The organism is Paenibacillus sp. P2(2022), assembly GCF_029522175.1.
GTDB lineage: Bacteria > Bacillota > Bacilli > Paenibacillales > Paenibacillaceae > Paenibacillus > Paenibacillus polymyxa.
Genome location: NZ_JAKWFI010000007.1, coordinates 1 through 57671, shown reverse-complemented (window position 1 = coordinate 57671; position 57671 = coordinate 1). Strand labels below are relative to the sequence as shown.

50 protein-coding genes, 9 tRNA genes, 1 rRNA gene and 1 other RNA gene (1 of these 61 running past the window's edge) are annotated in these 57671 nt (G+C 45.9%); 3 read left to right on the top strand and 58 right to left on the bottom strand.

Annotated elements, in window-relative coordinates; translation table 11 throughout:
* The 4 genes from MMB75_RS20090 to MMB75_RS20075 all read right to left on the bottom strand — a co-directional run.
* Positions 1-482, bottom strand: the 5' portion of a protein-coding gene (locus MMB75_RS20090) for a PspA/IM30 family protein (protein ID WP_277510196.1). Its footprint begins 178 nt before the window's first position; 482 of the gene's 660 nt are visible here — the first part of the coding sequence; the start codon lies at positions 480-482; the stop codon falls past the left edge of the window.
* Between the two features lie 178 nt (positions 483-660).
* Entirely contained in the window at positions 661-1503 is an 843-nt protein-coding gene (locus MMB75_RS20085) for an aldo/keto reductase (RefSeq protein ID WP_277510193.1), read from the bottom strand.
* Positions 1504-1781: 278 nt separating this feature from the next.
* On the bottom strand, positions 1782-4166 hold the full coding sequence (locus tag MMB75_RS20080; RefSeq protein ID WP_277510191.1) for a phosphoketolase family protein: 2385 nt from the start codon (positions 4164-4166) through the stop codon (positions 1782-1784).
* Between the two features lie 292 nt (positions 4167-4458).
* Positions 4459-5181, bottom strand: a complete 723-nt coding sequence (locus MMB75_RS20075; RefSeq protein ID WP_016820141.1) for a GntR family transcriptional regulator — start codon at positions 5179-5181, stop codon at positions 4459-4461.
* A gap of 317 nt (positions 5182-5498) precedes the next feature.
* On the opposite strand from MMB75_RS20075, the gene MMB75_RS20070 reads away from it, so the two are divergent.
* On the top strand, positions 5499-6647 hold the full coding sequence (locus MMB75_RS20070; RefSeq protein WP_016820140.1) for a glycosyltransferase: 1149 nt from the start codon (positions 5499-5501) through the stop codon (positions 6645-6647).
* Positions 6648-6861: 214 nt separating this feature from the next.
* Here MMB75_RS20070 and MMB75_RS20065 read toward each other — a convergent pair whose 3' ends face one another.
* From MMB75_RS20065 to MMB75_RS19970, 20 genes are all read right to left on the bottom strand, one after another.
* A complete protein-coding gene (locus MMB75_RS20065) occupies positions 6862-7812 on the bottom strand; it encodes a ring-cleaving dioxygenase (protein ID WP_277510185.1) in 951 nt (316 codons plus the stop codon).
* A gap of 74 nt (positions 7813-7886) precedes the next feature.
* Entirely contained in the window at positions 7887-8285 is a 399-nt protein-coding gene (locus MMB75_RS20060; RefSeq protein WP_117290516.1) for a DoxX family protein, read from the bottom strand.
* Between the two features lie 69 nt (positions 8286-8354).
* Entirely contained in the window at positions 8355-8582 is a 228-nt protein-coding gene (locus MMB75_RS20055) for a DUF896 domain-containing protein (RefSeq protein WP_016820137.1), read from the bottom strand.
* 354 nt (positions 8583-8936) lie between these two features.
* The gene (locus MMB75_RS20050; RefSeq protein ID WP_016820136.1) at positions 8937-9353 is read right to left on the bottom strand and encodes a DUF4280 domain-containing protein; all 417 of its coding nucleotides are present in this window, start codon (positions 9351-9353) and stop codon (positions 8937-8939) included.
* Entirely contained in the window at positions 9354-9875 is a 522-nt protein-coding gene (locus MMB75_RS20045; protein ID WP_164965020.1) for a hypothetical protein, read from the bottom strand.
* Positions 9876-9889: 14 nt separating this feature from the next.
* Positions 9890-11140, bottom strand: coding sequence for a pentapeptide repeat-containing protein (locus tag MMB75_RS20040; RefSeq protein WP_277510176.1), 1251 nt, complete (start codon positions 11138-11140; stop codon positions 9890-9892).
* Positions 11141-11217: 77 nt separating this feature from the next.
* Entirely contained in the window at positions 11218-12633 is a 1416-nt protein-coding gene (locus tag MMB75_RS20035) for a contractile injection system protein, VgrG/Pvc8 family (RefSeq protein ID WP_277510173.1), read from the bottom strand.
* Positions 12630-13304, bottom strand: coding sequence for a hypothetical protein (locus MMB75_RS20030; protein WP_039276511.1), 675 nt, complete (start codon positions 13302-13304; stop codon positions 12630-12632). Before MMB75_RS20030 ends, MMB75_RS20035 begins: the two co-directional genes overlap by 4 nt.
* An 814-nt stretch (positions 13305-14118) precedes the next feature.
* The gene (locus tag MMB75_RS20025) at positions 14119-14586 is read right to left on the bottom strand and encodes a hypothetical protein (RefSeq protein ID WP_039276509.1); all 468 of its coding nucleotides are present in this window, start codon (positions 14584-14586) and stop codon (positions 14119-14121) included.
* A gap of 1 nt (position 14587) precedes the next feature.
* The gene (locus MMB75_RS20020) at positions 14588-17701 is read right to left on the bottom strand and encodes a CdiA C-terminal domain-containing protein (RefSeq protein WP_039276502.1); all 3114 of its coding nucleotides are present in this window, start codon (positions 17699-17701) and stop codon (positions 14588-14590) included.
* A gap of 557 nt (positions 17702-18258) precedes the next feature.
* Positions 18259-18623: a transfer-messenger RNA gene (gene ssrA, locus MMB75_RS20015) on the bottom strand.
* Positions 18624-18878: 255 nt separating this feature from the next.
* Positions 18879-19358, bottom strand: coding sequence for an SsrA-binding protein SmpB (gene smpB / locus MMB75_RS20010; protein WP_007428162.1), 480 nt, complete (start codon positions 19356-19358; stop codon positions 18879-18881).
* 263 nt (positions 19359-19621) lie between these two features.
* Positions 19622-22249, bottom strand: a complete 2628-nt coding sequence (rnr, locus tag MMB75_RS20005; protein ID WP_045244939.1) for a ribonuclease R — start codon at positions 22247-22249, stop codon at positions 19622-19624.
* Between the two features lie 188 nt (positions 22250-22437).
* The gene (gene secG / locus MMB75_RS20000) at positions 22438-22671 is read right to left on the bottom strand and encodes a preprotein translocase subunit SecG (RefSeq protein ID WP_013368823.1); all 234 of its coding nucleotides are present in this window, start codon (positions 22669-22671) and stop codon (positions 22438-22440) included.
* Between the two features lie 330 nt (positions 22672-23001).
* Entirely contained in the window at positions 23002-24288 is a 1287-nt protein-coding gene (eno, locus tag MMB75_RS19995; RefSeq protein ID WP_013368821.1) for a phosphopyruvate hydratase, read from the bottom strand.
* Positions 24289-24351: 63 nt separating this feature from the next.
* Positions 24352-25896: a 2,3-bisphosphoglycerate-independent phosphoglycerate mutase gene (gene gpmI / locus MMB75_RS19990; protein WP_277510150.1), complete on the bottom strand. Its 1545-nt coding sequence runs from the start codon at positions 25894-25896 to the stop codon at positions 24352-24354.
* A 1-nt stretch (position 25897) separates the two neighbouring features.
* Positions 25898-26650 (bottom strand): triose-phosphate isomerase, encoded by a 753-nt coding sequence (gene tpiA / locus MMB75_RS19985; RefSeq protein ID WP_013308264.1) that lies wholly within the window; start codon positions 26648-26650, stop codon positions 25898-25900.
* A gap of 59 nt (positions 26651-26709) precedes the next feature.
* Positions 26710-27891, bottom strand: coding sequence for a phosphoglycerate kinase (locus MMB75_RS19980; protein ID WP_016820125.1), 1182 nt, complete (start codon positions 27889-27891; stop codon positions 26710-26712).
* Positions 27892-28013: 122 nt separating this feature from the next.
* Positions 28014-29024: a type I glyceraldehyde-3-phosphate dehydrogenase gene (gap, locus tag MMB75_RS19975; RefSeq protein WP_017427870.1), complete on the bottom strand. Its 1011-nt coding sequence runs from the start codon at positions 29022-29024 to the stop codon at positions 28014-28016.
* A 92-nt stretch (positions 29025-29116) separates the two neighbouring features.
* Positions 29117-30154 carry a sugar-binding transcriptional regulator gene (locus MMB75_RS19970; protein WP_017427871.1) on the bottom strand — a complete coding sequence of 346 codons (1038 nt, stop codon included), beginning with the start codon at positions 30152-30154 and terminating at the stop codon, positions 29117-29119.
* Positions 30155-30414: 260 nt separating this feature from the next.
* Between MMB75_RS19970 and MMB75_RS19965 the strand changes: the two genes are divergently transcribed.
* Both MMB75_RS19965 and clpP read left to right on the top strand, forming a co-directional pair.
* A tRNA-Arg gene (locus MMB75_RS19965) sits at positions 30415-30486 on the top strand.
* Between the two features lie 209 nt (positions 30487-30695).
* Entirely contained in the window at positions 30696-31292 is a 597-nt protein-coding gene (gene clpP / locus MMB75_RS19960; protein ID WP_013368815.1) for an ATP-dependent Clp endopeptidase proteolytic subunit ClpP, read from the top strand.
* 114 nt (positions 31293-31406) lie between these two features.
* On the opposite strand, the gene MMB75_RS19955 is transcribed toward clpP, so the two are convergent.
* The 34 genes from MMB75_RS19955 to MMB75_RS19790 form a co-directional block, all read right to left on the bottom strand.
* A complete protein-coding gene (locus tag MMB75_RS19955; RefSeq protein ID WP_045244938.1) occupies positions 31407-32516 on the bottom strand; it encodes a PdaC/SigV domain-containing protein in 1110 nt (369 codons plus the stop codon).
* Between the two features lie 237 nt (positions 32517-32753).
* The gene (locus tag MMB75_RS19950) at positions 32754-33509 is read right to left on the bottom strand and encodes an SIMPL domain-containing protein (RefSeq protein ID WP_045244937.1); all 756 of its coding nucleotides are present in this window, start codon (positions 33507-33509) and stop codon (positions 32754-32756) included.
* Positions 33510-33779: 270 nt separating this feature from the next.
* A complete protein-coding gene (locus MMB75_RS19945) occupies positions 33780-34049 on the bottom strand; it encodes an HPr family phosphocarrier protein (protein WP_013368811.1) in 270 nt (89 codons plus the stop codon).
* A 135-nt stretch (positions 34050-34184) separates the two neighbouring features.
* A complete protein-coding gene (gene whiA / locus MMB75_RS19940) occupies positions 34185-35129 on the bottom strand; it encodes a DNA-binding protein WhiA (protein WP_013368810.1) in 945 nt (314 codons plus the stop codon).
* A 5-nt stretch (positions 35130-35134) separates the two neighbouring features.
* Entirely contained in the window at positions 35135-36121 is a 987-nt protein-coding gene (locus MMB75_RS19935) for a gluconeogenesis factor YvcK family protein (protein WP_045244936.1), read from the bottom strand.
* Positions 36122-36133: 12 nt separating this feature from the next.
* Positions 36134-37033: an RNase adapter RapZ gene (gene rapZ, locus MMB75_RS19930; RefSeq protein ID WP_013368808.1), complete on the bottom strand. Its 900-nt coding sequence runs from the start codon at positions 37031-37033 to the stop codon at positions 36134-36136.
* A gap of 62 nt (positions 37034-37095) precedes the next feature.
* Positions 37096-38046, bottom strand: a complete 951-nt coding sequence (locus MMB75_RS19925) for an ROK family glucokinase (protein WP_016820123.1) — start codon at positions 38044-38046, stop codon at positions 37096-37098.
* Between the two features lie 405 nt (positions 38047-38451).
* Positions 38452-39405 carry a thioredoxin-disulfide reductase gene (gene trxB, locus MMB75_RS19920; RefSeq protein WP_013368806.1) on the bottom strand — a complete coding sequence of 318 codons (954 nt, stop codon included), beginning with the start codon at positions 39403-39405 and terminating at the stop codon, positions 38452-38454.
* Between the two features lie 39 nt (positions 39406-39444).
* On the bottom strand, positions 39445-41214 hold the full coding sequence (locus MMB75_RS19915) for a tetratricopeptide repeat protein (RefSeq protein WP_016820122.1): 1770 nt from the start codon (positions 41212-41214) through the stop codon (positions 39445-39447).
* 233 nt (positions 41215-41447) lie between these two features.
* Positions 41448-42272 carry a histidinol-phosphatase HisJ gene (gene hisJ, locus MMB75_RS19910; RefSeq protein WP_016820121.1) on the bottom strand — a complete coding sequence of 275 codons (825 nt, stop codon included), beginning with the start codon at positions 42270-42272 and terminating at the stop codon, positions 41448-41450.
* Between the two features lie 36 nt (positions 42273-42308).
* Complete coding sequence (gene hisIE / locus MMB75_RS19905; protein WP_016820120.1) at positions 42309-43049, bottom strand: bifunctional phosphoribosyl-AMP cyclohydrolase/phosphoribosyl-ATP diphosphatase HisIE; 741 nt, start codon at positions 43047-43049, stop codon at positions 42309-42311.
* Complete coding sequence (hisF, locus tag MMB75_RS19900) at positions 43046-43804, bottom strand: imidazole glycerol phosphate synthase subunit HisF (protein ID WP_016820119.1); 759 nt, start codon at positions 43802-43804, stop codon at positions 43046-43048. The genes hisIE and hisF overlap by 4 nt, the downstream gene beginning before the upstream one ends.
* A gap of 11 nt (positions 43805-43815) precedes the next feature.
* Positions 43816-44547, bottom strand: a complete 732-nt coding sequence (gene hisA, locus MMB75_RS19895; RefSeq protein ID WP_016820118.1) for a 1-(5-phosphoribosyl)-5-[(5-phosphoribosylamino)methylideneamino]imidazole-4-carboxamide isomerase — start codon at positions 44545-44547, stop codon at positions 43816-43818.
* 96 nt (positions 44548-44643) lie between these two features.
* Positions 44644-45273, bottom strand: coding sequence for an imidazole glycerol phosphate synthase subunit HisH (gene hisH, locus MMB75_RS19890; RefSeq protein WP_016820117.1), 630 nt, complete (start codon positions 45271-45273; stop codon positions 44644-44646).
* Between the two features lie 3 nt (positions 45274-45276).
* Positions 45277-45885 carry an imidazoleglycerol-phosphate dehydratase HisB gene (gene hisB / locus MMB75_RS19885; protein WP_026065472.1) on the bottom strand — a complete coding sequence of 203 codons (609 nt, stop codon included), beginning with the start codon at positions 45883-45885 and terminating at the stop codon, positions 45277-45279.
* Positions 45869-47182 (bottom strand): histidinol dehydrogenase, encoded by a 1314-nt coding sequence (hisD, locus tag MMB75_RS19880; RefSeq protein ID WP_045244935.1) that lies wholly within the window; start codon positions 47180-47182, stop codon positions 45869-45871. Before hisD ends, hisB begins: the two co-directional genes overlap by 17 nt.
* Positions 47183-47244: 62 nt before the next feature.
* Positions 47245-47889 (bottom strand): ATP phosphoribosyltransferase, encoded by a 645-nt coding sequence (hisG, locus tag MMB75_RS19875; protein ID WP_016820114.1) that lies wholly within the window; start codon positions 47887-47889, stop codon positions 47245-47247.
* The gene (locus MMB75_RS19870; RefSeq protein WP_016820113.1) at positions 47886-49091 is read right to left on the bottom strand and encodes an ATP phosphoribosyltransferase regulatory subunit; all 1206 of its coding nucleotides are present in this window, start codon (positions 49089-49091) and stop codon (positions 47886-47888) included. Before MMB75_RS19870 ends, hisG begins: the two co-directional genes overlap by 4 nt.
* A 227-nt stretch (positions 49092-49318) precedes the next feature.
* Positions 49319-50470: an acyltransferase gene (locus MMB75_RS19865; protein WP_045244934.1), complete on the bottom strand. Its 1152-nt coding sequence runs from the start codon at positions 50468-50470 to the stop codon at positions 49319-49321.
* A gap of 146 nt (positions 50471-50616) precedes the next feature.
* Entirely contained in the window at positions 50617-51111 is a 495-nt protein-coding gene (locus MMB75_RS19860; RefSeq protein WP_025363689.1) for an acyltransferase, read from the bottom strand.
* Positions 51108-51761 (bottom strand): pyrophosphatase PpaX, encoded by a 654-nt coding sequence (gene ppaX / locus MMB75_RS19855; protein ID WP_019685785.1) that lies wholly within the window; start codon positions 51759-51761, stop codon positions 51108-51110. The genes MMB75_RS19860 and ppaX overlap by 4 nt, the downstream gene beginning before the upstream one ends.
* Positions 51758-52813 carry a prolipoprotein diacylglyceryl transferase gene (lgt, locus tag MMB75_RS19850; RefSeq protein WP_016820104.1) on the bottom strand — a complete coding sequence of 352 codons (1056 nt, stop codon included), beginning with the start codon at positions 52811-52813 and terminating at the stop codon, positions 51758-51760. The genes ppaX and lgt overlap by 4 nt, the downstream gene beginning before the upstream one ends.
* A 43-nt stretch (positions 52814-52856) precedes the next feature.
* The gene (hprK, locus tag MMB75_RS19845) at positions 52857-53795 is read right to left on the bottom strand and encodes an HPr(Ser) kinase/phosphatase (protein ID WP_016820103.1); all 939 of its coding nucleotides are present in this window, start codon (positions 53793-53795) and stop codon (positions 52857-52859) included.
* A gap of 341 nt (positions 53796-54136) precedes the next feature.
* Entirely contained in the window at positions 54137-55261 is a 1125-nt protein-coding gene (locus tag MMB75_RS19840) for an ABC transporter ATP-binding protein (RefSeq protein WP_019685783.1), read from the bottom strand.
* A gap of 103 nt (positions 55262-55364) precedes the next feature.
* Positions 55365-56507, bottom strand: a complete 1143-nt coding sequence (locus tag MMB75_RS19835) for a PucR family transcriptional regulator (RefSeq protein ID WP_019685782.1) — start codon at positions 56505-56507, stop codon at positions 55365-55367.
* 160 nt (positions 56508-56667) lie between these two features.
* Positions 56668-56740, bottom strand: a tRNA-Lys gene (locus MMB75_RS19830).
* A gap of 7 nt (positions 56741-56747) precedes the next feature.
* A tRNA-Tyr gene (locus MMB75_RS19825) sits at positions 56748-56833 on the bottom strand.
* 9 nt (positions 56834-56842) lie between these two features.
* Positions 56843-56915: transfer RNA gene (locus MMB75_RS19820), tRNA-Phe, on the bottom strand.
* Positions 56916-56993: 78 nt separating this feature from the next.
* A tRNA-Asp gene (locus MMB75_RS19815) sits at positions 56994-57070 on the bottom strand.
* Between the two features lie 18 nt (positions 57071-57088).
* Positions 57089-57164 (bottom strand) — tRNA-Thr (locus tag MMB75_RS19810).
* Positions 57165-57168: 4 nt separating this feature from the next.
* A tRNA-Val gene (locus tag MMB75_RS19805) sits at positions 57169-57244 on the bottom strand.
* Positions 57245-57254: 10 nt separating this feature from the next.
* A tRNA-Met gene (locus MMB75_RS19800) sits at positions 57255-57331 on the bottom strand.
* A gap of 28 nt (positions 57332-57359) precedes the next feature.
* Positions 57360-57451 (bottom strand) — tRNA-Ser (locus MMB75_RS19795).
* Positions 57452-57580: 129 nt separating this feature from the next.
* Positions 57581-57671 (bottom strand): 23S ribosomal RNA (locus MMB75_RS19790); the annotation flags it as partial.

Here is a 57671-nt window from a genome sequence, read left to right as displayed (position 1 = left end):
CCAGAATCATGGTCGCCCATAGCATTCAAGGTTTGCTGTGCTTTGGCGATCGCCAGCTTCCCTTTAAGTTCGGCACGCCGCACTTCCAGACGCCCTATATCGGACACCAATTTCTCCTGCATTTGTCTCATATGTACGGCGTTTGCCGAAGCTAATTCATAAGAGGTCTGTAACGATTCCAGTTTCTCTGCCTGCAAGATTTTACGTTCCAGAAACTTTCGAGCCTCATCTTCATTGCCAGCTTCCACAGACTTACTTGCATAATGCTGGAGCTTTTTGATCTCAGCTCTACATTCATCCAGTGCTCTTTTCGCTCTTTTCTCATCAGCTAGTACCGAGGCCGTTTCCGCTTTCACCTTGCCCAGATCACTGTTCAAGTTCCGCATATAATCATCAATGGTCTTCTCCGGATCGCTCGCCTTATCCAATAAGGCGCTGATATTTACCTTCATAATATCCTTAAACCTTGATAAAATCCCCATGATGCCCTCCTTCAAAAAGACTGCATTCCCCCATATCATACATCATATTCGGTTAAAAATGTTCATCATTCATCATAGCTATATTCAGGCCTATCGCATCCTTTCCGCTATTACTAAAAAGCAAAGGGTTCAAAAACCCTCTACAGATTTTTGAACCCTTCGAATTCATTGTTGTAGATTACAGTTCTTCATAGGAATTGGGGTCCTGGTCCCATAGCCGTCCATCTTCCCTGCTAAGCGCTGAAATCACGTTCATTTCCTCTGGTGACAACTCAAAATCAAAAATGTCCAGATTTTCCGTCTGATGTTTTACAGAAGAAGCCTTAGGAATTGGGATCGCTCCCAGTTGAATATGCCAACGTAAAATCACTTGTGTCGCGGTTTTGCCATGAGCAGCAGCAATTTTCCCAATCTCTTCATTTTCCATCATGCTGTGACCGCGACCCAAAGGGCTCCACGATTCCGTCACAATGCCCTGTTCAGCATCTTTGGTACGCTGATGCTCCTGATTAAATAATGGATGCAGTTCAACCTGATTGATGCTCGGCGCGATACCTGTTTCCCGAATCAATCGTTCAGTATGCTCAGGCAGGAAATTGCAGACTCCAATCGAACGAATATAGCCCCGCTTCTTCGCCTCAATCAATGCCTGCCAGGCTTCAACATACCGATCAATTTTGGGATTCGGCCAATGGATCAAGTACAGATCATAATAGTCCAAACCGCCTCTATATAGTGACTCTTCGATCGTGACAATGGCTTCCTGATACGCATGTCGACGACCTGGAAGTTTGGAGCAAATCAACAATTCTTCTCTCGGTACTGAACTCTGCTGGACAGCTTTCCCGACAGCGCCCTCATTTTCATAGTTAAAAGCTGTGTCAATCAGACGGTAACCCGCATCAATCGCGCCGGTTATCACTTTTACTCCATCTGCACCCTTCAACCCAGCAGTTCCAAATCCAATGGCAGGCACCTTAGTGCCATCATTCAATACCTTCTCTGGAATTTGATGGTTCATATTAACAGCCTCCTCTCCTATTCTCTTATACCATAACACCTCTTCAATATTCAGACAAAATACAGTGAACCATTCGGTTCCCATATACTTATTACCCACTTGCTCGTGACTTCCCTATTAAATTCTCAGTGTGCTACATCAAAAAGTGCCTGATCCCCGTTGAAATCATACTTGAATTCAAGGGGTCAGGCACATCTATACTACTACTAAATCATATATTCCAGCTCATACTTGACTGCTTGGTTGTCCAACACAAAGCTGAAATGTACTATACTTTTTTATTTCAGGCCTTCCCATACCCAGTTCTCTACCTCTGGCAAGTCAATACCTTCTTCACGAATGAATTGATGATGTTTCTTAACTATTGCATCCATTTCATCCGCAATATTTGCGTACTTTCCAGCGTTAGGTAAGCTTAGAACAGCTTCCTTCACCAAGTCAAAACGGTCCATTTGATTCAATACACGCATATCAAATGGTGTCGTAATATCGCCATTTTCACGGTAACCATGTACATGCAGATTATGGTTATGACGGTCAAAGAACAGATCTTTGATCAGACCTTCGTAACCATGGAAAGCGAATACGACTGGCTTGTCCTTTGTGAAAAATTGATCAAACTCAGCGTCAGATAATCCACGAGGATCTAACTTTTGGCTTCTCAGCTTCAGTAAGTCTACTACGTTGATGTAGCGAATCTTCAAGTCAGGCAGTTTTTTATGCAAGATCGAGATCGCAGCTAAGCTTTCAATCGTTGGCTCTGTACCAGCAGAAGCGATGACAATATCAGGCTCTCCGCCTTGATCTGTACTTGCCCAGTCAATAATCTTTAACCCTTTGTCTACCAATTCTTTCGCTTCATCAGCAGAGAACCATTGTGGACGTGGGTGTTTGGACGAAACAACCAAATTGATCTTTTGACGGTCATTTAAAATAGTGTCAAAAACAGCTAAAAGAGAGTTGGCGTCAGCTGGCAAATACTCACGAATAAATTCTGGTTTCTTATCAGCCAAATGACCCAACAAGCCTGGATCTTGGTGTGTATACCCGTTATGATCCTGTTGGAAGACCGTTGAAGTAGCTACAACATTCAATGATGGGATGTCTGCACGCCATCCTTGATCCGTTGCTTTACGCAGCCATTTGAAGTGTTGAGTGATCATCGAGTCAACCACACGCAGGAAGGCTTCGTAACTTGCAAAGAAACCATGACGACCTGTTAACACGTAACCTTCCAGCAATCCTTCAGCTTGGTGCTCGGATAACTGGGAATCAATGACACGACCATACGATGACAAGAATTCATCATTAGGTTCAATAATTTGATCCATCCATTGGCGTTTGGTTACTTCAAAAACAGGAGCCAAGCGGTTAGACATCGTTTCGTCAGGTCCGAAGATTCTGAAATTGCGATTCTCTTCATTTAATACAACCACATCTTTAACGTATTTGCCCAAAACCGACATATCTTGCGCAATCACTTTACCAGGCGTGGAGTTATCTAGCGCATAGTTGCGGAAATCTGGCAATTTCAAGTCTTTAATAAGGTGACCTGCATTCGCAACAGGGTTCATTCCCATTCGTTTATCGCCTGTAGGCAAAATATCAGCAATCTCAGCTTTTAAACGACCGTTTTCGTCAAATAATTCCTCTGGTCTATAGCTATTCAGCCATTCTAATAAAGCAGGCGCGTGCTGCATATTTTTTTGATCAACCGGAATTGGAACCTGATGGGCACGGAACGAATTTGTATTCGGCACTCCGTCCCATTCCTTTGGACCCGTCCAGCCTTTAGGTGAACGGAAGATAAGTACTGGCCACGCCGGACGAGTAAGGTCATTATTTTCACGCGCATTCTTCTGGATAGCTTCGATCTTCTCGATGGCAGTATCCAATACTTTCGCCATTTCTGGATGCATGTGATCAGGGTCTTCACCTTCAACAAAAAAAGGTTCCCAACCTAAACCTTTAAAGAACGAGGTTAACTCTTCTTTCGATTGGCGAGACATAATCGTTGGGTTACTAATTTTGAAGCCATTTAAGTGTAAGATTGGAAGCACTGCGCCATCCGTGATTGGATTGATAAATCTGTTAGAGAACCACGAAGCGGCTAATGGTCCCGTTTCGGCTTCACCATCCCCAATAACAACAGCCGAAATCAGATTCGGATTATCTAAAATAGCACCTACACCATGAGAAAGGGAATAGCCCAGCTCTCCACCTTCATGGATAGATCCAGGTGTTTCAGGAGCAGCATGCGAAGCAATACCGCCAGGGAACGAAAATTGTTTGAACAGTTTCTTCATGCCTGGGATATCTTGAGTGATTTGTGGATAGATTTCAGTGTAGCTTCCATCAAGATATGAATTTGAAACCATAACCTGGCCGCCGTGACCAGGACCTTCAATGTAAAGCATGTTCAAATCATATTTATTAATAACACGATTAAGATGAGCATAAATAAAGTTTTGGCCTGGAATCGTGCCCCAGTGTCCAATAGGCTTAACCTTTACATCCGAATCTTTCAAAGGTTCTCTCAACAAAGGATTGTCTTTTAAATAAAGCTGACCTACTGAAATGTAGTTCGTTGCACGCCAGTATGCATCAAGTTTTTCCAAATATGTTTTAGACGAGTAATCTTCTAACACGGGTGATAAAGCCATGGTGTCCACTCCCTAGTAATTTTGTTTGTAATTTATTTCCGGAAATTTCATCTACATGTACATCATAACGCTACACTGAATTAATTCAACCTTTTTCACAAGTGATACGGTCCAATTTTGTGAAATTTTGAACATACTATGAAATATAAATTAAAAAGACAGTAAAAAAGCTCTTACATTAAAATATATAGCAGGATAAACCAATAAAATTTGTGATAAATGAAAAGTTTGCAGACTCTAATCCTTTTTCAAAACTATAAAAAAAAGACCGGAGAATTCTCCAGTCTTTTCATTAGTGTACCGATACAAAGGTATTAAATTTCAAATATTTGTAGTGAAATCGCATATGCGAAAATTCAAATGGGGTACCGTTATCCAAAAAGAAAACACCCTCCATAATGCCTACGGGTTCATTTTCTTTCAATTGCAGTAGCTTTTGATCATTCTCTTCAGACGGTTCTGCAAAAATAGATAAAAAGGATTTGGTGACGGCCAGGTTCCGTGAGTCCTCCAAATAATTAAAAATGGAACCCTCAATAATGGTCTGATTTAAATCCTGGACAATTTTAATGGGGATATAGCCCGTTTCGATCATAAATGGATCATCATCAAACAGACGCAAGCGAACGATTTTATAAACAAAATCATGAGTGTCCAAGAACAAATCGCGCTGTAGTTCTTCTGTCGGTGGAATGACCTCAAAACTCAATACTTTGATTTTTGGCTTTTTGCCATGCATTTGAAAATTATCAGTAACTCCTAGATTAGAGCCCTCGTAGTTAAAGATAGATTCATTTCTTATGTATAAGGGATTAATAAATGTCCCGGAACCTTGTTTTTTGAAAATAATTCCGACACTCTCCATTTTAGTCAGAGCACGTTTAATGGAACTACGACTAACCTGGTAAGTCTCACTAAGACTACGTTCATCTGGCAATCTCATATCTGCAAACTTTCCAGCGAAAATTTTCATTTTAAGATCGTCAATAATTTGCTTATAGACAAATTGTGTCATATAGTACTCCTCTTTCAGGTCTTCTATAACTCCATATAGTTTACCATAAACAAGCCCATTTCATCTCATGTTTGTTTGTGTCCCTTCTACTTTACATCCTTATGCATAATGCTACCATGACATATACATCACACCACTGAAACATATCTGCAAATCAGCAAAAAATACAGCACTCCCACATTAACATCCGCATAGGACCAAGCCTGTTTCGAACTTTGTGGGTTGTTTGACTAGACCAGGCTAAAATCCTTGAATACATTGTTATTATTTATCTCGTTCAAAGGTTGTCTAATTAGAATGGTGGGGGGGAGATCACATTGGCTATCCGCTACAGCGTCATCATTCCAACCTATAATCGCGCCCAGCAGCTGTTGCTCACACTCGCTTCATTTGAATCACAAACCTACCCGAAGCAACTATTCGAAGTCATTGTAGCTGATGATGGTTCTACAGACGGAACGAAAGAAATGGTCGAAGGCTTCAAAGCATCCTATCCTCTTATCTATGTGTCACACCCTGAACAACGCGGTCGATCTGCCGTTCGAAATTTGGGACTGCGCCGAGCAAAAGGGCTATACATCATTTTCTGTGACGCTGACTTTTTGGTGCTGCCTCATTTCATTAAAACCGTGAGCCGTTATCACCGCAAGTATCCCAAATCTGTGCTTTCAGGCATTCCGCACTCGTGGGACGATGCATTTACCCACTATCACCCTGATTTTTCTGTGGAAGAAAAAGAACATTGTCGGAGCATACTTACACAATCCGGCTTATGGAATCCTGACTTTGAAACAGCGAATGAAATTGTTCCAATCATCACCCCTGATGATGTCCTTCATCAAACGGGTGCACTGTCTAAAGTCGTTAGCCCCACAAGGGTTCCTCCCAATACGCAGAAACAATTTGCCTCAACGGACGTAGCTCCCTGGATGATGCTAGTAACTCGTTGTGTGGCCATCAGACGCAACCACTTAATTCGTATTGGAGGTTTCAATGAACGGTTTGTGCTGTACGGACTCGAAGACTGGGATCTTGGCTATAGACTGCATCGCTTAAAAATCCCTTTTTATTGCATCAAAGAGGTGGTCGGGTATCATCAGGAGCATCCAACCCATCTTAGAGGTAACGTTTTAAATACGGAAAATCTAAGAATCATGTATGAAACTTACGGGTTCAATGACTCCTCGTTAAATTTATTTGCTCTGATTCCTCCATCCGAGGATTTTGAGACCTACAAAAATACGCTGCGAGTATTGCGCAGGGGACTCCGTTCCAGGTTAACACGTTCATCAGCTATGTTGTTGAGAAGGACACTACGCATTGCTGCCAAGCAGTTTTATTATCACAACAACACCCCAGCATACCAACAATCATTACGAGCGATACAAAGGAAAGCTGAGAACCGGAAAAGCCGAGTCGCTCATGTGTTACGAGAAATGTTAGTAAAGTCTGAAAAGCTGGTGTAATAACAAGAGGGCGGAAGGTCATGAGATATATACCTGGAAGCAGGTTCTGTCTTGGATAGATAATGTCGTATATTAGATTAGTCAAATCATAAATATAGGTTAATTGCGGAAGATTTCATTTTCAGGAGGTAATTCATCGAATGAAAAATCCACAATCGAATGAGATTGTGGATTTACGTGACTTCATCTGGATGCAAAACAGCAGCCATTTCATTTACTTTTGCTTTTCTGTTAATGTTCTCACTTCAATAGGATGCAGGTTTGCCTCGATCTGAGCCCGCTGCGGTTCATACCACTCTGGTAGCATTAATTTCTGCCCCAAAGATTCCGCAGGTTCATCGTTAGCAAAACCCGGTGGATCTGTAGCAATTTCAAATAGTATGCCGCCCGCTTCTCTGAAATATATCGCATTAAAATATTGGCGGTCGATGATTGGGGTCGGCTGATAGCCATAATGCTGGACTGTGCTTCTCCAGTCTTCATGTTGCTCGAAATCTTTTGCGCGCCATGCAATGTGATGTACCGTGCCTGCTCCACCAAAGCCTAAGCCCATTTTGACCAGCGGAACATCCACGATATTACCGATTTCTCCTGCAGATTGATAACGAGCATATTCGGTGTCTTCGTCGATTTTCGTAAATCCGAGTATGCTCTCCAATGCATCCATCGTTTTCTGTGGATTGACGCTAAATAGTACGGCGCCTCCGAACCCTTTAATGGCGTTGTCAGCCGAAATGCCATCGTAAGACCAAGTACTGTTCGCTCCTTCTGCACGTTCAACAAGCTCAAGACGTAGGCCCTCATTATCCTCGAATTGAAGATATTGTTCATTAAAACGACTTGTATTCGTAACTTCAATACCAAAGCTTTGCAAACGGTGCTGCCAAAAATCAAGTGAACCTGGCGGTACCACATACGAGGTTATGCCCACCTGACCGCCTCCGACTCGCCCTTTGGGGGTTCCTGGTGCCGGGAAAAAAGTAATAATCGTTCCAGGACTTCCTGCCTCGTTACCAAAATACAAGTGATAAACCTCAGGAGCATCGAAGTTGATCGTTTTCTTCACTAACCGAAGTCCAAGAATACTTGCATAGAAGTCGACATTTGCCTGCGGATTACCAGCAAAAGCTGTAATATGATGGATACCTGTAGTTTGAAGTGACATATAAAACCCTCCTTTTAATTGTAAAAATCCTTATTTTTCATTATTGATAATCTTTAATGACCTAAGTTCATGTATTAATGAAGTATTGCATCAATGGAATATGAACCTGCCCCTATCAACGCAATTCCGATTACGACAGCAATAAGAACCAGCGGATATTCATAGCCGTTAGCTGTGGCCCAGATCCCGTTTTGGCCATGTACTTTGACAATCGCTCCGAGCATCGTCATCGTAATCAACAATGCTGCTAGTGGAGTAAGCAGTCCTACAGCAAATAGAGCTCCTCCCAGCAATTCCATCAACCCAGCAGCCACGGCCATCAATACTCCGGGCTTGATCCCGATTGATTCCATCCAACCACCGGTACCTTTTGGACCATAACCACCAAACCAGCCAAAAAGCTTCTGAGCCCCGTGCCCCACAAATAGCAATCCTACTACCAAACGTATCAACAACAATCCACTCGCCAACATAAAATCACGCTCCCTATTATATTTATTATTTAAAGATTTTTAAATTAGAGATATTGAGCAAAGCTAAATTCATGGTTTAACGATTTTAGCCTGCTCTCTTCTAAGTTTTTCAGGAGTTACATCATCACCATTTGGATCGTAAATCGTAGCGTTCAAGAGAATACTTTGTACAGATCCCCGAAAGATTTGAAGGTATTCCTTGCGAAGATCCATTTGCTCCGTTTTTTCAATTTCAGTTAACCCAACTTCTTTTGCTTTGTTTGCCAACTGATTAATTCTTTCTAAAATCGCAATCATGTGTATACCTCCCTATGCAAAATTTTCTGTTTGTTTTTATCTTTAATTTATTTATCTTGATATAAAGATATAATATATTTTTATTCTTGTCAATACTTTATTACAAAGAGAAGAAGATGATGAACTCTTGGGTTGCTTCTCACCCCCATAATATCAAGGCCATCTCCATACTGATATTACTTGTATTTTAAACGTACTATTGCAGTGACCAGACCATCGTAGGTACGATGGATATCCTGATAAGATCGCTTCTTTATCTGGATATCCATCTGATACGAATACGAAGCAGCCTTCAGTTCAACTGTATACACGTCCCGAATACAATTCGAAACCTAACAGCTTTGAAACAGACCCTTAGTCCAGCTCCTGTCCATCATTTTCAATTTGAATATGACCACAATACAGACATTGATGGGTACAGTTTTGTGTCAAAGCCGGCTGTCCTTCGATCTTCACATCACTTTTCCCATTCAGCCACGGCATGGTCAGGACTGGAACACACGGAGCCTTCTTCACGCCATAGATGTCTACCATCTCACTAGCCTGCACAGCTGGATTTAAGGGACTGGAGCAATTTCCAAAAGACTGAATGTTCACTCCTGGAACGTAATCTCCAATGTTCATTTGTGCTTTGTTTTTTACGTAGACTCCATGGCTAAAAGGTCTCTTCAAACGGGTAGGTTGTGTGCCATAACTACAACTTAAGATCGCTCCTGCCACGACATAGCTTTTTTTTGCACCCGTTCCCGGTCTCACCTGGGCTTCTCCCACTTACCCCATCCTCCTTAGTGCTTCTATCTCAACTCTTTGCACTCGAATACCTGTAAAAGATCGGCGCAGCAGGCTTTCTGCCACAGCCAAATGGATATAGATATAAGGTTCGATCAGTCCCTCAATCCGAAAAACAGGAGGCTCTATCTCCCCCTGTCTCAGTAGCAAACGCTTCAACGTACCATTGAGGTACCATTCCGTTTGTGCGGACAAACAGTCCACCATCGGCGGACGAAGCACCCAGTATACCTCCTGTCTGGCCTGCTGGAAATCGGTAAGGATGGCTGCTTTCCACTTCAGTTCCGGCATATATTTCTCCAATAATACTTTCATCCGATCGGACACCAGTGGTAGGGGAAATTCCAAAAAATCCGGGTACACTGTTCGTGGATCGGTATGTACAGCCAAAAAAAGAGGTTCATCCTGCTGTTGCTGTCCCTCGGCCTCCGTCAGGATATCTTCTACTTGCAAAGGAGACAGCGCAGCAGGCTCCACCCGATGCTTTACCCGCTCGTCTACCATCAGTCGAAAATATCTCAGTGCAACCACCCCCTTTTGCTAGCAGCATCCCTGACCTGTGTAGACCACTCCAAACCAATGGCTCCTCTACGCTGTTCATCGGTTAAAATGACTCCTTGTACGTTTGCACCCGTAAAATCAGTCCCGATCAGGCAAGCCCCTTTAAAGGATGCACCTGTCACATCTGCTCCAACAAAGCAGGCATCCGTGAGGTCTGCCCCGTCCAAGGACGCTTTTTGTAGTAACGCCTCTTGAAATATGGCTCCCCGCAACTGTGCATCTTGAAAACGGGCCCCCTGCAAGCTCGCCCCTGTGAAATCTACGCCAGCAAAACCCAATGGCTCCCAATCTAGTGAAGCATCTGATCCATATCCGGCGTTACCTATAACGACATCCAATATGGCCTCATTCAACGAGCATCCGCTAAAATTGGCTCCATGAAGTACGCTGTATGTCAAATCGATTCCATTTAGCTGACTTTCCTGCCACACCGTTCCTACCAGGATACAACCATGCAGACGGCTGTGTTCCATTCTGATTTGGCGAAAGGCTGTATAACGGAAATCCAACAGGCTGTAATCCCCATCCGATAGTTCAACTTGGGTCAACGCCTGATAGCTGTACGCATGTTCTTCTCTTTCCTCTAACCACGACTGGATTTCATTTGCCTCCATGGCTCTGCGATCTTCTCGATATACCGACACACTATGATCCATATATTCCCCCACACGAATCTCGAACGTCTCATCTCGCTCCAGCTCTTGAAACTCCGGCAAGCACACAGCCTGTTTCATCGCCAAACGCAACACGTCCACAACGAGCGCATGAATGTGTACTGCTGCCTCCAACATTATCTGCTCCCATTCAAGCTCCGATAGAGAAACATGCTGCTTCTCTACCTCCCCTCGCAATTGTCGCTGCAAATCGGTCCAGTAGGAATATGTCCAGCTTGTATCCCATTCAAATCGGATCGGCTGCGGATCAAGCATCCATAAAACATCGGAAATCTCTACGAGATAACCAGGCCGTTCTTCCAGCCACATGGTACGTAGCATAGAGTACGTGATATAACCGATCCTTCCTTTTCTTCCTTGAAGCTGCTCTTGCCGAATGTGCTGGCAATATCCCCGAAACTCTTCGACACAGGCCTGAATCCGTTGCTCCTGCGTCCCCTTGAACTTCAGTGCCCAGTCTCTGCGGATGAGAAACCACGCCTGATTCAAAATGGCTTGCCATTGCGGTTCTAACTCATCCATAGGCTTCTCCATTTGTACTCAACCACCACCCAAAGCTCTTCATATACTCATATCTACAGGCTGATGCCATTCGTCCGCTGCCCTACAGCCTAATTCGACTTCACTTCACTGCCCTTCATATCCGCTGATCCACTCAATTGAATATGACTGCCATTGCAATCCATACGCAGCTCGCTGCCTGCCGACAAATTCATCGTTTTCCCAGCCGACAAGCTCAGATTACCACCCGCCGAGATACTTACCTGTTTATTGCTCATAATATGAATGCCTTCCTTATCGTCCAGCTTGATAAAAATAGCACCATCTTTACCCGTCACGACCAGTTCATCCGGTCCCAAACGAATTTCTTTTCCATGAGGTGTTCGCCATATTTTCATCTGCGGATTGGAAAACTTGTTATGCCCGCTTCCTCTGTCTGCACGTCGGACTGCACTGCCTGCTACCCCATCCTCTTCACGGCTGCCCGGAAAATAGAGTGAAACCGGGTCCCCTTTCTCCGGCATTACGTACCAGCCTGTATGTCCCCCGCCGCTATACACCGTCGAATAATTGAACCAATGCGCTTGATCGACCGCCTGCTTCTTGTCGCAATCTAGATGGATACGTACCTGATCCTGACGTACGTCTACGACCACCCCGCCTAATGAAGCACCCGCCAGCTTTTCCTGATAATAGCCTTTCTGCCGTAAGCCTTTGTACGAGGCAAGCACATATTGATGCCGCAACAGCCCTTGCCTCATCTCCGTATAAGCCTCAATGACATACAAACTGTGTCCCTGAAAGGTCAACTGAGCGCCCAGATCCAGCACCTCGTCTGTCTCCACCTCATAAAAAATAAAATCATTTTCGTTCACCTTCGCCTGCTCATTTTCCTGAAAGTAGCGAAAAGGCAGCATCTGCTTGCGTACCGTATAACGGGTATGATCTAGCACGGTCTGTGCAGGGCTGTCTTCAATGCCAAAATAAAATTTAGGACTGTCAAAACGCGCCACAGGCATCAGACTCGTATGATAGCGGGAAGCCATGCGTCTTAAAAAAGCCCAATCCGTTTCCTGATACTGAATGGCAATCCGTCCAATGGGCTCTCCACCTGTCGCTCCATCAATCACATCCAACCCTTCATAATCCTTACCAATCTGCTCCAGCATCTGAGGAATCGTCATTTTGGTATATTGAAAAGAACGGGTGCGTTGCTGAATATCCATCCGATAAGTATGGGATATCGCCTCTACCTCCAGATAGTACACATCCCGCACAACCTTCACTTCGACCGATAGCGCAATCCCGCTGAATAGCGGCTTACTTTCACCCAATTCATTCTGCTGGCTTACCTCAATCACCGTGTTCTTTTCCGTCGTTTCCACATAGCTGTCTTGCATCTCTTCCGGGATGATCCCTGTAAAATAGAGCCGAGTATGCTCGTTGATTTTCTTCGTGAGGGTAAGCTGCTCCAGCTCAACCAGCTCGTAAGGCTGGATTTGGATATTATCGTAGCCCAGACTCATAGCGAATCCGCTCCTTTCTCAAGCGTAGTTTGTAAGGGCAATGAAACTGCATGAAGCGACTGCACTGTGTTTTCCGCTACAGGTATCCATACCTCCATGTCCGATTCCGTACAGTTAAACGTCCCCATCATCACCTGTCCTGCATGGGTGAACAGTAGAATTTCGTTGTACAAATTCGTATCCACGCCTGCAGCTATAAAACGGATCATGCCAATGGACAGACCGCAATGATTCACGATCAATTGAGTGCCCAGCCAGTTACGGATTGGTTGTACAGCTCGCAAAGTGTCCGCCATTTGCTCCACAAACTCAGAAAGTTCCTCGTCTGCCAAAGTGGACTCTGTCCGATTAAAGGTGATATTCACCGTTCCATCCTCTGAGGTATAAATGACCTCTGGACGATATTCCGAAGGATACTTAAATTTGGCCTGCTCCAGTGGCATCAAGCTAAAAGATTTTGGGACGCTAACCTCCATTTGTTCGTCCAAAATTACCCTCAATTCCAACGTAATGAGCTCATCACCTAACCGCAACGCCATATTTTTTCCAGACACGGATTGATCCCGATCAGATATAACAGTTTGTGAAAGACTCGTATTTACGTTATTAGATGCAACATCATAATTAAGCCTATTTTTGAGACTTAAAATATGCTCGTCCATATAGCTCATAGGGTTAGTCCCTTCTTCGTAAAAAAGATAAGTATTTAATTCAAAATATAAAAGCAAAAGGGCATATTTAACAATAACCCATCTTATGTATGTATCGGCCAGAATCGAGATTTTGTTTACAGAAAGAACCATAGAATGCGTTATTTTCAATGTACATTTCTGAAATTAATATGGAGAAGGGGATTGATATCGGAACGGACAATGGATCGAATTGAATCCTTCCTTGCTCAGAATAAAAGCAGTTATTATGACTTGGAAAGGCCGCTCCCTTAATGCAAGTGATTTTATCAAGCGGTTTGGATAATGGGGGTTTGTAGAGTTGAAGTTACACATGGTCCACAATCGAACTCATTAAAAAGCAAAAACCCGCTCAATGAGCGGGTTTTTTAATGGAGGCGAACCATGGCACGGCAAATCCACAATCCGTCGTCGAGTAATGTTGAGAGTATTGGGGAAGGTGGCTTAGAATAAATCCATCTTTTTTAGATTACTACGATTATGTTCAGAACGCTCAGATTTGAATTTAATAAAATCTTCGTCTTGTATCTTAATTCTGTCTCTAATAAATGAAGATATCATACTCTCTATCAAGCATATATAAACCATGTTTTAAATCAACAAACTTGCTTGTTCCCGCTGAAATAATCAATGCTTTATAATCTATACCTTTTAATGGCACACAAAATACATTTTCACTCGGATACTTTTGTTTAGCTATATACTTTTCAAACTCTTCGTGAGAATGAAGTCATAATTAGCTATACCCTTCATCAGACTCATTGATAATTTCCTGAACTGACATTGTAAATTTATTTTAGTTAGATAAATCTTTTTCAATATATGGATATTTTAGTGAATCAATTATTCTATTAGATAGATAGTTCTTTTGATACTGGTCTAAATTTGTGTTTACAATTACAGTATCATTTTCTTTTCTAAATAGTTGATCTGTACCATTTTCCAAAAACACCATATCAGGATTAAAGCTCTTTAAAATCTTCCCAATAGTTTGAAATAAGACCTCCAGTCCTTCATAAAATGTTTTCCCAAACAATTGAACACTAATTTCTGTATTTATTTTCATGCCGTATTCTTCTCTTAAAAAATCAATGCTAGTAATATCTTCTGTTTCAATATCAATTGTGAAATATCTGCAGCTAAGACGAGAAAAGTTTTCGTAATTAGTTACTTTATCTTTAACTGTCTCGCTTACTATGTTATAAATTGTTCTCTTTAATGTTTCAGGTCCTAAATTTGAAACTAAAAGTAATTCACAGTCCATCTCACTTTTCTCCTCCAAATACTTTTGTAATTGTGCCATCTTTAACACTAATTAATTCTTCAAGTCTTTTTAAATCACCATTCGGATTTGCTTTTCTTAAAATTGTTCCAGTAATTTCTGCAATTTTTTCATCTGGAAAGTTGTCTAAGTTGAGAACAATTCTTCCAGATTGGTTCTTTGTCTTTCCTGCTATTTCTTTTATTATACTTTGTACCTTACCATCTGGCTTAGGCGCATAACAATCGAATACTTTCCCTTCGATTAAAAAATCTGGATTCGATCCTTCTTTAATCCCATAACCATTTCCACCATCAATTTCATCCAACATCTTAATGTCATAACCTTTGTCAGCCAAGAAATCGGCTGTTTCATTTTGTTTCTTTATTCCATGTGAATCTCCTGCTCCATAATTACCTTTAGGTTTACTACCCTTTGGTAAAGAAGGTTCTGTAAGTTTATTATTACTAACAACGTCACCTGTCACCTTAGTCCCGGACGGATTCTCGTTGGGTTTGCTCGGTTTCTGTGAAGCAGGTGTTCCTTCGCTCTTACCTGACTTTCCGCCAGAAGGTTTAGACGGCGTTGAACTATTTGGACCCTCGCTTTTAGACATTCGATAAAGATCCTTAGCACTTTCCACACTATTGGATGCTCCGGTATACGTTACCGCTGTCCCATGTGCTCCCAAAAGGGCAGATTGTGCCATAGCCAGGACGCCTACAGGTGCCCCTACTCCTGAAGCTGTTACCAAACCACCTAAGAATCCTTCCGTCACAGCACCAACCGTTTCTACAGCTCCGGCTACAGTTGTCAAAGAATGTCCGATCACTTCACCTGTTTTACGCGCCATCGGATGCTCTGAGGTATATTCCTTATTCATTAATCCGAACGAATAATCTTCTACAACCGCTGCTGCTGCTCCTAGTACAACTTCTCCACCCACATCTGCGGCATACTCCAACTCGTTCGCCATCTGCTTCGCCATAATGGCTTCATTTTCCGCATTCTGGAGCTGGACTGCCGCCATAAGATCCCACCAGGACTGAGATTCTTCCTCTTGCTTCGGCTGCGGCTGTTGAGCTATGTAACTGTCGTAGTTCGCCCTCCAGCGTTGTCTCAACTCGGTGGGAATTTGCTGATAAGCATGAACTATAGTGTTCGATTCTTTCAGCAAGTTTTGAACGAGCTCTAGGGGACCACCGGAATGCGCTACATGACGTGCACTCGTATATACTTTGCCTAAAATCCACTTGCTATAATAGGCTTGTTTTGCTTGCTCATGCTCATACTGACTAATCAATCCTTGAAGCGCCAGACCTGCCCAATGTTTTAACGGATGTATGCCTGCTTCTTTAGACGCTCCCAAGGTAGGCGTTCCTTTGCTCCGAACAGGGATTGCTGCGGATACTTGTAAAACCGTTGCCGCCACTTTACCTGCTAGTCCACCCGATGTATTCAACATCACATTGGCTACTTTCCCGACTGCTGGAATGGAGCCTAATAGCTTGGATACTGTACCCAGCAAAGCATTGGCCTGTTGAAGTGCCGCTGGACTTGTAACCTTTGCCGTAGGAGCAGGAGCCGTACTACTGGATGAAGCATTGGCTGCTTTAGATTGTGCGGCCTCATACGCCTTAATATTCATCAACGGCGGCTCAGGTACAGGAGGAAGGTCAGCTACGAAAACTGGAGCTTTTACCGTACCTTCCTGATAAATCACAGGGGCTTTGGTGTCCGTCTCACCATCTAGCACCATACTGCTGGCTCCACCTTTTAAATATATTGCGGTTCCAGCTTCCAATGATAGTTCCTGACCTGCATCCAGCTTTACATGACCGCCCTGAATCTGTACATTCCCCGGACTGTTGACGGTGATACCCGCATCCTCATGTAGTGTAATCGAAAACCCATCGGAAGTGGACAGGATCAGCTCCTGCTCAGACATTTCGATGCCGCTGCCTTGTACGTGTTTCCATACCTTCACATCTGGTTGTCCATTGGCGTGGCGATGCTGTCGTAAGGAATCGGTCACATAGGCTTCCTGTTCACAGTGTGTAGGTAAATACAGCTCCACTTGTTCCCCAACTTCAGGCATGTCATACCAGCCACTATGTTCTTCCGCGACATAACGGGTAGCTACGGGAAACCAACAAGCTTTAGCTGGGTCTTGCTTCGGATCAATTTCCAGTTGAAGTTGTACCAAATCCTGTTGTACTTTCAACACCGTTCCCGTGAGTGAAATCCCGATGGCTTGATCATTTTCATACCGAGCATACTGAATATCCTGTTCGGCTTGGAGATCGTAACGAGTTTGGAGTAAACCGTCCTTTAACTCTGTCACTGCCCTCACAACGACCAGCTCTTTGCCTTGTCCAATGGGTAACGTAATCAAGTCACCCAGCGCATAGTATTGCAGATTTTCAATCGTATAGGTGACATACGCGCCAACACGTTCCCCTGGTTTTCCTGTATCTAACTCATGAAATGTTTTCCGTACCCTATAAAATACATCTCGCTCCACCTTATACTGCTTGCCTTCTGGCATCCCAAAGAAAATCTTAGGTGACACAGCCGTAATCTCCGGTACAAGTACCGAACCAAAGCGAGAGACAAGACGCTTTAAAAAGGCCCAGTCGGTTTCTTCATATTGTAAAACAAAAGTACCTAATTTAGCATAATTGGTCACCGTATCAATCGCATCTCCATACATGTACTTCCGAACCATTGTAGTGACCAGATCATCATGGGTACGATGTATGTCCTGATAGGAGCGCCTTTTCGTCTTGATATCCATTTGATAGGAATGCGAGGCCGCCTCCAGTTCAAAAGTGTATACTCCCCGTATGCAGTGCACAGACATGCGTGTAATTAACCCATGAAACAAACGTCTAAGCGACTGTCCTTGCTCATTCAACTGACGTATGACAATCGGTTCCTGCTCCATGCTCTGTCCAACACACGCGGCTCCCTGTTCTTCCGACAGCATTCCGCTCACGTACAGGTATGCATGATCGTTAACGGTCCTGATAATTCGCAGTTGTTCCATATGCTGAGGTTGAAAAGGACCGTATAAGCGTAGACTTTCATACCCTATTCCGTTTTGCAGTACGTCCAAATGCTTTCATATCTCCTTTCCAGCGGCACAAGGCACGTTCGCCAGCTACCTTGTGTTTACATGTGTTCGTAGCTATCACACCATTCAAACATGAGTTTAAGAGGTTATTTTTAACAGTAAACCATTCTTATGTATGTATCGGATAGAATAAAGACTTTGTTTACAGAAAGCCCCATCAATTCTGTTATTTTGAATTACCATGGCTAACGGATGAATGCATGAACTGTAATGGTACAAAAGGAAATAGATATTAAAATAGCAAATCACATTCACATTAGTTCTACCCTAATCCCAAATGAGTGAACTTATTGAAGACAAGTATTATTTCCTTCGCTTCAAAGCATATCGTTAAAGAGACCGTTGGTACTATCGAGAAGTAGCCTTGTGCATGGGAAATATTCCATAAGGTTTCTTAGAAAACATGAGGCGTATCCGCATGTAAAAAAAGTAGATATTGTAGCGTGGAATCGCTTGATTAATGACTGATTTCTAAGCAATAAATGATAATAAAAAGCCACCAACCAGAAACACTGGCTGATGGCTTTCTTGTCTTACTCAAATGGAGGCGAGGGGAGTCGAACCCCTGTCCGAAGATAACGACACATAAGCTTCTACGGGTGTAGTCACAGTTTTGATGTCACCCGAGTATCGCCCCGTAACCGGCTATACGTTGGGTCAGCCTGATTGTCTTCTTCAGCACACCCCAGGCGGAGATGTGGCAGCGTATCCCACTATAGGTTAGCCCCTACATCCGGCACATGGGCGATGCAGGAGAGGAGCACGCTCACAGGTTATTAAGCTGCGAAAGCGTAGTTGTTTTGTTGTTTGCCGTTTAATAGGCTTTAGCGTTGATGAAGTGGACGCGTCCCCACTACCCGCTACCCATGCTCGAACTATCCCCGTCGAATCCATAAACGCCCCCTTATTATAAAAGGGCTCCACGGATAAATCCGGAAATACCGGAGCATAAGTGCATAATATCAAAAGCTGAATCCTAAGATTCAACACTCGAATCAAGTTAAATCAAGATGCATTGAAAATTTACTACTACGTTAGTATAACATATTACATGTCATAACGAAACGGAATGAGGCCATTAAGGCTCGATAAAATAGCACCATTACAGGAACAAGTAACTTATCCACGTAATTTGTACCATACAGAGTAAGTAGACTGCTTATCTTGCAATTTTTTGCTTCTCTCGTAAAGCACGTTGGATATCACGCTGTGCATCACGTTTGGCAGCCGTTTCTCGCTTGTCATACTGCTTTTTACCTCTACCCAGTCCAAGCAGCAGTTTGGCATAACCGTTGCGAACATAGATCTTGAGAGGCACGATGGTGTAGCCCTCCTGTTTGGACAGACCAATAAGCTTACGAATCTGCTCTTTATGCAGCAGCAACTTACGCGTGCGCGTCGGATCAGTCGGATTGTTACGATTACCTTGTTCAAAAGGGCTGATATGCATATTGTGAATATGGATTTCGCCATTACGGATCGTAGCAAAAGCATCGCTTATATTAGAGCGACCATTCCGCAGAGACTTAATTTCCGTTCCCGTTAACACCATGCCCGCCTCGTAGGTGTCCTCAATAAAATAGTCATGGGAAGCTTTTTTGTTCTGGGCGAGCACTTTCCCATCTGCCTTCTTACCCATGAATACCACTCCTTATGAATAACTTAGATTCAATCTAGAATTCTTGCTACAAAGAGCTACCTAGAAATATATTGTAACAAATTTCGGAGGGTAAAAGCAAGAAAGGTCAAGCCTTCTACATTTCTCATTACACGTATAGCACACTAAAACCAAGCGGCTTCTATCCATTACTACAGACAGAAACCGCTCATATACCTAAGCATCCGTAAGCTTCATTCACTGCTCTCGGAAGCCCCAATCTCCTAACAGTAAGTTATATCAACCTATTTTTTCTTTTTCCGTACAAACCCAGCGGTGCTATTTCCACCGTTAGCGCCCTTTTTTTTCCGCTTGCGACGTGCTGCACCTTCACCGCCTGATCTTGCATCACTACCTGGGGTAGCTGCATCACCAATGAATATCCCGCTGGTAGACGTCTTCCCGCTGGTAGACGTCTTCTTCCGCCGCTTGCTTGCCCCGGATGCTGGCGAGTTATACCCGCCCTTGCCACTGCCAAAGCCGAAGCTGCTAGCTGAACCAGTTCCTGCTCCGTTAGCACTGCCGCGCCCTGAACGCCCTGCGGTGCTGATGCCTCCGTTACCGCCCTCTTTAGGCTTTCCAGCCGCCTCACGACCGCCTTTACGCTCTCTACCAGCCTTGTCCTTGCCGCCCTTGCGGTCACGTCCTTCTCGGCCCCTGCCTTTACCGCGGCCCTCGCCACGTGCAAAATCTCCGCCCTGGCTCGATCCACCCGTCCGTTCACGGCGTTGCCGTTGCTTCATATCGACGAGTTCAAAGTCAATTGTGTAATCTTCCATATTCACACGTGCGACGCGAACCTTAACCTCATCCCCAATGCGGAACACCTTAGAGGTGCGTTCTCCGATTAACGCCATATGCTGCTCGTCAAAATGATAATAGTCGTCCGTAAGTGCACTCAGACGCGTCAGACCCTCGACAGTGTTGTCTAGCTCAATGAACATCCCAAAGCTGGTTACACTGCTGATGATCCCCTCGAACTCCTCGCCAACCTTGTCCAGCATGTATTCAGCCTTTTTCATTTGCTCTGTGTCACGCTCTGCATCCACAGCCACACGTTCACGCTCGGAGGATTGCTGAGCAATGTCTGGCATGCGTGCAGTCAAGTATTCCTGACGCTCATCTGTCAAAGCCCCGCCATTCTCCAACACCTCACGAATAACACGGTGAATTACCAAGTCAGGGTAACGACGAATCGGTGATGTAAAATGAGAGTAATACTCCGCGGCCAGTCCAAAATGTCCTGTTGACTCTGCATCATACTTTGCCTGCTTCATCGAACGCAGCATCATCGTGCTAAGCACCGTTTGCTCCTTCGTACCCTGAATGTCTTCCAACAATGTTTGCAGTGCACGCGGATGAATGGAATTTCCTCGACCTTTGATCTGATGACCAAAATTAGCTGCGAAAGCCATAAAATTTTGCAGCTTCTCTGGATCGGGGTCCTCATGAATTCGGTACAAGAACGGTACCTTAAGCCAGTGAAAATGTTCGGCTACCGTTTCATTGGCCGCCAGCATGAACTCTTCAATAATTTGTTCGGCTATCGTACGATCCCTTTTCACAATATCGACAGCTTTGCCTTCGTCATCTACAATCACTTTGGCCTCATCAAAATCAAAATCAACCGCACCCCGGCGCATCCGATTTGCACGCAGCTTCAACGCCAAATCCTTCATCGTACGGAATACATCAACCAGGTCCTTGTAGCGTTCCATCAGTTCTGCATCTTCCTCTTCGAGGATTTTGCGAACGTTCGTGTAGGTCATCCGTTCCTTTGTTTTAATCACGCTGGTGAAAATATCATGCTTTACGACCTTCATATGCTCATTGAATTCCATCTCACAGGATAAAGTCAGTCGATCCACCTGAGGATTCAATGAACATATTCCGTTTGAAAGTCGATGTGGAAGCATCGGAATGACGCGGTCAACCAAATACACACTACAACCGCGGTTATATGCCTCCTGATCCAGTTTGGAGTTCTCACGCACATAATACCCTACGTCAGCAATATGAACGCCCAGACGGTAGTTTCCATTCGGCAAGCGCTCTACATTAACCGCATCATCGAGGTCTTTGGCATCCTCACCGTCGATGGTAACAATGACCTTATCGCGCAAATCACGCCGTCCTTGACGTATAATTTCTTCTTCCGTAATCGCATCAGGAGCCTGATCCGCTTCCGCCATCACTTCATCCGGAAAGGCTTCCGGAAGCTGATGCTTGCGAATAACGGACAATATGTCGACGCCCGGATCATCCTTATGACCCAGCACTTCCAGCACTTCGCCTTCCGCCGCTGCACGTCCTTCTGGATAGCTCACAATACGTACGACGACCTTTTGCCCGTTCACAGCTCCGTTGAAGCTGTCCTTAGGAATGAAAATGTCCCGATTAATACGTTTATCATCCGGCAAAACAAAACCATATGCTTCGTGGCTCTGAAACACACCGACTACCTGAAGCACTGCGCGCTTCACGATTCGCACAACTTCGCCTTCTAATCGGCCACCCGCAGGTCCCTTTGACGTCACTCTTACCAGTACCGTATCTCCATTCATTGCGCTCTTTAAGTCGTTAGCATGAATGTATACATCCGGGTGCTCCCGGTCCTCTGGAATCAAAAAAGCAAAGCCCTTGGCATGGGCCTGCAAACGCCCGCGCTGCAAATCCATCCGTTCTGGAACACCATAACGGTTCGTGCGGGTCAGCAGAATTTTCCCGTCTTCCTCCAATGCGTTCAAGAGCTTAAGGAATTCACGAAACTCTTCTGCATCCTTAACGTCAAAATGTTGCTCCAGCTCCTGGTATGTCATAGGCTTGTATGCGGTCTCGCGCATGAAATCAAGTAGTTGTTGCTCTGTTATCATAATTTTGTCCACCTCGGGTGACCTTTAATTTTCAGTAATAAATCCGCATGTTCCTTGTTCCTGATACAAGGCTCTTAATATACTCATACCCTAGTATACACGAATTTAATCGACGGCATCCCTGCCTGTCCAAAATCCAAAAAAGCCCCCGTTTCCCATGAAACGAAGGCTTAAGGTATATACTTATCTTATTTTGCGAAAAATGCAACCAAAACGGAAACGATCATAAAACATGCACCCAAAACAGCAGTTACGCGCTGTAAAATCAAATCCATACCGCGAGCTTTGGTCTTGCCGAACAGATGCTCAGCACCGCCAGAGATGGCACCGGACAAACCTGCGCTTTTCCCCTTTTGCAGTAAAACAACCGCTATAACAGCAATCGAGAACACAACGAGCAGCACTTTCAAAAAGATTTCCATGAAAAATCCCACCTCCTGAGCTTATACATCTGTTTTGCAAAACAACACAGCCTCTTTTATGAAAACATGCACATATCATGCTTTAAATAGCCGGAAATTAACGCAAAACACTATTTTTATTCTACCACAGCTTCCAGTAGATAACAACAGCTACAGTAAGACACTTAGCCATTAAGCTTGTGTAGATAATAGATACATTATTCATAACAAAAACCAGACCTGCTTGCATATAGCGAGCAGGTCTGTTTAATTCATGCGTAAAAGCTTCGAGCGTCAGACTTCGTGATCATAAACCATCGATCTAAGACGCTGTCAGCATTTTTCGCAATATTATTTTTTCAGGTTGTAGAAAGATTTCAGGCCGTGGTATTGAGCCAGTTCGCCCAGTTGATCCTCAATGCGGAGCAATTGGTTGTACTTCGCAATACGGTCAGTACGGGAAGGAGCACCAGTTTTGATTTGGCCTGCATTTGTTGCAACAGCGATATCAGCGATTGTGCTGTCTTCGGATTCACCGGAACGGTGAGAGATTACAGCTGTGTATCCTGCGCGTTTAGCCAATTCGATAGCATCGAATGTTTCAGTCAGCGTACCGATTTGGTTTACTTTGATCAGGATAGAGTTACCGATGTTTTCATCGATACCTTTAGCCAGACGCTCGGTGTTAGTTACGAACAGGTCGTCACCAACCAATTGGATTTTGTTGCCCAGTTTTTCAGTGAGCAATTTCCAACCTTCCCAGTCATCTTCGGAGCAGCCATCTTCAATTGTGATGATTGGGTATTTATCAACCCAAGAAGCAAGCAGGTCAACGAACTCAGCAGAAGTGAAGGATTTGCCTTCGCCTTCCAAAGTGTATTTGCCATCTTTGAAGAACTCAGTGGAGGCAACGTCCATACCGAGGAATACGTCAACACCTGGTTTGTAACCAGCTTTTTCGATTGCTTCGATAATAGTGGACAGAGCTTCTTCGTTGGATTTGAAGTTAGGAGCAAAACCACCTTCATCACCAACAGCTGTGTTCAAGCCTTTGGAATTCAGTACAGATTTCAGGTTGTGGAAGATTTCTGCGCCAACACGCAGAGCTTCTTTAAATGTAGGAGCGCCTACAGGCAGAACCATGAATTCTTGTACGTCAACGTTGTTGTCGGCATGAGCACCACCGTTAACGATGTTCATCATTGGTACTGGCAATTGTTTAGCGTTGAATCCACCCAGGTAAGTGTACAGTGGCAAGCCCAGAGCTTCAGCAGCAGCGCGAGCGACAGCCATGGATACAGCCAGAATTGCATTTGCACCCAGTTTACCTTTGTTTGGAGTACCATCCAATTTGATCATCAATGTATCGATTTCTACTTGGTTCACAGCATCCAAGCCGATTACTTCAGGAGCAATAATTTCGTTCACGTTTTTAACTGCTTGCAGAACACCTTTACCCAGGTAACGGGATTTGTCGTTATCGCGAAGCTCTACAGCTTCGTGAGCGCCTGTTGATGCACCAGAAGGAACGATAGCGCGACCAATCGCACCGGATTCCAGATATACTTCAACTTCAACCGTAGGGTTACCACGGGAGTCGAGGACTTCGCGAGCGTACACGTCAGAAATAATAGTCATTTGTACTTAATCTCCTTTGTAATTCATAATTTATTGGTCAAGCCTATACTTATTAAATCAAGCTTACTTGCGGGATGCAATCATAGATTTTCCTGTCATTTCCGCAGGTTGCGGAAGTTGCATCAAATCCAGAAGCGTTGGAGCTACGTCAGCCAGAATTCCATGCTCACGTAGAACGATATTTTCGTCAGTCAAAATGAACGGAACCGGATTCGTTGTGTGAGCTGTGAACGGACGTCCCTGCTCATCAATTTCCATATCCGCGTTACCATGGTCAGCGATGATAATTACCACGCCGCCTTTGGCTTTAACTGCATCTACAACACGTCCAACACATTCATCCGTCGTCTCTACTGCCTTAATTGTTGGTTCCAGCATACCGGAGTGTCCAACCATATCCGGATTGGCAAAGTTCAGGATAATCGCATCATGCTTGTCGGCTTCGATTTCCTTAACAGCAGCATCCGCTACTTCATACGCACTCATTTCAGGCTGCAGATCATATGTAGCCACTTTAGGCGAGTTGATCAAAATACGAGTTTCGCCAGGAAGCTCCACATCGCGTCCGCCACTGAAAAAGAAAGTAACGTGCGGATACTTTTCTGTCTCAGCAATACGCAATTGCTTTTTGTTGTTTTGTACCAGCACTTCGCCAAACGTGTTGTCCAGGTTTTTCGGTTCATAGGCAACAAAGCCTCCAACCGTTTCACTGAACAAGGTCAGGCAAACAAAGTGCAGATTTTTAGGCCATTGTAGCCCACGGTCAAAACCACGGAAATCTTCATTGGTAAATACTTGAGACAATTGAATCGCACGGTCAGGACGGAAATTCAGGAATACGACAGAGTCATTGCTTTCAACCAGCCCTACAGGGCTTCCATCAGCCTTCACAATAACAGTTGGCTCCACAAATTCATCGAACACTGATTTTTCATACGATTCCTTCAATGCTTCGAGTGGGTCGGTATATTGAGGACCTTCACCGTATACGATTGCACGGTAAGATTTCTCAACACGTTCCCAACGTTTGTCGCGGTCCATTGCATAATAGCGTCCTTGTACGGTTGCAATTTGGCCAATGCCCACTTCCTGAATTTTAGCGACCAGTTGTTGCATAAAGCCTACGCCGCTATCAGGCATAACGTCACGTCCATCCATGAAAGCATGAATGTACACTTCGGTTAATCCTTCTTTTTTAGCCAGATCCAGCATAGCGAACAGATGGCTGATATGGCTATGCACACCACCGTCGGACAGAAGTCCGTACAAGTGAAGTTTAGTGTTGTTCTTCTTCGCATGCTGCACGGCTTTAACCAATGTTTCATTGTCGAAGAACTCGCCTTCACGGATGGACTTCGAAATACGAGTCAAATCTTGATATACGATTCGGCCTGCGCCGATGTTCAAGTGACCTACTTCGGAGTTACCCATTTGTCCTTCCGGCAGACCCACCGCTTCACCAGAAGCCGTCAAAGTAGTATGTGGATACTGTTTTAAATACCGGTCGTAATTCGGTTTATTGGCCTGTGCAACCGCATTGCCTTCCACAGTGTCACGCAGTCCGAATCCGTCCATAATAATTAAAGCTACCGGTTTTGGTGCTGTCATCTTACTTCGCCCCCTCAACAAGCGCGATGTACGACGCCGGTTGAAGACTGGCACCGCCCACGAGCGCGCCGTCGATATCGCTTTGACCCAGGTACTCAGTAACATTTTCAGGTTTTACACTACCACCGTACTGAATACGTACAGCATTTGCTGTATTTTCATCATACAGCTCTTTAATCAAACTACGGATGTAGGAAATCACTTCATTCGCATCCTGCGAAGTGGAGGATTTGCCTGTTCCGATGGCCCAGATTGGCTCATAAGCAACTACAACTTGTGCCGCTTGATCTTTAGCCAGACCAGCAAAAGCTGCTACAGTTTGCACTTTTACAACTTCTTTGGTTTGACCTGCTTCACGGTCTTCCAGCTTTTCGCCTACGCATACGATTGGTGTCAATCCATGACGGAATGCTGCATGAACCTTTTTGTTCACCGTTTCGTCTGTTTCGTTGAAATACTCACGACGCTCGGAGTGTCCGATCACAACGTAGTCTACGCCCAGATCTTTCAGCATTCCGCCGCTGATTTCACCTGTAAATGCGCCATCTTCTGCAAAGTGCAGGTTTTGTGCGCCGATTTTAATAGATGTACCTTTTACTGCTTCAACCAGAGCAGGAAGATTTGTAAATGGAGCACATATAACGCTCTCCACTCCTGCAACCTCTGCTTTACCTTTGATCTCTTCGATGAAGGTTTTAGCTTCTGGTACGGTTTTGAACATCTTCCAGTTACCCGCGATAATCGGTGTTCTCAATGGTTTCAACTCCTAACTATTAGGTGCCCTAAAGCCTTTATTACGCGTAATGCGTTTGATTATTTATCGTTAAGTGCAACAACACCCGGAAGTGCTTTGCCTTCCATGAATTCCAGGGATGCGCCGCCGCCAGTGGAAATGTGATCCATTTTGTCAGCCAAGTGGAATTTTTCAGCCGCAGCCGCAGAATCACCGCCACCGATGATGGTGTATGCTTCTGTTGTAGCACAAGCTTCCGCTACTTCACGAGTACCGCCAGCGAAAGGCTCGATTTCAAATACACCCATTGGTCCATTCCAAACAACCAATTTGGAGTTTTTGATAACATCTGCATAGATTTTGCGAGTTTTCGGTCCGATATCCACGCCTTCCCAATCTGCAGGAATGCCGTCGATGTCCACAATGTTCGTGTTCGCTGTAGCGCTGAAATCGTCAGAAATAACGATATCCACAGGAAGGTAGAAGTTTTTGCCAAGCTTCTTCGCTTTTTCAATAAATCCAAGAGCAACGTCCAGTTTGGATTCATCCAGCAAAGATTGACCCACTTCATGACCTTGAGCTTTGAAGAATGTATAAGTCAAACCGCCGCCAATAATTACGTTATCTGCAATGTTCAGCAGGTTGTCGATTACGTCGATTTTGTCTTTTACTTTGGAACCGCCAATAATGGCTGTAAAAGGACGATCTGGATTCGACAGGGCTTTACCAATAACAGACAACTCTCTTTCCATCAGCAAGCCGGAAACAGCCGGAAGAAGATGCGCGATACCTTCTGTAGAAGCATGAGCACGGTGTGCTGCACCAAAAGCATCATTCACGAAAATGTCAGCCAGCTCAGCAAATTGCTTCGCCAGTTCAGGATCATTTTTCTCTTCTCCTGGGTAGAAGCGTACATTTTCAAGCAATAGCACATCGCCGTTTTTCAGTTCAGCCACTTTCGCTTTAACAGCCTCGCCAACTGCTTCGTCCACCTTAACAACAGGCTTATTAAGCAGTTCTGACAAACGCACACCAGCAGCAGTCAGACGCATGGATTCAACAACTTGACCCTTTGGACGTCCAAAGTGACTCGCCAAAATAACCTTTGCACCTTTTTCAATCAGGTAGTTAATGGTTGGCAAGGTTTCGCGAATACGCTTGTCATCGGTAATTTTACCATCCTCAACCGGAACGTTAAAATCTACACGAACAAACACCCGTTTTCCATTCAGTTCTATATCACGTACGCTCTTTTTGTTCATCTCCATATTCCTCCGCACCCTTATAATTTTACGAAACAGGAATTTAAGGCACATTTTGATATATAAAGAGCGGAAACAATAACACCTGTTTCCGCTCTATGATGTTGCTCGATAAGGAATTCTTATTTAGCCAATTTAGCGAAGTATTCCAACGTACGGATCAATTGTGCAGTGTAGGACATTTCGTTGTCGTACCAAGCTACAGTTTTAACCAGTTGTTTGTCGCCAACAGTCAGAACTTTAGTTTGAGTTGCATCAAACAGGGAACCAAAAGTCAGACCTTTGATGTCAGAAGAAACGATTTGATCTTCAGTGTATCCGTAAGTTTCAGGATCGGAAGCTTCTTTCATCGCTGCGTTGATTTCTTCAGCAGTTACGTTTTTCTCCAGAACTGTTACCAGCTCAGTCAGGGAACCTGTTGGTACTGGAACACGTTGAGCTGCACCATCCAATTTACCTTTCAGCTCAGGGATAACCAGACCGATTGCTTTAGCAGCACCAGTAGTGTTAGGGATGATGTTTTCAGCTGCTGCGCGAGCACGACGGAAGTCACCTTTAGCATGTGGAGCATCCAAAGTGTTTTGGTCGCCAGTGTAAGCGTGAATTGTAGTCATCAAGCCTTCAACGATACCAAATTTGTCTTGCAGTGTTTTAGCCATAGGAGCCAAGCAGTTAGTTGTGCAAGAAGCACCGGAAATTACAGTTTCAGTTCCGTCCAGAATTTCATGGTTTACGTTGTAAACGACAGTTTTCATGTCGCCAGTAGCTGGAGCGGAGATAACAACTTTTTTAGCGCCGCCTTTCAAATGTTTCTCAGCAGCTTCTTTAGTTGTGAAGAAACCTGTGCATTCCAGAACGATGTCTACGCCCAGGTCTCCCCAAGGCAATTCTTCAGGGTTACGGTTAGCCAAAACTTTAACTTCTTTACCGTTTACTTTGAAGAAACCGTCATGTACTTCTACTTGTCCTTGGAAAGTACCTTGTGTTGTATCATATTTCAACAGATGTGCCAGCATTTTGGAATCTGTCAAGTCGTTAATTGCTACTACTTCAATACCTTCTACGTCTTGAATACGGCGGAAAGCAAGGCGTCCAATACGTCCGAAACCGTTAATACCAACTTTAACTGTCATGAGTGAGTTCCTCCCAAAGTTCGTTTAGTTTAGTTTTATATATTCAAGACAGACCCGAAAGCCCGTCAAGACAACACAATTAAAAAACCTTATCAATCTCTTAAATAACGGCTTACAATCTCGGCAGCAGCGCCTTCGTCGGTGACAAGAATGTCTTCCTGTCCGAAACGCAATACTGCATGAATAGCAGCAGCCTTGCTCTTGCCTCCAGCCACACCTAACACCGTCTCCGTACGCCTGATGTCCTCCAAACGGAGTCCGAGCGTCAGCATTCTGTGAACAACGACGCCGTCTTCGTTAAAATAATAACCAAACGATTCGGCGACCGCACCCTCATTGCTGATCTGGGCAAAGGTTTCAGGGTCAAGCTTGCGTCTGTGGGCCATTGCTATGGCGTTGCCTATCCCGTGAATGATAATACGACTCTCTCGAATCAGGCTTAATATATCCTGAATATTCGTATCCTCAAGCAAGGAGTTGTAAGCATGATTGCTGAGCAAATCCGGTACATGGAGCAGACGGTATTGAGCGCCGACCTTGCGAGCCATCGTGGAGGCAATTGTATTTGCCTGCATTTCCATGCTCTCTCCCAAACCCCCGCGTGCCGGTACAAACCATCCGCCCTTAAGCGGGCCGTTAGCAGGTAATGCCAGTTGTTCCGCCACATCTGCAATCGTCGTGCCACCTGTTACAGCGACCACGTCCTCGTCATCCATAACACTCAGCAGCGCCTTTGCGCCAGCACGGCCCAGCTCCTGCTTCGCTAACGGTGAAGCATCCGAATCCCCTGGAACGACAACCACCTTCCTCAAACCGTAGGCTTGACGAATCTGATCCTCCAATTGGGACAGGCCGAACAAGTTGTTCGCAATCGGCTCCAGCTGTTCCAGCAGATCCAGTCCTGCTTTGCTCACCTTCATGCCCACACTCTCAATCTCAATTAGCCCTTGCGCTTTAAGGAGATCAGTCTCAGCGCGCAGTACGCGCTCGGTCATATCCAGTGAAGCTGCCAGTGTTCTGCGTCCGATAACTTCGGACAGCATAATCTGATGCAGGATCGTGTACCTTTTTTTCAAAACATCCATGAGGTCGGGCAGAAGCTGCTTCTGTATTTCTAATATCTTTCGCATGCTTTCCACTCCCGCACACTTCTAAGTTCTGTCTCTATGCTATATCTCTAACTGGTCTTAAAATGTCCCGGGATAACTTTTTAAGTCCCACGTATATCTTACCCAATATTTGCTTCACATGCAAGTCTATCTGAACCTATATTTCTCAACTTTTTATGTGAATATGCGCACGTAATAAAAGCTTGCAATTCAATGCCGTATATCATATAATCATCTTTGTTTCCAATTAATTAGTTGGTTGTTTGTAATGATTCATCTTTGCGCCCGTGGTCCAACGGATATGACGTAGGCCTCCGGAGCCTGAGATCGAGGTTCGATTCCTCGCGGGCGCGTCGTTTTATATGATTGGCTAAATGTTCCATATGATGTTTTTAACCAAAAAGAGCGCTAAGCGTTCTTTTTTTAATCAATAGTTTGACTTTCTTTGACTTTTTGTTTGAAATTGTTTATCATGTGGTTAATACGGTAACAGTTTATAAATAGGGATGTGTATTCGGCATATCCACCAAATCCACTAACGATTTAAGGGAGGTTTTTTGACGTGAGCTATGTTCCTATGGTAGTAGAACAAAGTAACCGCGGCGAACGCGCCTATGACATTTATTCCAGACTGTTGAAGGATCGCATTATTTTGTTGGGCTCGGACGTCAATGACGTTGTAGCCAACTCAATTATTGCCCAAATGCTGTTTTTGGCTGCTGAAGATCCTGAAAAAGACATTCACTTGTATATTAACAGCCCTGGCGGTTCCATCACAGCTGGTATGGCCATTTTCGATACGATGCAATACATTAAACCTGACGTATCTACCATTTGTGTAGGTATGGCTGCTTCCATGGGTGCTTTCTTGCTGAATGCAGGTGCCAAAGGTAAACGTTTTGCCTTGCCAAACAGTGAAATTATGATTCACCAGCCACTAGGCGGTGCACAAGGACAGGCAACGGATATCGAAATTCGCGCCCGTCGCATTCTGAAAATGCGTGACAAGTTGAACCGCATTCTCGCAGATCGCACAGGTCAACCACTGGAACGCATCGAAAAAGACACAGACCGTGACTATTTCATGTCCGCTGATGATGCCAAGGAATACGGTATTATTGATAAAGTGTTAACTAGCTCCTCTCCAGAAGGTGTATAAGAAAAGTGGTTTTCTTCTGAATAGCTGGTAAATAAAAAGGCTGCCTCGGATTTTCGTATCCGGTAGGCAGTCTTTTTTATTTACTATTAATTTTCAATATATAACTAATCCAGATTATTGATTTTGTCCCGCAAAAGGCTTACCGCCCTGAGGCAGCAGTTGAGCGAACGAGTAAGTAAACTCCGGAATTCCATAAGCGTATGGCGCATAATCATACAAATCAAACACGATGGTTACTCCACTGTTGGTCACATAAAAATTCTGATCTGCGGCCAACTCTTTAAATTTCTCAAACCCTTCGCCAGCCTGGAGCGCATCAATTTTTTTCTTCAAATCAGCATTCAGGAACTTTTTATAGTTAGGATTTGCCTTCAATACGTCATACAATTGCAACTGCTTACCATCAGCAAGCGAGAACGTATATCCTTTACGTGCCGTCATACCGTGTGCGCCACCTGTATACGAGTAGTCCTGCATAATCACACTTAGAATACCGTCCTTATTATAGGCAATTGCAAAATCATTTTCGAAATCATACGGTCTTTCTGCTGTAACCTCTCCCTCTGCCACCATCTTTTTGCCTGCTGCCAATACTGTCTCTGCATGCTTTTTAAGCACATTATTAATGGCCTGTTGAGCCTCAGGATTCAGCTGGCTGCCGCTGATTTGCGGATACTTAATCTTATAGGATACCTTTGCATTACTCGAAGCTGGAAGCGTCTGAGATGCAATTGTGATCGGATTTAGCTGGCTTTTACTCAATGTTACTGTTTTCTGAGTTGCATTCCACTGCGCATCGATACCCAGATAGTCTTTCAGCAGACTCATAGGAATATATAGCTTCCCGGCGATCATTTTGGCATCCATGCTGCGCGTGTTGATCCCGTTCACATTGGCATAGGCATCCGAGGAGGAGACCACGATATAGAGCTTGTTGTACCCGCTCCCCACTGTATATGTCCCTTCCTTGGTGTCATAGCTCACCGGAATTCCCAAACTATCACGCAGTGCTGCCACTGGAATCATTGTGTTCCCGTTCACTTGTACACCTTTAGCGGCCAACGTTTTACCATTCCATTGGATGGTGACCCCTGGTTGCTGTGTTGTCGCTTGCTGCTGTTTGGTCGAAGCTGCCTCAATATAGGAAACGGGAACGACCGCAACCCCTGCTAAGATTCCCGCTGCCAGCAGTGCTGAGCCCCATTTTTTCGTATGCTTGTTCATCGTAAGTATTCCTCCTATTGTGAATCTGTATTATCTATGTGTTTTGATCACTTTTCTTATTATATCTATACCCTATTGTATGTGGTTTACAATCTGTACACTCACTGATTTCAATCTGTACACCTAACAGCCATTAGCTATGACAGACTCATTACAAAACGGTTTCAATAGACAAAAGAAGCCAACAAGTCACCCTGCAATGTTGCAGGCGCTTGCGGCTCCGTTTAATGGCCTATACTAGTTCATCTCATATTGGGCAGACACTTGGACTTTCACCGTTACTTGGCCCGACTGTATCTCTGTTCCGCCACTCATATCCATGAGCGCTTTGGACATGGCATTCTCACGTTGTGTGAAAACCTGAGCTTCCCCGCCATCTACTGTCACATTCACCAGAGCCCCTAAGCCGCGTTTAGCTGATTTTGCTACGGCACTGGCTTTGGATTGAGCGTTATCCAACGCTTTTGCAATAGCAGCTTCCTCATAAGAAGAAGGATTCTCTACGGAAAACTGTATATTATCTACGTTGTTTGCACCGGAGTTTGTAGCCTCATCCAGCAGCTGACCAATTTTGTCCAAGTTGCGATATTTCACAGAAAGTGTATGGTTAGCAATGTAGCCTTTGAGCTTCTGTCCTTCTTTCTCGTTATAGGTATAGTTAGGTTGTACAGAGAACTGGCTTGTCTGAATATCGTCTGCACTGATACTCCATTTTCCTTTTAACAGCTGTGTGACCTTGTTTATTTTCGCAGCATTAGCTTTTTGAGCAGCAGCAGCAGTATTTCCTTCCGATTGCACCCCAATGGAGAGATAAGCGATGTCTGGCTTAGCCATTATTTCACCACTTCCACTCACATTAATTACACCATTCGCCGTCGTCGCCGTTGCAGCATAAGCGCGATCAGCTCCCGTCCACAGCCCTCCTGCTACTCCTCCAGCTAATAATGCTCCTGCAAGAATTGCTGTGCTTACTGTTTTTGTCCAAACTCTCATCGTACTCAACCTCTTTCTTGAAAATGTTTGTACCTTCCAGACGGAAAAAACGGTAAAAGGTTGCAGTCAAGCGGTATAAATTTCCGAAACAAGGCATACCACAGGGGTTTTAATTATTTGTAGCTTGGACTTAATGCGGTCGCTATATTCAAATAAATATACATCAATAGCTTAATGGTGGGACGGGTTGAATGCTTTTCTCTGGATACAAAAAAAGCCCCCGAGGGGGCTTTCACTAAGAGTACATCATATCACAAAGCAGATGTTCGTTTATTGATTTTCCAGTTCAACCTTACTAACCAGACTTACTAAAGCGTTTACAGCCTGTTCGGCGTCCGCACCTTCGGCACTAATATTGATTTCAGTACCTGTACTGATGGCGAGGCTCATAATACCCATGATGCTCTTGGCATTAACCTTTTTGTCTTCTTTTTCCACAAAAATTTCTGATGAATATTTATTCGCTTCCTGTACGAACAACGCAGCAGGTCTGGCGTGCAGTCCTGTTTTCAAGCGTACGACTACTGGATGTTTTGACATGTCAGCTTACCCCCTCATCAAATAAATCTGGACGCTATTTACTCCATTTTATTTATCACATTATAACATTAACCCGGGACAGACACTAGAAAAAAAACTAAAAAAACCGGGGCTAAGAGCCCCACAGACCCTTTTTTACGGAATCAGGCCGTTTTCCCCCCTGATTTTGTCAGCCATCTCATCAATTTTGCGAAGTCGATGATTTACACCCGATTTACTCACGACCCCTTTTAGCATTTCCCCGACTTCTTTCAAATTCAAATCGGGATGAGCGAGTCGAATTTCTGCCACTTCACGCAGCTTATCCGGCAAGGTCTCCAAACCAACTTCCCTCTCCAGCAGCTTGATATTCTCAATTTGCCGGACAGCGGCTCCGATCGTCTTGTTCAAATTCGCTGTTTCGCAATTAACAATACGGTTTACGGAATTGCGCATATCGCGCATAATGCGTACATCCTCAAACTTGAACAGGGCTTGGTGCGCCCCAATGATACTGAGCAGCTCAATGATCTTCTCGCCTTCCTTGATGTAAAGGATAAAGCCTTTTTTTCGCTCAATACAGCGGGCGTTGAGATGAAACTCATTAGCGAGATCAACTAACGCCTGACAATGCTCCTCATACATCGAAGAAATCTCAAGGTGGTAAGACGACCCCTCTGGATTATTCACAGAGCCACCTGCCATAAAGGCACCCCGCAAATAAGCCCGCTTACAACAGTTTTTCCGAATGATATCACGATTAATCCCGTCAGTGAACAAGAAACCTTCTGAGACAATATAAAGCTCCTTTAGCAGCTCTTGTACACCATTGGGGATACGGACAATATACACATTATTTTTTTTCAAGCGCATTTTTTTCCGTACAAGCAGTTCGATGTGAAGTTGAAAATGCTTTTTGATCAAGGAGTAAATCCGCCTTGCAATCGCGGCATTTTCTGTGGACACGTCCAATATCACCCTTTTATTCGACAGTTGTACGGATCCGAGCATACGTATGAGCGCAGACAGTTCCGCTTTTTCACAGCAGGGCTGGCTTTCAATCATCGTAAGCTCTTTTTTCGTTTGTGCCGCAAAGGACAAGGGACTCACCTCCTTCTTAACATCCAGTTTTGTACCAATTGGTAAATATGCTGGCTCAGTTTGTCGGCATCATGCCGTAAATACGTACGGAACAGAACTAACGTATCTGCCACTACTTTATATCCTCGATCAGCCAGCTCGCCCATGTCTACCTGAACAGGCTTAGCTCCCTGCTCGGCATACATCTCCTGTACTTGGGGTGGAATTTCCCCGTTATTCACAATGACATAGTCAAAGAGGTGATGCCCAACATGCTCATAGATCGCTTGCAGATGATCTCCCACTGTATAGCCGTCGGTTTCCCCTGGCTGGGTCATCACGTTGCAGACAAATATTTTGATCGCATTTGATTTCACCACAGCCTCAGCAAGCTTTGGCACAAGCAGATTCGGTAAAATGCTGGTATATAGACTGCCGGGACCAATCAGAATCGCATCGGCTTCATTAATGGCTTCCACAGCCTCAGGCAACGGCTCCACGTGAGTCGGTTCAAGAAAAACACGTTTGATGCGTCCGCCCGCTTCCGGGATTTTGGACTCCCCGGTGATCACCGTGCCATCCTCCATCTCGGCGCTGAGCACAACGCCTTCTTCAGCCGCTGGCAGTACACGCCCCCGGACAGCAAATACACGGCTAAGCTCACGCACCGCCGTTACAAAATCCCCCGATATATCAGTCATCGCTGCTAAGATCAAATTCCCCAGACTATGGCCTGACAATCCTGATCCAGCACCGAAACGGTATTTTAGCATATCTGACATTACTGGTTCCACGTCAGCCAAGGCAGTCAGCACATTGCGGATATCCCCTGGAGGGGGCATCTGCAGCTCACTGCGCAATATCCCGGAGCTTCCGCCATCGTCAGCGACTGTAACAATAGCCGTAATATCCAGCGGCTTTTGCTTCAAGCCCCGCAGCATGACGGACAAGCCGGTTCCGCCGCCCATAACAACAATACGTGGGCGCTCCCGTTGTGATCCGGTCTCTTTCATGATTTCACCTCATTAATGCCGGTCCCGATCAGCATCCCGATGCGAAACAGAAACGGATTCTGTCTCGCTGGCACCCAGCATTTTTCCTAAATACTCCGATATTGCAACTGAACGATGCTTACCTCCAGTACAGCCAATACCGATAATGACCTGGCTTTTACCTTCTTTGCGATACTGCGGAATCAAAAAGTGCAACATATCCAACAACTTGGTTAGAAACGCCTGGGTCTCCGGCCACTTCATAACATAATCATATACATCGCTATCCTGTCCCGTGTGTGGACGTAGTTGGTCCACATAGTGGGGATTAGGCAGGAAACGCACATCGAATACAAGATCGGCATCAATGGGAATACCATACTTGAAGCCAAAAGATGTAATGTTCACGGACAGCATACTGCTCTCCAGATGGGAAAATCTCGAAATAATCCTCGCCTTTAAGGTTGCGGGCTTCATCGTACTGGTATCAATAACCTGTGTAGCGGAGCTTTTGAGTTCTTCCAACATCTTACGCTCCAATCGAATCCCGTCCAAAGGCATACCATCTGGAGCAAGCGGATGCCGTCGACGGCTTTCCTTGTACCGTTGTACAAGAACACCGTCATTCGCATTCAAGAATAAAATTTCACAATGAATCGTAAAATGATCTTTAATATAATTTAGCGATTCTGACAAGGCGGTGAAAAATTCTCGTCCGCGTAGATCAATGACGAGAGCCACCTTGCCAATTTTACCGTTAGACTGCTCAATCAACTCGGCAAATTTGGGAATCAGCACAGGGGGCAGATTATCAACGCAGAAGAAGCCCAAGTCTTCAAGGCTTTGCACCGCAATGGTCTTCCCTGCGCCTGACATCCCTGTAATAATAATGAGCGTTGCCCACGGTGCAGCATTTTTTAAATTATCTGTCATATGGACTTCCCTCTCCTTTTGCTTCTTTGCTCTATGTCAGTACCCCTATCGTCAACCCCGGATTAAGAGCGCAGCAGCAACCCAGCAGCCCCTACGATACCCGCGTCATTGCCTAAAACCGCTGGTACGATATATACCCCTTTTTGAAGCGGCTCAGGTGCCAGCTTGGCGTATACGCGACGCATCTCTTCAAACAAAAAGTCGCCTGCTTTAGAAACACCGCCGCCTATAATAAACAACTCTGGATTAAGCACAGCGGCAACCGCTGCCATCGATTTCCCCAAATAAAAGGCAGCCCGGTTCACGATACGCAACGCGACTTCATCCCCAGCTTTAGCAGCATCGAATACTTCCTTGGCAGCAATGTGATCTTCCAGCGCCAGAGAGGTCCGGTCGCCACGTTCCACAGCATCCTTGGCCATACGAATGATGCCTGTTGCGGAAGATACAGTTTCCAAGCAACCCATTTTGCCGCATCCACACTGAATAGCCTCCAGATCAGGCACGACGCTGATATGTCCAATTTCCCCAGCCATACCCGAAGAACCTTGGTATATTCTACCATTTATAATAATACCGCCACCTACACCTGTTCCCAGGGTATAGCATACACAGTTTTCTATGCCTTTGCCTGCGCCAGCCCAAGCCTCACCCAGCGCAGCAACATTCGCATCGTTGTCTATTTTTACAGGCTTGCCAATCCGGTTCTCTAGGAGCGCACGGATCGGTACGTCACGAAAGCCAATATTAGGAGCGAGGACAATAATACCATCACGAACATTCGTAAAACCTGCAACACCTGCACCGACACCTTTTAGTTGATCCCACTCATAAGGAGATTGCTCAACAATATGCCGCACATATTTTTCGATATTACCGATGACAACGTCTACACCTTTATCGGTTTCGGTTGGTCCCTCATATGTGTGCAAAAGCTGTCCGTCTTCATTACAAATGCCGACTTTAATCGCGGTACCGCCCAAATCGACACCTACATAGATACTTTCAGACATGTTCCAAGCCACCTTTATGTTTACTTAAAAAACTGGTATAAAATATATGCTTAAAATTCCTGCCTCGTAGGAGTAATCCTACGTTCCAACTATAATTGAAGCCCCCGTTACGGTCAAGGACACTTACCTGTTGAAAAATGTACGATTAGCTGAACTTTTTAACTCATGCCTCCGTAAGAAAAACGTCTATTGACGTACTTTCAAGGAAGCCAGACCACGCTTAACGGAATTTTTCTTGTGATTATAGAATTGTTCAGCTCCGCTGAAAATTTATAAATTCAATAATCATAAAAAGGAGAAAGCCTGTGCAAATGCACCAGGCTTTCTCTTCCTGAACAAACAACGGGGCTTAACAGAGGGGGCTTAGCCCCTCACATGAGCCACTTTGTGTATTATAGACACTCTTTATTGATCCAGTGTTTCGCTCCAGTCGTGGACAGCGCTGCCTTCAAGATACTTCTCGCAATCCATAGCCGCCATACATCCCGTTCCCGCAGCCGTAATGGCTTGTCGATAACGGTTATCCTGCACGTCCCCACAGGCAAAAACACCCGGGATGTTCGTTTCCGTCGTGCCTGGCTTCACTTCAATATAGCCGTGTTCATCGGTATGAATTTGTCCGTTCAGGAAGCCTGTGTTCGGTGTATGGCCAATCGCCACAAACACGCCATCTGCCTCAATCAGCTCATCCTGGTTGGTCTCATTATTGTGTACTTTCAAGCCCTTTAAGCCAGTTTCCCCTGTTACAACTTCCAGAGGAGTACGATTTAATGCCCAATGTACTTTTTCATTTTCACGTGCGCGGTCTTGCATAATTTTAGATGCCCGCAATTCGTCACGACGATGGACCAAGGTTACGCTGGAAGCGAAACGGGTCAAGAAGCTCGCTTCCTCCATGGCTGAATCGCCACCGCCGACTACGATAATCTTTTTCCCACGGAAAAAGAAGCCGTCGCAAGTTGCGCATGTGCTAACTCCGCGACCTACATTGTCCTGCTCACCCGGAATGCCGAGATATTTGGCGGACGCGCCTGTAGCAATAATAACCGACTCCGCCTCAATGATGCCTTTACCCTCTACCTTCACTTTAAAAGGGCGCTTGCTGAAATCGACTTCCTCTACCCAACCGGAAGTAAACTCAGCGCCAAAACGTTCGGCCTGCTTGCGCATGTTATCCATCAGCTCAGGTCCGAGAATACCTTGCTCAAAACCCGGGAAATTTTCAATTTCAGTCGTTGTGGTAAGCTGCCCACCGGGCTGCATTCCTTCAATGATCAGCGGATTCATGTTGGCGCGTGCCAAATAAATAGCGGCTGTGTAGCCTGCAGGACCTGTACCAATAATTATGGATTTATACATACGTTTGTTGCCTCCTTTAAGTGATGTTTGGAGCAGATGTTAGACCTGCTTTTTAAACGTGGAGAGCGGCTGCTTTAGCTTCTGTTTGATACCACACACGCTGTCAATTTGACGTGCGTAGCGGCTTACGGTCGATACGGAAATACCATAGCGGTCAGCTACTTCCTGATAGGTGACGGAATGATGATGCAATTTGGCTGTCAAATATTCCAGTGCAGCTGCCCATCCCTCAGTATGCTGAACCATCGGGACCTCTGGAGCAAGCCGATCCAAATACTCCTGCCAAAGTGATCTCAAATCATGCTGCATGGCCGGATCGGATGATTTGCTCATGACGGTTAGTACCTTGTCCAGCACGGCCTGCCATTGTGGATCAACTGGCGAAGCAGAGATGTCACCTTCAGTTGTATGCGGATCTTGCTCAGCCTCTAACCGCTCAGGATGTTCTGTTTCCGTGTGTGTATGCTGCACATCCTGCTCTGCCAGCTCTTGCAATACTTGCAAAGCACGGCGTTTGAGTTCACCCTCCTGATCAGGATCTTCTACGAAGGACTCCAGTGCCTGACGCACTTCATCGTCACCGATCAAGCTTAACGCCTGAATAACCTGTAGCTGAGTCGCTCGGTCTCCGTGGCGCAAGGCCCAGAAGAAAGATGATCGGATTAGCGGGTCCTTCTTCATACTGTCAGGCACCTGCTCAGCGCCAAACTTCTCCCACATGCGGAATTGCTCCTCAAACGGGAGATGATAGTGATAGCTGAGCACTTGCAGCGGTGTGCCTTCCTGCTGAAGCTCTTCCAATCTGGATAGGAAAAACCTTGGAACCTCCGAGGAAGCATCCTGCTTTTGCAAATGACTCCATAACCGCCGAGCTTCCGCATATCTTCCCGTATTGCTGGCAGCCACCGCTGTGTAATGGTACAAAGAAGCGTCCGCATTGTTCTCTCCATTGCTATGAAGCAACCTGCGGAAATGCCTGTAGGCCTCCTCATGGCGCCCGAGAATCCCCATAGTGGTCGCCAGCTTGAACACCTGCTCCTCCTGAAACGGTATAGTGACCGCCAAGGTTTGAACCAGACGATCCAATTCTGGGCCGCCGCCTTCGTGCTGATAAAAAATCGCCAAGTTGCACAATGCGTGTAAATTACCCGGCTCATCCTCCAACACTTGAATAATGGTAGCCTTAGCATTTTGGAACAATCCCATGTAGTAATACGCTAGCGCCAGATTATTCCGCGCAGCGAACATGTCCGGTTGCTCCTCCGAAATTTGCTTGAGCAGTTGGGCTGCCTGAGCAAATTTTCCTTCCTCCAGCAGAACACGGGCCTGATCATGCTCGACCACTCCCTGCCGGGCCTTAATGCGGTTCAGCTTCGTTGGACGGTCCAGCTCATAATAGAGCAGCTCCATCATTTCCTCGGCTTCATCAAGAAACTGGCCTTCTTCGTCCTCCTCCAGGTACGTGACCAATGCTTTTTCCGCTTCTTCAAACTGCTCCATATTAGCGTAATTATTCGCCATATAGAAATAACATTCTGTCATCGACGAGTCTACGTCACTCAGAACAGAGGACAGGATATCATTCGAACCTGCATAATCCCCCATCTCTGATAATATACCCGCCATATTGCAATGATTCACCGGATTATCCGGTTCATATTCAACGGCTTTGCGAAAATATTTCAATGCCTTGTCATAATGATTGCGATCAAGCGAGCGCACAGCTTTCTCAAAAAAGAAAGATGCGTCGAAACGCAAAGCAATAATCTTAGGGCTAGGTTCCGAAACTCGCAGATGTTTCCCTTTCATAAATAACCAAGGCACCTCCTTTAAAAGTAACTGGCATGTTCATACCCTTCAGTATACCACAACTTCAAAACGACTTGACAGTCGATCCTACCTCATTCCAAAAAACGGTTCCGTACTCGTACCCCAATAGATACATATGCAAAAATACGCAAAATAGCCGAGCGCATTTCCCCTGTATGAAAGGCGCGTTCGGCTAGCAACTAGATAAAACATGTAGACCCAATAAATAAGTATTATAGCGCTAACGGAACCCGTGAACGTTCACGGTGCTGAAATACAGCGAGCTCGCGATAGCCAACTTCATATAAAAGCGCTCGCGCCTTCTCCAAGTGCTCAGCCAGCTTTGCCGGATCATGGGCATCCGAGCCGATGGTCAACGGGATACCTAGCGTGAAAGCTTCCTCTAGCATGCGTCGGCTCGGAAACATTTCGGCACAGGGTTTGGAAAGCCCCGATGCATTCAGTTCCATGGCCCGACCGCTGCGGGCCACCGCTGAGAGTGCGGAGCGCTCCAATTCACGTAGCTCATCCTCTTCCTCCGGCTTCGGATGATGGCCGAAACGTTTAATGACATCCAAATGACCCATGATGTCATATAAACCCGTAGCGGCCGCCTTGGAAACCGCATCATAATATGTGCGGTATACCTCCAGCACATTTTTGCCTTCCCAATGGTGTACCTGACGGAAGTCGGTGACATCCCACTCACCGAGAAAGTGGACGGAGCCAATCACATAATCCCATGGGTATGCATGGATGATATCTTCAATTTCGCGTTCCCAGCCCTCGATATAGTCGCCTTCCAAACCAACACGAATATCAATTTGCCCTTTGTAGCGTTCCTTCAAATCCAAGCATTCTTCCACGTATCGAGGCAGCTCATCCATAGGCATCGCCATTTCTGGATAATAGTTGGCCGGTTCTACATGCAGCAGCGGCATATGATCGGACAAACCGAGCTGATCCAGCCCCAGTCGAATTCCCTGCTGTACGTACTCCTCCAGACTTCCTATCGCATGCCCGCAGCGGGAATGATGCGTATGATAGTCAATTTTCATGTAGCCCTCCCCTTTTCAAACCCTACAATACCCGTCCTAATCACGACGAGGGCGTTCATGACGGCGATTCAGCTCAGCCAGCACGTCATCGAGTGGTAGCTTGCGCTCCTGCAACAGCACCAGCAGGTGATAAATCAGGTCGCTGACCTCCAGGCGCAACTCCTCATTATCTTTGTTTTTGGCTGCAATAATCGTCTCGGAGGCTTCTTCGCCAACCTTCTTCAGGATTTTGTCTACGCCTTTATCAAAAAGATAGGTCGTATAGGCTCCTTCAGGACGTGTCTCCTCGCGCTCCTTAATAATTGCCTCCAACTGGGCAAGCACCTCAAAGCGGCCTTCTGAAGCACTGGAAATAGCATTGGTACGGGTTGCCTGCACTTGAGCTCCTGCATTTCCTGCCCCAGCTACTACAGCTGTCCCTGGCACGGAAATATCACGAGAAAAGCAACTCGTTGCGCCTGTATGACAGGCCGGACCGCTCGGAATGACACGCACCAATAGAGCATCGCCGTCACAATCCAGCTGAATGGAAGAGATCTTCTGCGTATTCCCTGAAGTTGCCCCCTTATGCCACAGCTCCTGTCTGGAACGTGACCAGAACCAGGTCTCTCCTGACTCCAAAGACAGTTTCAGCGACTCACGGTTCATGTAGGCCAGCGTCAATACCTGAAGCGTAGCATCATCCTGCACAATCGCCGAGACAAGCCCGGCCTCATTCCAGCGGACATTATCCAGTATCTGCTCCAGAGATAGCTGTTGGTTCAATTCGTTGCTCATCGTATCTCCACTCCTCTGCGCTTCAAATCTCGTTTCAACTCAGGAATCCCGATTTCTTTATAGTGAAAAATCGTTGCTGCTAATCCAGCATCTGCTTTACCTGACGTAAACACGTCATAGAAATGTTCCTGTTTGCCGGCTCCGCCGGAAGCAATCACTGGAATCCCTACGGTATCCGAAACAGCGGAAGTCAGTGGCAGGTCAAAGCCATCCTTGGTTCCATCTGCGTTCATGCTGGTCAGCAGAATCTCACCGGCTCCCAGTTGCTCTGCTTCCTTAGCCCAGGCCAAGGCTCGAATACCCGATGGCGTGCGGCCTCCGTGCGTGTATACCTCCCATTCGCCCCACGCCTCATTGTACTTGGCATCAATGGCAACAACGATACATTGTGAACCAAAGCTGCGCGCACCTTCCGCAATCAGCTGCGGGTTACGAACAGCCGCCGTATTTACGCCAATTTTATCAGCACCGGCACGCAAAATGCGTTTCATATCATCGACATGAGATATCCCGCCACCTACAGTGAAAGGAATGGCAATTTCCCCGGCTGTCTGGCGAACTACTTCTTCCATCGTGGCGCGACCTTCAACCGAAGCGGATATATCCAGAAACACGATTTCGTCCGCCCCTTCCCGGTCATAAAGCGCAGCCAGCTCCACCGGGTCACCTGCATCGCGTAAGTTCACAAAATTAACGCCCTTAACCACCCTGCCATCCTTTACATCCAGACAGGGAATAATACGTTTAGCCAGCATGCCTACTCCCCCTATGCTTTTGCTACAGCTTGTACGGCAACCTGTAAATCAATGCTCCCTGTATACAATGCTTTACCCACAATAGCTCCGCCTACGCCTTCTTTCGCATAGGTGCTCAGTGTGATTAGATCATCCATCTTGCTGACTCCGCCGGATGCAATCACGGTTCGTCCACTGCTTTTGGCAAGCGCTGCGATTGCCTCCACATTCGGGCCCTGCATCATGCCGTCACGGGAAATATCTGTGAAAATAAATGTTTCCGCTCCCTTGGAGGCCAACTCAGCAGCCAATTCATCTGCTCGAACCTCCGAGGTTTCGAGCCATCCACGTGTAGCCACATAGCCATTTCGCGCATCTAGACCGATGGCGATCCGATCACCGTAGGTACCCAATACCGCTTCCGTAAAAGCACGATCCTCAATAGCTGCCGTGCCCAAAATCACCCGGCTCACGCCCAGCGACAACAGCCGCTCCACATGCTCGCGCGTACGTAAGCCGCCGCCCACTTGTACAGGTACTTGCACCGCAGAAGCAATCCGTCCAATGAGCGCATCATTCACCGGTTGACCTGCTTTGGCACCGTCCAAATCAACCAAATGAATGTAGGAGCCGCCCAAGCGCTCCCATTCTCGTGCTACTTCCACCGGATTTTCGTTGTATATTGTCTCCTGGTTATAATCACCTTGTACCAGTCGTACACATTTGCCATCGCGAATATCAATCGCCGGGTATATCGTGAACAAAGTTAAGACCCCCTTGTGAGCTATTCAACATCTATATGCCTTTACATCAATCAGCGACCAAAGTTGGCGTACCACAAAATGCAGACTCACGAATCGTTACGCTCGCTTTTTCGCTTCTGCTAGTTCCAAAAACTGACGAAGCAGGCGCATCCCCATTTCTCCGCTTTTCTCTGGATGGAACTGCATGCCATACACATGGCCTCTGCCCACGATAGCCGTTACGGGCCCACCGTAGTCGGTCACCGCCAGCAGATCACTTTCGACCTCCGGCTTCGCATGATAGGAATGCACAAAATACACATGCCCTTCCTCCAAGCCCTGCAACAGCGGGTGCTCCGGCTGAGTCATACGCAGACGATTCCAGCCCATATGCGGCACTTTAACGCCCAGATCAGGAGCAAACCGAACGACCTCGCCTGGTAAAATATTAAGTCCTTCATGACTGCCGTATTCTTCACCACGAGTGAACAATAGCTGCATTCCCAAACAAACACCGAGCAGCGGTTGTCCAGCACTTGCAACCTCCTGAATAACCCGATCCAATCCGCTGGAACGCAGATGCTCCATCGCATCCCCGAAGGCCCCTACACCCGGCAAAATCACACCGCTGGAGGCACGAATCACTTGAGCATCTCCTGTCACTACAGCCTCAAAGCCAAGGCGCTCAACCGCCTTGCTCACACTATGCAGATTCCCTCTGCCGTAATCCACAATGGCAATGGACATGGACTACAGCACTCCCTTCGTTGAAGGCACTCCTGTCACCCGCGGATCAATGGAGGTCGCCTCATCCAAAGCACGCCCCAGCGCTTTGAACACCGCCTCAATCATATGGTGGGTATTTTGCCCGTAGTGAACAATGACGTGCAACGTCATGCGAGCCTCCAACGCAAATTTCCATAGAAATTCATGCACCAGCTCTGTCGAGAAGCTGCCTACCTGCTGAGACGGGTACTCTGCACGATACTCAAAATGAGGTCGATTACTCAGATCAATAACAACCTGCGCGAGCGCCTCATCCATCGGTACAAAGACGCTGGCATAGCGCCTTATGCCTTTTTTATCACCCAATGCTTCCAGCAAGGTTTGCCCCAGACAGATCCCAATGTCCTCGACGGTATGGTGGTCGTCGATATCCACATCCCCTCTGGCCTGTACATTAAGATCAAATTGTCCGTGCTTGGTGAACAAATCTAGCATGTGATTTAAAAAAGGAACATCCGTTTCAATCTCTGCCTGCCCTGTCCCGTCTACTGCAAATGACAGCTGAATGTCTGTTTCATTCGTTTTCCGGCTGACACTGCCTGTACGCCCTGCTTCGTTATTTTCGTTCCCCATCGCCATCCACCGCCTTCTTCTCATTGTCCAATCGAACTTGTATCGCCCGTGCGTGGCCTTCCAGCCCTTCATGCCGGGCAAGCTGCATAATGGTCTCTCCATTGCGCAGCAGTGCTTCCTTGCTGTAATAGATCATACTCGACTTCTTGATAAAATCATCAATGTCCACTGGCGAGGAAAAACGCGCCGTTCCATTCGTCGGGATGATGTGGTTAGGTCCGGCAAAATAATCGCCTACCGGCTCCGAGCTGTACGCTCCCAGAAAAATAGCTCCTGCATTTTCGATCATCCCCATATGTTCCATCGGCTGCTCTGTCATGATCTCCAAATGCTCGGGCGCAAGCCGATTGACAATACGAATGCCCTCTTCCAAATTGTCAACGACAATGATGGCTCCGTATGCCTCTACCGATGCAGCAGCAATATCTCTGCGCGGCAACTCCGCCAATTGGCGCCCTACCTCGGCTGATACTTCTTCGGCCAAGCGTTGCGAGGGCGTAACCAGTATGGCTGAGGCCATTTCGTCATGTTCTGCCTGTGAAAGTAGGTCAGCCGCTACATAAGAGGGATTGGCCGTGTCATCAGCCAATACGACAATTTCACTCGGTCCTGCAATACTGTCGATATCCACTGCACCGTATACTTCTCGCTTAGCCAGCGCTACATAAATGTTGCCGGGACCGCAAATTTTATCGACCGGTTCAATACTATGTGTCCCGTATGCAAGAGAGGCAATGGCCTGCGCTCCGCCAACCCTGAATATTTCCGTTACACCAGCCTCTGCCGCAGCTACCAGTGTATAGGGGTCGATCCCTGCCTTGCCGCCTGTCGCCGGGGGTGTCACCATGACGATCTCCGGTACTCCAGCCACCTGAGCGGGAATGACATTCATCAACACCGAGGATGGATAGGCGGCTTTACCGCCTGGAACATACACGCCTACACGTTTCAACGGCCGGATGATTTGACCGAGTAAGCTACCGTCTGGCTGTAAATCCATCCATGAGTTACGCTTTTGCTTGAGGTGAAAAGCGCGAATATGATCCGCCGCTTCTCGAATTGCCTGTATAAATGAAGGCTCTACCTTGTCATAAGCCGACTTCAATTCTTCATCTGTCACACGAAGCTGCTCCGCTGTCAGCGATACACCATCAAACGCTTTCGTATACCGCAGGACAGCCTCATCCCCCTCTTGGCGTACCGATTGAATAATCGTACGCACGGCCTCGTTTTGCTCCGGTGTTCCGTAATCCACCTCTCGTTGGAGGCTGAAATCACGGGCTGCTACGATCTTCATTTGCTCATTCCCCCTACCTGCTGCTTGCTTGCAGAATGTTCCTGAACCGTTGCTCCGTTCCTTTAATCCTTCGGTACTACTTCAGTTGGGATCACCTGATGCAATCGATCACACAACGCCTGAATCGGACCATTTTTCATCCGGTAACTGACCCGGTTGGCAATCAAACGACTGGTAATATCCAGTATGCTAATCTGCTCAACCAATCCGTTCTCCCGCAAGGTCTGTCCTGTCTCCACCATATCTACAATGCGATCTGCCAGACCAATTAACGGCGCCAGCTCGATGGAGCCGTTCAGCTTAATGACCTCCACCTGCTGACCTTGCTCCCGAAAATACTGGGAAGCCACATTTGGATATTTGGTAGCGACCCGCTGACGAATACCTGGTTGCCAATCAGGTAAAGCAATTACCGACATCCGGCAACGGGCAATCCCCAGATCCAGCAGCTCATATACATCCTTGTTTTCTTCCAGCAAAACATCCTTACCGACAATGCCGATGTCAGCTGCACCATACTCCACATACGTAGGAACATCGACGGGCTTCGCCATAATAAATTCCATTCCCAGCTCAGGCAATGGGATGACCAACTTGCGGGTTTCGTCCACATCCAGTGGAATTGGAACCCCTGCCTGGCGGAACAACTTGGAAGCCTGCTTGTAAATCCGTCCCTTCGGCATGGCTACCTTCAATGTTTCCGTCATGACAATTCCCCCCTTTGTACGGGCCGTCTTCCTTCAGCTGTATAGCTGTATACCTCTGCGTACAGATCCTGCTGCTCACGACGTCGATCCTCCGGTCCCCCCGTGAGTCCTGTCACCACAGTAAAACCCTCTGCACGTAGCTGTGCTGCGGCGGATAGCGCCTCTTGTCGTTCCTGCTCGTCATAACGGATAAATATCGGACGCTTCGTCTCAATTGAAATTCCATCCACACCATCGACGATTCGGTTCGTCTTCAATGCGAATCCCGTTGCGGGTACCGATCGCCCAAACTGCTGAAGCAGATTGTCATAACGACCTCCGTTGCATACCGGAAACCCAATTTCCGCTGCATAGCCCTCAAAAGTCATTCCTGTATAATATGAAAAATCACCGATCATGGTAAGGTCAATTAACACATGCTCAGATACGCCGTATGCCTCCAGCACTTCCCACACCTCGCACAAATGTGCAATGGATTGAATCGTCTGCTGCTCCACACTAAGGCGGGTAGCCTGCTCGCAAATTTCCTTCCCACCACGAAGCCGAAGAATGGCCTCCAGCTTATCCCGATGCGCGGGGGCCAAACCTAAAGCTTCAATCGCCGCTCGGTAGCCCACTACATCACGACTGAGCAACAGTTCTTTTAGTGCTTGCTGTTCAGCCTGGCGACCTGGAATGATCTCTTCAAATAACCCGTTCAGGAATCCCACATGTCCCATGGCAATTTTAAAAGAGTTAACACCCGCTGCCTGCAATGATGCAATGGCCAATGCTACAACCTCTGCATCAGCCTCAGGTGAATCATCCCCTACCAGCTCCACGCCTGTTTGAAAAAACTCCGCCTCTCTTCCTGCCTCTTCCTCAATCGCTCGAAATACATTGGCGTGATAGGACAGGCGAAGCGGTACTTCTTCTTCCTTTAGCAACGAAGACACCACCCGTGCAATCGGAGCAGTCATATCAGAACGAAGTACCAACGTAGTCCCCCGGTTGTTGAGCAATTTAAACAGCTTCCGATCAGAAGTAGAACTAGCCACTCCCACTGTATCGTAGTATTCCATCGTAGGCGTCATAATCTGACGGTAACCCCAACGCTCCATACATGCGAGTACATTCAGTTCAATGGCCCGCAGCTTCGACACTGCACGTGGAAGATAATCTCGAACCCCTACAGGAATCTCAAATCCTTTTGGCTTAGACATCTCTATCACCTCATGATTTCACAATATCTTTATCATGGTAAAGTGCTAACAAACTAAAGTATATTCGATATATTATCATGCCCTACTTATGAACGTCAACCAAACGTAGCAGCCCATTTTTACAGCCCGGACAAGTCGCTGTCCCTCTCTATATTTTATCCAATGCAAAATACATGAATCCTAAAAAAAGACTGTCAGCCTTAAGCCAACAGTCCAAGTCAAAGTATTTAGTAGTTTGCCTGTTCATCTTTACTCTGGGATGGAAACTTCGGAACTGTCCCCAAACCGATCCATGAAAATGGTACATATCGAAAAAACAACGTCACAATCAGCCATGTTCCAAACAGCGCCAACACCCATCCGCCAGCAACAGAGAAGACATATTCTATGGGTGTACCATGCAAATCCAGTTTGCGATACACTCGTAATAACGCCGGATGAAGTAAATAAATACCGAAAGAACATGCTCCCAGCCAACTGATGAACATTCGCAGTCTATCACTAGTATGACGATATAAAAAAACCGATAACTGAAACAGCACCAATGCAGATACGAGAGCATATGCATTATGTAGCAGTTCATAGACCAGCGAGTCTGCATAAATGGCTTTGCGGTAGGCTACAAACCATACTTGTACATAAACGACCCCCAGTAATAACCAAGACGCCCACAAGGCCCACCAGCTGATCAATCGACCGCGACCTATTACCGTGCCAGGAACTGGAAAAAGCCACTTCTTAAACCCTTCATATCCAATCGCTACAGCGGCACCCAAGGCAAAATAACTGATATACGTAATCGCAAGGCTTCCTCTCTCCTCTTGCCAAACGTATTTGTTCAGTAGTACAAACCCCCATTGAATGACTAACCCTACTGTCAAAATGACAAAAGCTGCTCTACGCGGACTCGATAACCAATGACGTAAACGCTGCACTCCCCACAACAACAGCGGAAAGACCAAATAAAATTGGATGATGATAATGACATAATACAAATGCGTATACGCTTTTCCCGTTAGCAGCACGAGCGGAAGATCACTAAGCGGCATCAACCCACGTGTCACCAAGGTCAAATAGTACATAAGAGAAAATAAAACGTAGGGTAACACAATAAACATCAGTCTTTTTCGAAAAAACAAAAGCATACTCTTTCCACGAAGTGGCCGATCGACATAATTGTAAAATAGAACAAAGCCGCTCACAAAAATAAATACAGGCACTGCAAAGCTGCTAAACATATTTAAAAATAAAAAAGGATAAAACAATAGAGAATGACGCGCATCAATCAAAGCCATTGAAGTTGCATGAATGGTAATGACGGCCGCAATTAATATTCCCCGGTAAATATCAAGCTCTGGTATACGTTCTTTTTTGACCAAATCAACACGCTCCCATATCGCTTTGCAAAAATATCTATTATCAATTTTTAAATATAACCAACATGCATTACCCCACTTATTATACAGAAAAACAGCACAAGAAAGACCCCTTAATATATAAGGGGCCCTTCTTATCATACTATTGACTACTCATCCACACCAGAGCGTCTTAAATCACGCAACGGATTACCGCCTACAAATGCACCTGCCGGTACATCTTTATGCACAACCGCTCCGGCCGCTACCACAGCCCCGTCACCGATGGTAACACCCGGCAAAATGGTTGTGTTTGCGCCGATCAGCACACGATCCCCGATCACCACTTTACCGATGCGATACTCCTGTATAAGGTATTCATGAGCCAGTATGGTCGTGTTATATCCAATGACCGAATTGTTCCCGATTATAATATGCTCTGGAAAAAAAACATCCACCATCACCATCAGACCGAAGGCTGCATGTTGCCCAACCTTCATCCCCAGCATTCTGCGGTAGATAACATTTTTCAGAGAAAGCACAGGACAATACCGGGCAATCTGTATAAAAATGAAGTTCTTAACGCCTTTCCAAGGGCTCACCGTCCGATAAATTTGCCACAATGCATTGGGACCTTCTACAGGATAGCGGTTCACCTTTCTCACGATACATTGACACCTTGAAGCTCCAGCTTCAGCAAATCCCTCATATCATATAGCATGTAGTCTGGTCCATATCCGCGCAGAGTTTCCTCACCCTTGAGTGACCAGGCCACTCCCGCAGATTTCACACCTGCCGCCTGAGCTGACAAAATATCAAAGGAACTGTCTCCAACCATCAACGTATGTTCCGCTTTAGCATTCAAACCTGCCAAAGCCTTGAGCACTGGCTCCGCGTGAGGCTTCGGATGCTCCACATCGTCTACCGTAACAATATAATCCATAGAGGAAGTCAGATTAAACAGGTTAAGTACACGTATCGTGGATGGTCGTATTTTAGTTGTCACAACCCCCAACTTAATTCCTCGTGCACGTAGCTCCTGAATAACCTCAATAACATATGGAAATGGCTTCACCATTTGATCATGATGAATTTGATTATAAGCACGGTAGTCTTTAACCAGCCCAGATACATCCGTTAATCCCGTAAAAGTACGGAGTTGATCGTCCAGCGTTCCCCCCATATGAGGAATAATGTGCTCCCGCGTTAGCGGATCCGCATCTGGATGGTTCAAAATGTGTAAAAATGTGCTGATTATCAACTCATTCGTATCCATAATGGTACCGTCTAAATCAAACAAAATCGTATTTATCATAGATGCTCCTTCTTGTCCTCATCCGTGTCTTCCTTAGATAGCTTATCCGCTGTGGCTGTTGGAGAAACCGCATCCTGCCCAGGACGGGATACTTGTTCTGGCGTCATATCAGGTACCTGATCAATCCCCGTCTTGCTGGAGACAATCGGGTCGCTATATCTCGCAACGGCCGAGCCCTTCCGACGACGAACCAAGATAAAAATCACGGCAGCCACAATGATGAAAATAGCAAGCAACTGTGAGATCCGTACATTACCGTAATTCGGGTCCAAGTACCCCGGTTCAAACCCTAGCCATACCATAGGGGACCACAGAGCATTCACAAAGGAAGCCAGCCAGTCCGGTCCCTGAAAGGCCAAGCTGTCCGTCCGCACCCGCTCGATGAAAAAGCGACCAATAGAGTACCAAATGAAGTAAAATGCAAACATTTCACCCGCACGTACAAATTTCATCCGGCGAATCACAAGCAGCAGAATCACGCCTACAATACTCCACAGCGATTCGTACAGGAACGTAGGGTGGTGAAACACCCCGTTAACGTTCATCTGATTCACAATGAAATCCGGTAGATGCAGCTGACTGCGCAAAAAAGTCTCCTCCGTTGGTCCACCGTAAGCCTCTTGATTGACAAAATTACCCCAGCGTCCAATCGCTTGACCGATTAATAGACCCGGCGCACAAATATCAGCAACACGCCAGAAGTTATATCCTTTATAACGGAAATAAATAACCGCACATATAATAGCACCAATCAAGGCACCATATATCGCGATACCGCCATTCCAAATTTTAAAGATATCCCATAGATTATCCCGGTAGTCTTCCCATTTGAAGGCTACATAATAAATACGCGCTCCAATAATGGCCGATGGAACACCCAGAAGCAGCATATCCATAAAGAATTCCTGCGGAATACCGAATCTTTTTCCCTCACGGATGGCGAGATATAAACCCACAAGCGCCGCCAGCCCCAAAATAAGCCCATACCAATGGACCTTGATTGCCCCGATTGAAAAAGCAATCGGATTCAGCAGTAATGTTGCCGTTGACATATGTTTCTCTCACTCCTTGTCCTTCCTTGCAACCGAACGAACCTTAATCCATCTCTTCCATATCTTCAGAAATCGTAGCAGTCAGCTTGTTTGTAAATTGCAGGGCTGCATTAACGCCCATTTGTTTCAAACGATAGTTCATCGCCGCTACCTCGATAATAACAGCCAGATTTCGGCCTGGACGAACTGGAATCGTAACGAGTGGAACATCTGTATCAATAATGCGTGTAGTTTCTTCATCGAGACCGAGACGGTCATACTGCTTGTCCTGTTGCCATGCCTCCAGGCGGACAACCAGTGTAATTCGCTTATTATTACGAACTGCACCAGCACCAAACAGTGTCATCACATTAATAATGCCTACGCCTCGAATTTCAAGCAGGTGACGAATGAGTTCAGGTGCTGTTCCATGCAACTGAAAATCGGACGTTTGCCGGATTTCTACCGCATCATCTGCTACCAAGCGATGCCCACGTTTGACGAGTTCCAGTGCTGTTTCACTCTTACCAATTCCACTACTGCCTGTAATAAGCATCCCCACGCCATACACGTCACATAATACGCCATGAATAGTTGCCGTAGGTGCCAGCTTTCTTTCCAGAAAACCTGTGATACGGCTCGATAAAATCGTTGTCGCCATATTAGTTCGCAGTACAGGAATATCTCGCTCTGTACTTGCCTCCACTAGCTCGGCCGGTACTTCCAGGCCACGTGTGATGATAATACATGGAGTCAGCTCTGTACACAAACGCTCCATTCGATCCCGTCGCTCCTCAGGAGGCAGCATACCCAGAAAGGCCAGCTCAGACCTTCCCAAAAGCTGTACCCGCTCCTGTGTATGATATTCAAAATACCCGGCCATCTCCAGGCCTGGGCGATTCAAATCGTCCACGGTGATCAGTCTGCGCAGACCCTTTTCACCGGAAATAACCTCCATTTGGAATTGCTGTACAAGCTCGGATACCTTTACCTGTTTAGCCATTGTATTCTCTCCTCATCTGCAAAAACCGGATTCTATACGCCATTTGATTTATGTAGCATTATTCTATTAACCATACAACCCCACGCAGTCTATCCTGAATGAGTCCACACTTCACTTGATTTAACAATAGGATTCCAGGCTATCCCTATCCCGACAGTTGGAGGCCCCAATCTGGAACTCCTGCCAACGAACCTTGTCTAAATCTAGACCTGCACCATTGTACACCCATCGTATCGGAATTTTCCATTGAATGCAATGCCGAAGCTAGTAGCGGATATGATATACAAAAGAGTCGCAGTTCTCCGCTTGGGAAAACTGCGACTCTCTTCCAGAGGCTGATCTTATTCGCCAACCAGAATGCTCAATTCCGATTCCTTATCAAAAATATGAACTTTGTTCATATCAACAGCCAACTTCGCTTTGACACCATCGCGAGTATTGGAACGTCCGTCTACACGGGCAATAATTGTATCGTTTCCAGCACCGCTCAGGTACAACAGCATTTCATGACCGAGGTTTTCCGTTACATCCACAGTGGATGTAAAGATCGTGTTCGGAGAAGCCTCCAAGAATACAGGCTCTTCGTGAATATCCTCAGGACGGATGCCCAAGATCACTTCTTTGCCAATGTAGCCTTTCGCTTTCAAAATCTGTCCCTTACCTTCAGGTACAAACAGATCCAGACCTGGTGCTGTGAAATGCAATGCACCTTCTTTTTCAACCAGCTTACCTGAGATAAAGTTCATTGTAGGAGAGCCGATAAAACCAGCAACGAACAGATTCACTGGACGGTTGTACAGTTCATCCGGGGATGCAGCTTGTTGAATGATACCATCCTTCATAACTACAATCCGATCACCCATCGTCATGGCTTCAACCTGGTCATGTGTTACATAGATAACGGTCGTTTCCAGACGCTTAGCCAACTTCGTGATTTCCGCACGCATTTGACCACGCAACTTGGCATCCAAGTTGGACAGTGGCTCATCCATTAAGAAGACTTGTGGGTCACGTACAATCGCACGTCCCAAGGCAACACGCTGACGCTGACCGCCCGATAACGCTTTCGGCTTGCGATCCAGCAGATGCTCAATATCAAGGATTTTAGCTGCTTCACGTACGCGTTTATCAATTTCTTCCTTTTTAACCTTGCGGAGCTTCAGACCAAAAGCCATGTTTTGGTATACATTCATATGCGGATACAAGGCATAGGATTGGAATACCATCGCGATATCGCGGTCTTTTGGAGCCACATCGTTCACAACACGATCACCAATGTATAATTTACCGTCTGAAATTTCCTCCAGACCAGCAATCATACGAAGTGTAGTAGACTTCCCACAACCGGAAGGACCAACCAATACGAGAAATTCTTTATCTTGAATGTCCAAATTGACATCAACAACCGTAGCTTTTTCTGCACCCGGATATTTCTTGAAAATATGCTCTAAACGTACGCCAGCCATAGCTTTTGCCTCCCCAAGGTCAAGTTTTGAAATCGAATACATTTTCTACTTGTATCTTACCCTAGTACCCAAAGCCTGGCTATTCGCAAACTGCACAAAAATGCTATTTCCTTTTTGTCACTTTGTACAATAGCAGATATAGTTTGACCAAAACTGCATCATTAAACGTCCGCACGTCCAATCCGGTCTCCTGTTTAATCTTGTCCAAACGGTAAATCAACGTATTACGGTGAACATACAGACGCTTGGCTGTCTCACTCACATTACAATCCAGTTGAAAAAAGATATCCAATGTAGCCATCGTTTCTGAGTCTTCCAGTATGACAGATGACTTCATTACCTGCTCCAAAAATAGTACACGCTGCTCCTTGGGAATGCGATTTAACAGTCTCTCCAAATGAAGCTCCCATGAAAGGTGGATGTGCTCTGTTACATGAAAAAGCTTGCCAAGATGGATCGTCTCCCATAATAAATTCAGCTCGTGGGGGAAACTTTGCAAAGGGACCGAAGGCTTGGAAATCGCCAAATGGAATACACCGACCCATTCATTCGCGATAAGCTCATATAACCCCAAGCTAAAAGCCGTAAGTACCTCCTCCAGCGGTTCCGCAAAATCTGCCTCTCTAGTCTCAGGATCTTTATCCCGTTCATCGTCGGCTCCTAATAACAGCTCCTTTTTTGCGAGAATCAGCCAAGATTGTTCGTCTAATGGAGTAAGCAGCACTTCCCCTCCAAAATAGCTCGCTAACAATCGATGAAGCTGCGTATAGGTAATAGCCCCATCCTGTGTTCCCTCGCCATTCAGTAAAAAAGGCACCATACACGCTGATAACGAATCACGAAGCTCCAATTCAGTGGGAACTTCTTCCTCACTGTTTAGGTCGGCAGCCTGCTGTATGAGCCATTGTCCAAAACGATTCATCCGCTCTTCCTCGCTATAGGCTGGGTTGATCGACAAGCGTGGACCATTCTGCCAGACTTGTTCCATGTTCCCCAGTAACGCTTCTATCAACTTCCGTTCTCGATCCGTCAAATATCTGTCCTCTACCGCAAAAGCAGCCAGTTCACCTGCCGATGCACGAAACGGAAAATATAATTTATTCTCACTAACAAACGATCTATCCGGTATAACTGAATCGGCTGTTTCTCCTTCTGCCATCATTTCTGGGCACCAAGGCACTATGGTAAAAGGCGCTTGAATTATATTCTGAAGCTGTTGCTGAATCCATTCTGTATCCAAAGTCACGCGATCACCACTTCACTTTTTTTAGAATATAGATTAAAAACACTAAGCGAACATAATGAACTCATTATAACCCGTCGATACCTTAAAATAAAAAGCTATATAAAAACATAACTTATAACAATACAAAAAAAGCCATCAACTTATAGTTGATGACTTCTGATGAGCCATGAAGGACTCGAACCTTCGACACCCTGATTAAAAGTCAGGTGCTCTACCAACTGAGCTAATGGCTCGTAAAACTGGTGGAGGATGATGGATTCGAACCACCGAACCCGTAAGGGAGCAGATTTACAGTCTGATGCGTTTGGCCACTTCGCTAATCCTCCATATAAAGGTGGCTCGGGACGGAATCGAACCGCCGACACGAGGATTTTCAGTCCTCTGCTCTACCGACTGAGCTACCGAGCCATATCCATTGGCAAAAAAATAAAGTGCGGAGGGATACCCCTTCCCACTTTAGTACGGCGAAAATACTAAGCTGAAAAATGGCGGAACTGACGGGATTCGAACCCGCGATCTCCTGCGTGACAGGCAGGCATGTTAGGCCTCTACACCACAGTTCCCTATATTTTTCAAAAAAATGGTGCCGGCGAGAGGACTTGAACCCCCAACCTACTGATTACAAGTCAGTTGCTCTACCAGTTGAGCTACACCGGCACAATGGTGGAGGCTGAGGGGATCGAACCCCCGACCCTCTGCTTGTAAGGCAGATGCTCTCCCAGCTGAGCTAAGCCTCCTGGGTATGTATGGTAGCGGCGGAGGGGATCGAACCCCCGACCTCACGGGTATGAACCGTACGCTCTAGCCAGCTGAGCTACACCGCCATAACATAATTTACCAGCTTGTCCTAAATGGCGGAGAGAGAGGGATTCGAACCCTCGCACCACTTACGCAGTCTAACCCCTTAGCAGAGGGTCCCCTTATAGCCACTTGGGTATCTCTCCATATGAACGAACTCGCTTAGTGAAATTCTACAAGATATTCAGATTATCAATAAAATGATATTAAATATCAAGCATAATTCCAAGGTTACACCTTGAAAACTGGATCCGAAACTTCATTGCGTCTTATCTTAGGATAAGCCCTCGACCGATTAGTATTGGTCAGCTCCATGCATTACTGCACTTCCACCCCCAACCTATCTACCTCGTCGTCTTCAAGGGG

What these genes read in the sequence shown, in the direction of transcription:
- MMB75_RS20085 (WP_277510193.1), bottom strand. Translation starts at nt 1,503, where the DNA reads ATGAACCATCAAATTCCAGAGAAGGTATTGAATGATGGCACTAAGGTG.
- MMB75_RS20080 (WP_277510191.1), bottom strand. Translation starts at nt 4,166, where the DNA reads ATGGCTTTATCACCCGTGTTAGAAGATTACTCGTCTAAAACATATTTG.
- MMB75_RS20075 (WP_016820141.1), bottom strand. Translation starts at nt 5,181, where the DNA reads ATGACACAATTTGTCTATAAGCAAATTATTGACGATCTTAAAATGAAA.
- MMB75_RS20065 (WP_277510185.1), bottom strand. Translation starts at nt 7,812, where the DNA reads ATGTCACTTCAAACTACAGGTATCCATCATATTACAGCTTTTGCTGGT.
- MMB75_RS20060 (WP_117290516.1), bottom strand. Translation starts at nt 8,285, where the DNA reads ATGTTGGCGAGTGGATTGTTGTTGATACGTTTGGTAGTAGGATTGCTA.
- MMB75_RS20055 (WP_016820137.1), bottom strand. Translation starts at nt 8,582, where the DNA reads ATGATTGCGATTTTAGAAAGAATTAATCAGTTGGCAAACAAAGCAAAA.
- MMB75_RS20045 (WP_164965020.1), bottom strand. Translation starts at nt 9,875, where the DNA reads ATGGTAGACGAGCGGGTAAAGCATCGGGTGGAGCCTGCTGCGCTGTCT.
- MMB75_RS20040 (WP_277510176.1), bottom strand. Translation starts at nt 11,140, where the DNA reads ATGGAGAAGCCTATGGATGAGTTAGAACCGCAATGGCAAGCCATTTTG.
- MMB75_RS20035 (WP_277510173.1), bottom strand. Translation starts at nt 12,633, where the DNA reads ATGAGTCTGGGCTACGATAATATCCAAATCCAGCCTTACGAGCTGGTT.
- MMB75_RS20030 (WP_039276511.1), bottom strand. Translation starts at nt 13,304, where the DNA reads ATGAGCTATATGGACGAGCATATTTTAAGTCTCAAAAATAGGCTTAAT.
- MMB75_RS20025 (WP_039276509.1), bottom strand. Translation starts at nt 14,586, where the DNA reads ATGGACTGTGAATTACTTTTAGTTTCAAATTTAGGACCTGAAACATTA.
- smpB (WP_007428162.1), bottom strand. Translation starts at nt 19,358, where the DNA reads ATGGGTAAGAAGGCAGATGGGAAAGTGCTCGCCCAGAACAAAAAAGCT.
- rnr (WP_045244939.1), bottom strand. Translation starts at nt 22,249, where the DNA reads ATGATAACAGAGCAACAACTACTTGATTTCATGCGCGAGACCGCATAC.
- secG (WP_013368823.1), bottom strand. Translation starts at nt 22,671, where the DNA reads ATGGAAATCTTTTTGAAAGTGCTGCTCGTTGTGTTCTCGATTGCTGTT.
- eno (WP_013368821.1), bottom strand. Translation starts at nt 24,288, where the DNA reads ATGACTATTATTTCTGACGTGTACGCTCGCGAAGTCCTCGACTCCCGT.
- gpmI (WP_277510150.1), bottom strand. Translation starts at nt 25,896, where the DNA reads ATGACAGCACCAAAACCGGTAGCTTTAATTATTATGGACGGATTCGGA.
- MMB75_RS19980 (WP_016820125.1), bottom strand. Translation starts at nt 27,891, where the DNA reads ATGAACAAAAAGAGCGTACGTGATATAGAACTGAATGGAAAACGGGTG.
- gap (WP_017427870.1), bottom strand. Translation starts at nt 29,024, where the DNA reads ATGACAGTTAAAGTTGGTATTAACGGTTTCGGACGTATTGGACGCCTT.
- MMB75_RS19970 (WP_017427871.1), bottom strand. Translation starts at nt 30,154, where the DNA reads ATGCGAAAGATATTAGAAATACAGAAGCAGCTTCTGCCCGACCTCATG.
- MMB75_RS19955 (WP_045244938.1), bottom strand. Translation starts at nt 32,516, where the DNA reads ATGAACAAGCATACGAAAAAATGGGGCTCAGCACTGCTGGCAGCGGGA.
- MMB75_RS19950 (WP_045244937.1), bottom strand. Translation starts at nt 33,509, where the DNA reads ATGAGAGTTTGGACAAAAACAGTAAGCACAGCAATTCTTGCAGGAGCA.
- MMB75_RS19945 (WP_013368811.1), bottom strand. Translation starts at nt 34,049, where the DNA reads ATGTCAAAACATCCAGTAGTCGTACGCTTGAAAACAGGACTGCACGCC.
- MMB75_RS19935 (WP_045244936.1), bottom strand. Translation starts at nt 36,121, where the DNA reads ATGAAAGAGACCGGATCACAACGGGAGCGCCCACGTATTGTTGTTATG.
- rapZ (WP_013368808.1), bottom strand. Translation starts at nt 37,033, where the DNA reads ATGACAGATAATTTAAAAAATGCTGCACCGTGGGCAACGCTCATTATT.
- MMB75_RS19925 (WP_016820123.1), bottom strand. Translation starts at nt 38,046, where the DNA reads ATGTCTGAAAGTATCTATGTAGGTGTCGATTTGGGCGGTACCGCGATT.
- trxB (WP_013368806.1), bottom strand. Translation starts at nt 39,405, where the DNA reads ATGTATAAATCCATAATTATTGGTACAGGTCCTGCAGGCTACACAGCC.
- MMB75_RS19915 (WP_016820122.1), bottom strand. Translation starts at nt 41,214, where the DNA reads ATGAAAGGGAAACATCTGCGAGTTTCGGAACCTAGCCCTAAGATTATT.
- hisJ (WP_016820121.1), bottom strand. Translation starts at nt 42,272, where the DNA reads ATGAAAATTGACTATCATACGCATCATTCCCGCTGCGGGCATGCGATA.
- hisIE (WP_016820120.1), bottom strand. Translation starts at nt 43,049, where the DNA reads ATGAGCAACGAATTGAACCAACAGCTATCTCTGGAGCAGATACTGGAT.
- hisF (WP_016820119.1), bottom strand. Translation starts at nt 43,804, where the DNA reads ATGCTGGCTAAACGTATTATTCCCTGTCTGGATGTAAAGGATGGCAGG.
- hisH (WP_016820117.1), bottom strand. Translation starts at nt 45,273, where the DNA reads ATGTCCATTGCCATTGTGGATTACGGCAGAGGGAATCTGCATAGTGTG.
- hisB (WP_026065472.1), bottom strand. Translation starts at nt 45,885, where the DNA reads ATGGGGAACGAAAATAACGAAGCAGGGCGTACAGGCAGTGTCAGCCGG.
- hisD (WP_045244935.1), bottom strand. Translation starts at nt 47,182, where the DNA reads ATGAAGATCGTAGCAGCCCGTGATTTCAGCCTCCAACGAGAGGTGGAT.
- hisG (WP_016820114.1), bottom strand. Translation starts at nt 47,889, where the DNA reads ATGACGGAAACATTGAAGGTAGCCATGCCGAAGGGACGGATTTACAAG.
- MMB75_RS19870 (WP_016820113.1), bottom strand. Translation starts at nt 49,091, where the DNA reads ATGTCTAAGCCAAAAGGATTTGAGATTCCTGTAGGGGTTCGAGATTAT.
- ppaX (WP_019685785.1), bottom strand. Translation starts at nt 51,761, where the DNA reads ATGATAAATACGATTTTGTTTGATTTAGACGGTACCATTATGGATACG.
- lgt (WP_016820104.1), bottom strand. Translation starts at nt 52,813, where the DNA reads ATGTCAACGGCAACATTACTGCTGAATCCGATTGCTTTTTCAATCGGG.
- hprK (WP_016820103.1), bottom strand. Translation starts at nt 53,795, where the DNA reads ATGGCTAAACAGGTAAAGGTATCCGAGCTTGTACAGCAATTCCAAATG.
- MMB75_RS19840 (WP_019685783.1), bottom strand. Translation starts at nt 55,261, where the DNA reads ATGGCTGGCGTACGTTTAGAGCATATTTTCAAGAAATATCCGGGTGCA.